The 57,671-nt window shown below is 59.4% G+C and carries 52 protein-coding genes (2 of these 52 only partly in view); 17 read left to right on the top strand and 35 right to left on the bottom strand.

What is annotated here, in order from left to right; genetic code table 11:
* Positions 1 to 1,146, top strand: the 3' portion of a protein-coding gene (locus AC2CHD_RS09560) for a tripartite tricarboxylate transporter permease (protein WP_370633419.1). The gene continues 369 nt to the left of window position 1, outside the view; only the last 1,146 of its 1,515 coding nucleotides appear in the window; its start codon lies beyond the left edge, outside the window; the stop codon is at positions 1,144 to 1,146.
* Positions 1,147 to 1,357: 211 nt separating this feature from the next.
* A complete protein-coding gene (locus AC2CHD_RS09555) occupies positions 1,358 to 1,495 on the top strand; it encodes a hypothetical protein (RefSeq protein ID WP_484553490.1) in 138 nt (45 codons plus the stop codon).
* A gap of 36 nt (positions 1,496 to 1,531) precedes the next feature.
* Here the strand turns inward: AC2CHD_RS09555 and AC2CHD_RS09550 are convergent, their stop codons facing one another.
* Positions 1,532 to 2,206, bottom strand: coding sequence for a FadR/GntR family transcriptional regulator (locus AC2CHD_RS09550; RefSeq protein WP_484553489.1), 675 nt, complete (start codon positions 2,204 to 2,206; stop codon positions 1,532 to 1,534).
* Positions 2,207 to 2,335: 129 nt separating this feature from the next.
* Between AC2CHD_RS09550 and AC2CHD_RS09545 the strand changes: the two genes are divergently transcribed.
* The 3 genes from AC2CHD_RS09545 to AC2CHD_RS09535 all read left to right on the top strand — a co-directional run bounded on the left by AC2CHD_RS09545 (position 2,336) and on the right by AC2CHD_RS09535 (position 6,213).
* Positions 2,336 to 3,208 (top strand): fumarylacetoacetate hydrolase family protein, encoded by an 873-nt coding sequence (locus tag AC2CHD_RS09545; protein ID WP_229450494.1) that lies wholly within the window; start codon positions 2,336 to 2,338, stop codon positions 3,206 to 3,208.
* 61 nt (positions 3,209 to 3,269) lie between these two features.
* The gene (locus AC2CHD_RS09540; protein WP_484553488.1) at positions 3,270 to 4,220 is read left to right on the top strand and encodes a TAXI family TRAP transporter solute-binding subunit; all 951 of its coding nucleotides are present in this window, start codon (positions 3,270 to 3,272) and stop codon (positions 4,218 to 4,220) included.
* 67 nt (positions 4,221 to 4,287) lie between these two features.
* Positions 4,288 to 6,213 carry a TRAP transporter permease gene (locus AC2CHD_RS09535; protein ID WP_484553487.1) on the top strand — a complete coding sequence of 642 codons (1,926 nt, stop codon included), beginning with the start codon at positions 4,288 to 4,290 and terminating at the stop codon, positions 6,211 to 6,213.
* 69 nt (positions 6,214 to 6,282) lie between these two features.
* Here AC2CHD_RS09535 and AC2CHD_RS09530 read toward each other — a convergent pair whose 3' ends face one another.
* The 11 genes from AC2CHD_RS09530 to AC2CHD_RS09480 form a co-directional block, all read right to left on the bottom strand.
* Entirely contained in the window at positions 6,283 to 7,071 is a 789-nt protein-coding gene (locus AC2CHD_RS09530; protein WP_484553486.1) for an SDR family oxidoreductase, read from the bottom strand.
* A gap of 29 nt (positions 7,072 to 7,100) precedes the next feature.
* A complete protein-coding gene (locus AC2CHD_RS09525) occupies positions 7,101 to 8,123 on the bottom strand; it encodes an ABC transporter ATP-binding protein (RefSeq protein ID WP_484553485.1) in 1,023 nt (340 codons plus the stop codon).
* Complete coding sequence (locus tag AC2CHD_RS09520) at positions 8,123 to 9,790, bottom strand: ABC transporter permease subunit (RefSeq protein ID WP_484553484.1); 1,668 nt, start codon at positions 9,788 to 9,790, stop codon at positions 8,123 to 8,125. The genes AC2CHD_RS09525 and AC2CHD_RS09520 overlap by 1 nt, the downstream gene beginning before the upstream one ends.
* 32 nt (positions 9,791 to 9,822) lie before the next feature.
* Positions 9,823 to 10,953: a M24 family metallopeptidase gene (locus AC2CHD_RS09515; protein WP_484553483.1), complete on the bottom strand. Its 1,131-nt coding sequence runs from the start codon at positions 10,951 to 10,953 to the stop codon at positions 9,823 to 9,825.
* A gap of 68 nt (positions 10,954 to 11,021) precedes the next feature.
* Positions 11,022 to 12,056, bottom strand: coding sequence for an ABC transporter substrate-binding protein (locus tag AC2CHD_RS09510; protein ID WP_229450487.1), 1,035 nt, complete (start codon positions 12,054 to 12,056; stop codon positions 11,022 to 11,024).
* A gap of 19 nt (positions 12,057 to 12,075) precedes the next feature.
* On the bottom strand, positions 12,076 to 12,819 hold the full coding sequence (locus AC2CHD_RS09505) for a type 1 glutamine amidotransferase (RefSeq protein ID WP_484553482.1): 744 nt from the start codon (positions 12,817 to 12,819) through the stop codon (positions 12,076 to 12,078).
* Between the two features lie 5 nt (positions 12,820 to 12,824).
* Positions 12,825 to 13,766 carry a dihydrodipicolinate synthase family protein gene (locus AC2CHD_RS09500; RefSeq protein ID WP_484553481.1) on the bottom strand — a complete coding sequence of 314 codons (942 nt, stop codon included), beginning with the start codon at positions 13,764 to 13,766 and terminating at the stop codon, positions 12,825 to 12,827.
* Between the two features lie 3 nt (positions 13,767 to 13,769).
* Positions 13,770 to 14,408 (bottom strand): GntR family transcriptional regulator, encoded by a 639-nt coding sequence (locus tag AC2CHD_RS09495; RefSeq protein ID WP_484553480.1) that lies wholly within the window; start codon positions 14,406 to 14,408, stop codon positions 13,770 to 13,772.
* Between the two features lie 601 nt (positions 14,409 to 15,009).
* On the bottom strand, positions 15,010 to 16,146 hold the full coding sequence (locus tag AC2CHD_RS09490) for a hypothetical protein (RefSeq protein WP_484553479.1): 1,137 nt from the start codon (positions 16,144 to 16,146) through the stop codon (positions 15,010 to 15,012).
* 280 nt (positions 16,147 to 16,426) lie between these two features.
* On the bottom strand, positions 16,427 to 16,909 hold the full coding sequence (locus tag AC2CHD_RS09485; RefSeq protein WP_484553478.1) for a DUF6636 domain-containing protein: 483 nt from the start codon (positions 16,907 to 16,909) through the stop codon (positions 16,427 to 16,429).
* A gap of 15 nt (positions 16,910 to 16,924) precedes the next feature.
* Positions 16,925 to 17,431 (bottom strand): hypothetical protein, encoded by a 507-nt coding sequence (locus AC2CHD_RS09480; protein WP_484553477.1) that lies wholly within the window; start codon positions 17,429 to 17,431, stop codon positions 16,925 to 16,927.
* Between the two features lie 319 nt (positions 17,432 to 17,750).
* Between AC2CHD_RS09480 and AC2CHD_RS09475 the strand changes: the two genes are divergently transcribed.
* Positions 17,751 to 18,338 (top strand): YARHG domain-containing protein, encoded by a 588-nt coding sequence (locus tag AC2CHD_RS09475; protein ID WP_484553476.1) that lies wholly within the window; start codon positions 17,751 to 17,753, stop codon positions 18,336 to 18,338.
* A 281-nt stretch (positions 18,339 to 18,619) separates the two neighbouring features.
* Here the strand turns inward: AC2CHD_RS09475 and AC2CHD_RS09470 are convergent, their stop codons facing one another.
* Genes AC2CHD_RS09470 through AC2CHD_RS09455 form a run of 4 tightly spaced genes read right to left on the bottom strand, consistent with a single transcriptional unit; the run spans position 18,620 to position 22,466 of the window.
* A complete protein-coding gene (locus AC2CHD_RS09470) occupies positions 18,620 to 19,636 on the bottom strand; it encodes a proline racemase family protein (RefSeq protein ID WP_484553475.1) in 1,017 nt (338 codons plus the stop codon).
* A gap of 39 nt (positions 19,637 to 19,675) precedes the next feature.
* On the bottom strand, positions 19,676 to 20,956 hold the full coding sequence (locus AC2CHD_RS09465; protein WP_229450475.1) for a TRAP transporter large permease: 1,281 nt from the start codon (positions 20,954 to 20,956) through the stop codon (positions 19,676 to 19,678).
* A gap of 8 nt (positions 20,957 to 20,964) precedes the next feature.
* Complete coding sequence (locus AC2CHD_RS09460) at positions 20,965 to 21,465, bottom strand: TRAP transporter small permease (RefSeq protein WP_484553474.1); 501 nt, start codon at positions 21,463 to 21,465, stop codon at positions 20,965 to 20,967.
* Between the two features lie 17 nt (positions 21,466 to 21,482).
* On the bottom strand, positions 21,483 to 22,466 hold the full coding sequence (locus AC2CHD_RS09455) for a TRAP transporter substrate-binding protein (protein WP_484553473.1): 984 nt from the start codon (positions 22,464 to 22,466) through the stop codon (positions 21,483 to 21,485).
* A gap of 199 nt (positions 22,467 to 22,665) precedes the next feature.
* On the opposite strand from AC2CHD_RS09455, the gene AC2CHD_RS09450 reads away from it, so the two are divergent.
* Both AC2CHD_RS09450 and AC2CHD_RS09445 read left to right on the top strand, forming a co-directional pair.
* The gene (locus AC2CHD_RS09450) at positions 22,666 to 23,685 is read left to right on the top strand and encodes a GlxA family transcriptional regulator (protein ID WP_484553472.1); all 1,020 of its coding nucleotides are present in this window, start codon (positions 22,666 to 22,668) and stop codon (positions 23,683 to 23,685) included.
* Positions 23,686 to 24,183: 498 nt separating this feature from the next.
* Positions 24,184 to 25,104 carry an MORN repeat-containing protein gene (locus AC2CHD_RS09445; RefSeq protein WP_484553471.1) on the top strand — a complete coding sequence of 307 codons (921 nt, stop codon included), beginning with the start codon at positions 24,184 to 24,186 and terminating at the stop codon, positions 25,102 to 25,104.
* 125 nt (positions 25,105 to 25,229) lie between these two features.
* Here the strand turns inward: AC2CHD_RS09445 and AC2CHD_RS09440 are convergent, their stop codons facing one another.
* From AC2CHD_RS09440 to fmdA, 9 genes are all read right to left on the bottom strand, one after another.
* Positions 25,230 to 26,420, bottom strand: coding sequence for a phosphopentomutase (locus AC2CHD_RS09440; protein ID WP_484553470.1), 1,191 nt, complete (start codon positions 26,418 to 26,420; stop codon positions 25,230 to 25,232).
* A 3-nt stretch (positions 26,421 to 26,423) separates the two neighbouring features.
* Positions 26,424 to 27,167: an ABC transporter permease gene (locus tag AC2CHD_RS09435; protein WP_229450466.1), complete on the bottom strand. Its 744-nt coding sequence runs from the start codon at positions 27,165 to 27,167 to the stop codon at positions 26,424 to 26,426.
* Between the two features lie 3 nt (positions 27,168 to 27,170).
* Positions 27,171 to 28,160 carry an ABC transporter substrate-binding protein gene (locus AC2CHD_RS09430; protein WP_484553469.1) on the bottom strand — a complete coding sequence of 330 codons (990 nt, stop codon included), beginning with the start codon at positions 28,158 to 28,160 and terminating at the stop codon, positions 27,171 to 27,173.
* Positions 28,161 to 28,169: 9 nt separating this feature from the next.
* Positions 28,170 to 28,958 (bottom strand): nucleoside phosphorylase, encoded by a 789-nt coding sequence (locus AC2CHD_RS09425; protein ID WP_484553468.1) that lies wholly within the window; start codon positions 28,956 to 28,958, stop codon positions 28,170 to 28,172.
* A complete protein-coding gene (locus AC2CHD_RS09420; protein WP_484553467.1) occupies positions 28,948 to 29,718 on the bottom strand; it encodes an ABC transporter permease in 771 nt (256 codons plus the stop codon). The genes AC2CHD_RS09425 and AC2CHD_RS09420 overlap by 11 nt, the downstream gene beginning before the upstream one ends.
* Positions 29,715 to 30,458: an ABC transporter ATP-binding protein gene (locus tag AC2CHD_RS09415; protein WP_484553466.1), complete on the bottom strand. Its 744-nt coding sequence runs from the start codon at positions 30,456 to 30,458 to the stop codon at positions 29,715 to 29,717. Before AC2CHD_RS09415 ends, AC2CHD_RS09420 begins: the two co-directional genes overlap by 4 nt.
* A gap of 804 nt (positions 30,459 to 31,262) precedes the next feature.
* Positions 31,263 to 31,568, bottom strand: a complete 306-nt coding sequence (locus AC2CHD_RS09410) for an FmdB family zinc ribbon protein (RefSeq protein ID WP_229450461.1) — start codon at positions 31,566 to 31,568, stop codon at positions 31,263 to 31,265.
* Between the two features lie 61 nt (positions 31,569 to 31,629).
* The gene (locus tag AC2CHD_RS09405; protein ID WP_484553465.1) at positions 31,630 to 32,142 is read right to left on the bottom strand and encodes an AmiS/UreI family transporter; all 513 of its coding nucleotides are present in this window, start codon (positions 32,140 to 32,142) and stop codon (positions 31,630 to 31,632) included.
* A gap of 85 nt (positions 32,143 to 32,227) precedes the next feature.
* Positions 32,228 to 33,454, bottom strand: a complete 1,227-nt coding sequence (gene fmdA / locus AC2CHD_RS09400) for a formamidase (RefSeq protein WP_229450458.1) — start codon at positions 33,452 to 33,454, stop codon at positions 32,228 to 32,230.
* Positions 33,455 to 33,833: 379 nt separating this feature from the next.
* On the opposite strand from fmdA, the gene AC2CHD_RS09395 reads away from it, so the two are divergent.
* Entirely contained in the window at positions 33,834 to 34,571 is a 738-nt protein-coding gene (locus AC2CHD_RS09395; protein WP_229450457.1) for a response regulator, read from the top strand.
* Here AC2CHD_RS09395 and AC2CHD_RS09390 read toward each other — a convergent pair.
* Both AC2CHD_RS09390 and AC2CHD_RS09385 read right to left on the bottom strand, forming a co-directional pair.
* Positions 34,556 to 35,755: a sensor histidine kinase gene (locus tag AC2CHD_RS09390; protein ID WP_484553464.1), complete on the bottom strand. Its 1,200-nt coding sequence runs from the start codon at positions 35,753 to 35,755 to the stop codon at positions 34,556 to 34,558. The genes AC2CHD_RS09395 and AC2CHD_RS09390 overlap by 16 nt on opposite strands.
* A complete protein-coding gene (locus AC2CHD_RS09385; protein WP_484553463.1) occupies positions 35,752 to 38,388 on the bottom strand; it encodes an ATP-binding protein in 2,637 nt (878 codons plus the stop codon). The genes AC2CHD_RS09390 and AC2CHD_RS09385 overlap by 4 nt, the downstream gene beginning before the upstream one ends.
* 271 nt (positions 38,389 to 38,659) lie before the next feature.
* Here AC2CHD_RS09385 and AC2CHD_RS09380 point away from each other — a divergent pair, with 271 nt between their 5' ends.
* The 6 genes from AC2CHD_RS09380 to AC2CHD_RS09355 are packed head-to-tail and all read left to right on the top strand — an operon-like array spanning position 38,660 to position 45,381.
* Entirely contained in the window at positions 38,660 to 40,147 is a 1,488-nt protein-coding gene (locus AC2CHD_RS09380; RefSeq protein ID WP_484553462.1) for a M81 family metallopeptidase, read from the top strand.
* The gene (locus tag AC2CHD_RS09375) at positions 40,144 to 41,259 is read left to right on the top strand and encodes a C4-dicarboxylate TRAP transporter substrate-binding protein (protein WP_484553461.1); all 1,116 of its coding nucleotides are present in this window, start codon (positions 40,144 to 40,146) and stop codon (positions 41,257 to 41,259) included. The genes AC2CHD_RS09380 and AC2CHD_RS09375 overlap by 4 nt, the downstream gene beginning before the upstream one ends.
* Positions 41,260 to 41,319: 60 nt before the next feature.
* Positions 41,320 to 41,835: a TRAP transporter small permease subunit gene (locus tag AC2CHD_RS09370; RefSeq protein WP_484553460.1), complete on the top strand. Its 516-nt coding sequence runs from the start codon at positions 41,320 to 41,322 to the stop codon at positions 41,833 to 41,835.
* A gap of 10 nt (positions 41,836 to 41,845) precedes the next feature.
* The gene (locus AC2CHD_RS09365; RefSeq protein WP_484553459.1) at positions 41,846 to 43,150 is read left to right on the top strand and encodes a TRAP transporter large permease; all 1,305 of its coding nucleotides are present in this window, start codon (positions 41,846 to 41,848) and stop codon (positions 43,148 to 43,150) included.
* A 13-nt stretch (positions 43,151 to 43,163) separates the two neighbouring features.
* A complete protein-coding gene (locus AC2CHD_RS09360) occupies positions 43,164 to 44,039 on the top strand; it encodes a MurR/RpiR family transcriptional regulator (protein WP_484553458.1) in 876 nt (291 codons plus the stop codon).
* A 13-nt stretch (positions 44,040 to 44,052) separates the two neighbouring features.
* Positions 44,053 to 45,381 carry an aspartate aminotransferase family protein gene (locus AC2CHD_RS09355; protein WP_484553457.1) on the top strand — a complete coding sequence of 443 codons (1,329 nt, stop codon included), beginning with the start codon at positions 44,053 to 44,055 and terminating at the stop codon, positions 45,379 to 45,381.
* Positions 45,382 to 45,412: 31 nt separating this feature from the next.
* Here AC2CHD_RS09355 and AC2CHD_RS09350 read toward each other — a convergent pair whose 3' ends face one another.
* The 7 genes from AC2CHD_RS09350 to AC2CHD_RS09320 all read right to left on the bottom strand — a co-directional run bounded on the left by AC2CHD_RS09350 (position 45,413) and on the right by AC2CHD_RS09320 (position 53,950).
* Positions 45,413 to 47,209, bottom strand: a complete 1,797-nt coding sequence (locus AC2CHD_RS09350; RefSeq protein ID WP_229450444.1) for an ABC transporter ATP-binding protein — start codon at positions 47,207 to 47,209, stop codon at positions 45,413 to 45,415.
* The gene (locus AC2CHD_RS09345) at positions 47,206 to 48,108 is read right to left on the bottom strand and encodes an ABC transporter permease (RefSeq protein ID WP_229450443.1); all 903 of its coding nucleotides are present in this window, start codon (positions 48,106 to 48,108) and stop codon (positions 47,206 to 47,208) included. Before AC2CHD_RS09345 ends, AC2CHD_RS09350 begins: the two co-directional genes overlap by 4 nt.
* Positions 48,105 to 49,046 carry an ABC transporter permease gene (locus tag AC2CHD_RS09340; protein ID WP_229450442.1) on the bottom strand — a complete coding sequence of 314 codons (942 nt, stop codon included), beginning with the start codon at positions 49,044 to 49,046 and terminating at the stop codon, positions 48,105 to 48,107. Before AC2CHD_RS09340 ends, AC2CHD_RS09345 begins: the two co-directional genes overlap by 4 nt.
* Positions 49,047 to 49,152: 106 nt before the next feature.
* Positions 49,153 to 50,694 (bottom strand): ABC transporter substrate-binding protein, encoded by a 1,542-nt coding sequence (locus tag AC2CHD_RS09335; protein ID WP_484553456.1) that lies wholly within the window; start codon positions 50,692 to 50,694, stop codon positions 49,153 to 49,155.
* 42 nt (positions 50,695 to 50,736) lie between these two features.
* Positions 50,737 to 51,450: an SDR family NAD(P)-dependent oxidoreductase gene (locus AC2CHD_RS09330; RefSeq protein ID WP_484553455.1), complete on the bottom strand. Its 714-nt coding sequence runs from the start codon at positions 51,448 to 51,450 to the stop codon at positions 50,737 to 50,739.
* A gap of 26 nt (positions 51,451 to 51,476) precedes the next feature.
* The gene (locus tag AC2CHD_RS09325) at positions 51,477 to 52,643 is read right to left on the bottom strand and encodes an NAD(P)/FAD-dependent oxidoreductase (protein WP_484553454.1); all 1,167 of its coding nucleotides are present in this window, start codon (positions 52,641 to 52,643) and stop codon (positions 51,477 to 51,479) included.
* Positions 52,640 to 53,950 (bottom strand): NAD(P)/FAD-dependent oxidoreductase, encoded by a 1,311-nt coding sequence (locus AC2CHD_RS09320; protein WP_484553453.1) that lies wholly within the window; start codon positions 53,948 to 53,950, stop codon positions 52,640 to 52,642. Before AC2CHD_RS09320 ends, AC2CHD_RS09325 begins: the two co-directional genes overlap by 4 nt.
* 110 nt (positions 53,951 to 54,060) lie before the next feature.
* On the opposite strand from AC2CHD_RS09320, the gene AC2CHD_RS09315 reads away from it, so the two are divergent.
* Entirely contained in the window at positions 54,061 to 54,963 is a 903-nt protein-coding gene (locus AC2CHD_RS09315) for a LysR family transcriptional regulator (protein ID WP_484553452.1), read from the top strand.
* Here the strand turns inward: AC2CHD_RS09315 and AC2CHD_RS09310 are convergent.
* The gene (locus AC2CHD_RS09310; protein ID WP_484554222.1) at positions 54,890 to 55,711 is read right to left on the bottom strand and encodes a helix-turn-helix transcriptional regulator; all 822 of its coding nucleotides are present in this window, start codon (positions 55,709 to 55,711) and stop codon (positions 54,890 to 54,892) included. The genes AC2CHD_RS09315 and AC2CHD_RS09310 overlap by 74 nt on opposite strands.
* Before the next feature lie 480 nt (positions 55,712 to 56,191).
* On the opposite strand from AC2CHD_RS09310, the gene AC2CHD_RS09305 reads away from it, so the two are divergent.
* Positions 56,192 to 57,671: the 5' portion of a TonB-dependent receptor domain-containing protein gene (locus AC2CHD_RS09305; protein WP_484553451.1), read on the top strand. 500 nt of this gene lie beyond the right edge of the window; the window shows 1,480 of its 1,980 coding nt (coding positions 1-1,480); its start codon is at positions 56,192 to 56,194; its stop codon lies off the right edge, out of view.

Raw genomic sequence — 57,671 nt, 5'->3', positions numbered from 1 at the left:
TTTGCGATTGTCGTGATGGCCGTGCTGTCTCCGGCACTCAGCAAGTTCGCACTGATGATGACCTCTGCCGATTACTTTGCGCTAATGCTTCTTGGCATGATCGCGGCTGTCACGCTCATTGGCGATGCGCCGCTCAAGGGGCTGGCCATGGTGGTTTTTGGCTTGCTTGTGGGGCTGATGGGAACCGACACGATTTCGGGTCAGATCCGCTTTGCATTCGACATGCCCTACCTCTACGACGGCCTTCCGCTGGTCCTCGTCGCCATGGGCATGTTCGGCGCCAGCGAGGTGATCGCCTCGATCGGTTCGGATTCGGCCGAGTGGCTGGCCAAACAGAAGATCACGCTCCGATCTCTCATGCCCACCCGGGAAGATATGCGCCGCTCGCATGCGCCGATCTGGCGTGGATCCATTCTGGGTTCCCTAGTCGGTGTCTTGCCAGGAGCCGGCTCCACCATTGCCGCCTTCATGGCCTACGCGGTGGAAAAACGGGTCGGGCCAAACCGGGACGCGCTCGGCAGCGGTATCGTCGAGGGCGTGGCTGCGCCCGAAAGCGCCAACAATGCCGCTTCACAGACTGCGCTTATCCCTGCCCTCACCCTGGGCGTTCCCGGCGACGCAACGTCAGCCTTGATGCTTGGCGCACTGCTCATTCACGGCATCGCGCCTGGACCGACACTAATCCCGCAGCACCCCGAAATTTTCTGGGGACTGCTCGCCAGCTTCTGGATCGGCAATCTCATACTGTTGATCTTGAACCTTCCGCTGGTCGGGCTGTGGGTATCGATGCTGAAGATTCCCTACCACATTCTCTATCCCGGCATTCTTGTCTTCATCGCGATTGGCATCTACTCGGTGAACTCCTCACATGTGGACGTGATCATGGTGGGTGTGCTCGGCGTGCTCGGTTATGCGCTTTCACTGCTCAAATTCCCAATCGCGCCGCTGCTCCTCGGATACATTCTGGGGCCCTTGATGGAAGCCAATCTCCGTCGCAGCCTTCTGATCTCTGGAGGCGATGTCTCGATATTCTGGGAACAGCCACTCACTCTGACGATCATGCTACTGGCTCTGATCCTTCTGCTTCTTCCCCTGGCAACAAAAGGCTGGAGAAGGCGCCTGGCGAAAGAACTTCCACAGGACTAGGGTGAGGACATCGCGGTTGGATGGGATCGGTCCGTGGCGGAAACATCATCATCCATCGCAGTGCGCCTTTCCCAGACCACTCTATGTCTGAAAGCTGCCGCGCGGGGCCTTGATTGAGGCTGGGTGACAGGTGCCGACCGGGCTGAAAGGTGCTGGTGGGCCATTCTACTCGCCGGGTCAGCTAAGCCAGGAGCTGGGACCGGATTGTGTTGTGATAGGATTCATTCTTTCCAGCAACGCAATCCACGCGCCGAACGAGCATTATGACGTGGAGCGGCCCCGTCGGGGGACACGCAGCTGGGTGCGCATCTTCGAGCAGATCGTCAACGAAAGGCGCCCGATCGGCTAAAAGCCACCCGGCCTCGCCTTGTCCAACGTTCCGGCTTTAACGGCCCAGCATGTTTTTCCGCACGGAAACGAGGTGCGCCCGCATGGCTTCTCGCGCTTCTTCACCGAGCCTCTTTTCGATGCTGACAACCAGTTCTTCGTGCTGGGCACAATAGGTCGCCTTCCGGGCTTCCGAAAATGATCTCTGCTTCATCTCGAACCATAATGGCTGCAGGCGCAGGACACCGAGAATTTCATGGACCTGGTAAAGCAGGTCATTGCGCGTGCACTCAAATATCAACCGGTGCAACTCCGCATCCCAATGCTCGAAGGAAGGCATGTCCGCCGCGGCTATCGCGAGTTCGTGCACCTTCCTGATTTTGGCAAGTTCGCCTGCACCGGCATGCATCGCCGCCAGGCTGGCTGCCTCCGGCTCGATCAGCATGCGCAGTTCCATCATGTCCGCCGGAGACGATTGCTTCATCTTCTCGACGATCCGATGAAGATCCGTCCTCGATTGATCGGTCTTGACATAGGTCCCCCGGCCCACATGCCGGACGACGACACCTGCCTCTTCAAGTTGATCCAGCGCCTTGCGGATCGTGTTGCGGGCAACGCCGAGCTCATCGGCCAGACTTCGTTCGGTGGGCATGCGCTCATCCGGCCCCCATTCTCCCTCCTTGATCCTCAAATGCAGCAGGGACGCGAGGTCGTCCGAATTTCCACGTGCCATGTTCACCTCTGGAAATGAACCAAATTATACCAATATTGATCATTTTTAGACATTTCAAGCAATGATCTTGATGATTGGCATCTTTTGGATTAAACCATATCTCCAATATAGCATCAGAAAGGAAGCGTGGTGAAGATCGGGACATTCAGAACGGGGCAAAAATGGCTGGTGGGACAGGTGGATGAGGAATCCGGCACTGTCACACCCTTTGAGCTGGATCAGGACCAGGCATCCCGCGGTGTTCTTTCATTGATCGGCCGGGACGTTCTGCCCCAGGCGGGCACACCTGTTCCCTTAAGCGAGCTTGAATTGTGCGCACCCATCCCGCGTCCGGAGCGCAACATATTCTGTGTCGGCAAGAACTACTTCGAACACGCTCATGAATTCTCCGCGAGCGGGTTCGATTCCAGCGCAGCCAAAGGGGCGGTCCCGGAGTTCCCGATCGTGTTCTCCAAGGTTCCGGAGTCTGTGATTGCCCATGGAGAACAGATCGTGCTCGACCCGAAAGTGTCGGATGCCGTGGACTATGAGGCCGAACTGGCGGTGATCATCGGCAAGGGTGGCAAGGGCATTCGCGCCGAGGACGCGCTCGATCATGTCTGGGGCTACACGATCATCAATGATGTGACCGCTCGCGACCTTCAATCCCGCTACAGCCAATGGCTGGTTGGCAAGTCTCAGGACACGTTCGGGCCCATGGGGCCCTGGGCGGTTTTAAAGCAGGACCTGGATGTCGCGAACACGAAGATCCAGTGCAGCGTCAATGGCGAGCTTCGCCAGGATTCCAACACCGGCCTTCTGATCTTCAACATCGGGACCATCATCGAGACGATTTCGGCGGGTGTGACCCTCAAGCCCGGCGACATCATCGCCACCGGCACACCAGCGGGCGTGGGTATCGGGTTCAAGCCACCCAAATACCTGCAAGCCGGCGACATTGTTGAGGTCACTGTCGAAGGGATTGGCACGTTGAAAAACGAATGCCGCCTATCCAGCACCTAGGTTCTGGGTCAACGCCCTGCGAGTTCGCAGCGGACATGCTTACAATATGGAGGAGGAAAACATGAAACGGCTTTTGACAGGCATCATCGCCGCTGGTTTCGCCAGCATCGTTGGTGCCCACGCACAGGACAAGACCGAAGTAGCATGGGGAGGATCCAACCCGGGCGGCGTGATGTATTACATGGTCGGCGTTGCGGGAACGGAGCTTGGCAAGGGATTGCCGGACATCAACATCACGCAGGTGACCACCGGCGGCTCGACCGAAAACGCTCTTCGTTTGATCAAGGGCGAACTGGACATGGGTATCGTCTATGGCAGCCATGTCTACATGGCGCAGGATCAGCAAGGGCCCTTCGCCAATGCAGCCAAGGGTGACATGCTGCGCGGTGTTGCCATGGCCTATCAGGGGCCGACCTATTTCGTGACCCTGGGAGACAGTGGCATCGAGAAACTCGAGGACCTTGCTGGCAAGACGGTGGCGCTCGGACCGCCCGGCTCCGGCACCGTCTTCAACTGCTCGAACATTCTGACAGCACTTGGCATGCTTGACAGCATCAAGCCGCAGATGATGACCTTTGCCGATGCTGGCCGCGCACTTGGAAACGGCCAGATCGACGCATTCTGCCAGTCATCCTCGCCCGCGGCAGCGGTGACCGAACTGGCCGAGACACGCGACGTGACCGTGCTCGCCTATAGCGACGAGCAACTGGCCACCATCACCGAGAAGTTTCCCTTCTACCATGGCGGCGCCATGCCGGAGGGCACCTATCGCGGTGTTCCTGAAACCGCGATGCCCTACACCACCGTCTACTGGGTCGCACACGAACGCGTACCAAGCGATGTGGTCAAGAGCCTGGTTTCTGCAGCCTATGAGAAGCAGGACGTTCTCGCGCAGGGACACAAGGCCTGGGCGCAGATGAAACCAGACGTGAAAAACTTCCAGTCGCTCGGTGCTCCCATGCACCCCGGCGCGGAGGCCTATTATCGCGAACAGGGCCAGTGGCCCGAATAAGCCTGCAGAATTCTTCCATGGGCCCCGGCACAAAGGTCGGGGCCATCTTTATTAGAGGCGGCATTCTATGTCTGGTTTCTCTTGGCTTTTCCGCGTCGAAGGTTCGAAACGAACCCTGAATGGTCCATTTGCGCTGGCATTCAATCTCATCGCCGCCGGTTTTTCGCTGTTCTATCTCTACACATCCGGCTTTGGGCTCATCTCCACCCAAAGCAATCGCGGCGTGTATCTCATGCTGACATCGGTGCTGGTGTTTCTGATCTACCCGGCCAGCAAACGCTCGCCCGCATCCCGTCCGAGCTTGCTAGACATGGTTCTGATCGGTCTTGCCGTAGTCTCGGTGGGCTACTGGATCGACCAATATGTCAGCTATGCGATGTTTCGCGTATCCAATCCCAGCCAGATGGACCTTGTAATGGGCGGCATCGCCATTGCGGTCATGCTGGAAACGAGCCGCCGCGCCCTGGGGCCGGTCATCTCGCTGATCGCCATCGCCTTTCTGTTGCAGCTTTATCTGGGTCGTTACCTCCCCGGCCAGATGGCCCACCCCGGCATGTCTGTCGAACGCATCATCGAATTCACGTTCTCCACGCAGGAAGCGCTGTTTGGCGTTGTGACCGCGACCTTCGCCACCTTTGTCTTCCCCTTCATGATTTTCGGCGCATTCCTGGAACGCTCCGGCGCGGGTGCATTCTTCATGGACCTGGGCACGGCGGTCGCAGGCCGGTGGCGCGGCGGGCCGGCGAAAGTCGCCGTCATCACATCCGCGTTCTTCGGTTCGATTTCCGGCTCCTCCGTTGCCAATGTGGTGACGACCGGCTCGTTCACGATCCCGTTGATGAAACGGACCGGCTACCGGCCGCATGATGCCGGCGCCATCGAGGCGATCGCCTCGACAGGCGGCCAGTTCATGCCGCCGGTCATGGGTGCGGGCGTCTTCATTCTGGCCACCCTGACAGAAACCAGCTATCTGACCATTGCGCTGTTGAACGTGATCCCGGCGCTCGTGTTCTTCACCTTCCTTCTGATGATGGTGGATCTGGAAGCCGTGCGACTGGGCCTCAAGGGTCTCCCGGCATCCGAGACACCGCGCGTTCGTGATGTGGTGAAGAAGGGATGGCATTTCTTCCTGCCGCTCGGCGTGGTGCTTGGCCTGTTGTTCAACGGCTATTCGCCGGAGCTCTGCGCCTTCTGGGGTACGGTCAGCGCAGCCGTGCTCTCCTGGCGGCACCGGGACACGCGCATGGGGCCCTCTGCCGTGCTGAAGGGCCTGATTGGCGGCGCACAAAGCAATGCTGCCGCCGGCGCTGCCATCGGCACGCTCGGCATCATCATTGGCGGCATCGTGCTGGCGGGCCTCGGATTGAAATTTTCCGCGGTCCTCATCGAACTGTCCGGAGGCCACCTGTTCTGGGCCCTGTGCCTGGTCACCCTCGTGTCGATCATCATCGGAATGGGCTCTTCCACCACCGGGTCCTACATCATCCTTTCCGTTGTCGCCGCACCGGCGCTGATCCAGCTGGGTGTGCCTATGATCGCCGCGCATCTGGCCGTCTTTTATGCGGCGTGCCTGTCCAACATCACACCGCCTGTCTGTGTCGCCGCCTTTGCGGGTGCCGCAATTGCCGGCGCTCCGCCCATGAAAACCGGCATGGCAGCGCTCAAATTCGGGGCAACGCTGGTGCTCATGCCCTTCAGCTTTGCCTATGTGCCCGAACTTCTGTTGCAGGGAGAATGGTACGAAATCATCTACACGGTCGGCCTCTACACGATCGGCGCCGTTCTGCTTGCAATATCGCTGCAGGGAGCGATGATCATCAGCGGACCCTTATCGGGAAACCAGCGCATTGTGTTCGCGATAGCGGGCCTGCTTCTGATGTTTCCGGCAAATCTCGCAGTCGATCTTGCTGGCGGATCACTCGCCGCACTGGCAATCGCGTGGTTCTTCGCTTCGAGGAAAAAAACGGATCTGGCTCAAGGCAAAGCGACCTGACCGCCTTACCCACCACATGCTCTTTCGGAGATCGGCTGGTCCTTCAGGCCGATCCCCGGACCCTTCCGTTCACACGCCCTTGATTGCCCCACCATCACATCTGACGATGGAGCCGGTCGTATAGCCCGCCCTGTCGCTGCAAAGGAATGTGGCCATGTCAGCAAATTCCTCGACGTGGCCATAGCGGCCAGTAGGGATCGCTGCCCTTGAGCCCGCGCGCACCTCATCCAGTGCCTTTCCGGTGCGTTTGGCGGCGGCTTCATCGAGCTGGTCGACGCGCGACGTGTGAATGCGGCCGGGCACAATCAGATTGCACGTCACGCCATCGGGCGCGATCTCGTTTGATAGGGATTTGTTCCAGCCGACGAGCGCCGAGCGAAGCGTGTTCGACATCGCGAGATTAGGAATAGGCTGCACGACGCCGGACGAAGCGACGGTGAGGATGCGTCCCCAACCATTCTCCCGCATCGAGGGAAGAAGCAGGTTAGTCAGTTCGATAATGCCGAAGATCATCATCTGCGCCTGTCGGGCAAGATCATCTACGGTCATGTCCGTCACCTTGCCCGGTGCCGGACCGCCCGTATTGTTTACCAGAATGTCGACGCGACCCATCTGCGCCCCCGCGTACTCCGCCACCCGCTTGGCAAACTGGCCATCTGCCAGATCGGCAGAAAGGTGATGCGCTGCGACGCCGTGGTTGGCTTCTATCTCGGCAGCATTGCTTTGCAGCAGGTCTTCGCTGCGCCCGCACAGCATGACTTCCACACCTTCAGCTGCCAACCCGTTGGCGATGCCGAGCCCCAGCCCGCGGGAAGCACCGAGTACCAGTGCCTTCCTGCCTTTGATCTTCAGATCCATTCTGTCAAACCCATTTCTGACGGTTGAAATTAAGTCGCGGTGCCGAAACGGAGGACGCGCTCCTCGTCGAACGCAAACTCCACCGGCGCGCCGCGCTCCAGCCCTTCGACTGCGGCTGAGTTTGCGACATTGGCGGAAATCACCGTGTCGTTGGCCCGCGCGATGATCTTGCTGGCAGCACCCGTGAAAACAACGGTCTCCACATTCGCGTTGACCAGATGCGCTGCCTTTTCGCCCGGGGCACGGAGCCGGATATCCTCAGGCCGAATGCCAAACTCTTTGCCGTTTGTGTCCTTCAGCAAATTGCACTCGCCCAGAAAGCACGCGACAAAACTGCTGTTCGGTTTGAAGTAGAGCTCACGCACCGGGCCTGATTGTTTGATCCGCCCCTCGTCCATGATGACGATCTTATCGGACAGGTGCAGTGCCTCTTCCTGATCATGAGTAACGTAGACGATCGTAACGCCGAGTTCGCGATGCAACTGCTTCAACTGCAACTGAATCGACTGCCTGAGATTTTTGTCGAGCGCGCCCAGCGGCTCATCCATGAGAAGAATGTCGGGACGAATGACCAGAGCCCGCGCCAGAGCAACACGCTGCTGTTGACCGCCTGACAGTGAACCGGGAAGCCGGTCGGCGAAATCCTGCAAACTGACGAGCTCAAGCACTTCGTCGACACGCCTGCGTCGTTCATCGCCGGGAACCTTGCGCATGTCGAGGCCGAAAGAAACGTTCTCGCGGACGCTCATATGTGGAAAGAGGGCATAGTTCTGGAACACCATGCCGATATTGCGCTTGGAAACCGGGACGTTGCTGATGTCGCGGCCACCGACCTCAATCCGCCCTTCATCGAAGGGTTCGAAGCCGGCAAGCACCTTGAGCATCGTCGTCTTGCCCGAACCCGATGCACCAAGAAGTGTGCAGAATTCGCCCGCTGCAATGTCGAGATGAATATCGTGCAGAACCCTCAAATTTCCATAGCTTTTGTTGAGGCCTGTGATTGTGACAGGTCTTCCCTGCAGGCCGTAGCGCGCCGATGACGAATTCTCCATTAGGACTGTCTCCGCGAAAGAATGAGGTTGATGGCCAGCAATGTCAGCGTGAGCATGATGATCATGGCCGAGGCAGCGATGATGGTCGGATCGATCTCATGGACCATGCCCTCAAACATCACACGCGGCAGTGTGCGAGAGCGAATGTTGGTGAGAAACAGCGCAAGAACGACATCATCGAACGACTGAATGAAAGCGAACACCGCCCCGGCTGCCACACCCGGCATGATCGCCGGGAGCATGATGCGGCGAAACATGACCGGCCAGCTTGCGCCGAGATTGAGAGCCGCAAGTTCCAGATTGCGATCGAAGCCGACAAGCGAAGCGCGGACGGTGATGAATACATAGGGCACCGCCAGAACACTGTGTGCCAACCCCAGCGTTGCCGGATTTCCGATCACACCGAGTGGCGCCAGCATGTAGAAGAGGCCGACCGACAGGATGATCACCGGAATGACCATGGGCAGGATGAAGACCGTTTCCAGCCAGGGGCGCATGCGCCTGCCCAGACGCATGGTGCCGATCGCGGCGAGCGTTCCCAGCACGACCGAGAAGCTGACGGCCACGGCGGCGGCCTGCAGTGAATTGAAGACACCCCTCATCCACTTGGCTTCTTCAAAGAGGTTGTGAAACCACCGCAAACTGTAGCTTTCTGGCGGGAAGCTTAGGAAGGGCGAGGAACCAAGGCTCATTGGAAACACGATCAGGATGGGCGCAATCAGGAAGATGAGAACGGCCACACCACACGCAAAGGTGAGCCACCCTCCGCCCGTGCGCCCATTGTTGCCAATGGAGAATTTTGCGGTCGAACCGCGAGACGCACTGCCCGTTAGCAGACGTTCCAGCCCGAACACGCGCTGGAACACAACAAAGATCGCAACGGTGCACAAGAGGAGCACTACGGAGAGCGCTGCCGCCAGACTCCAGTTGAGATCGCGGTTGATGTTGTCGGCGATGAGCATCGCGATCATGGTTTGGCCTGGCCCACCCATCAGAGCCGGGGTGATGTAGTACCCAATGGAATTCAGGAAGACGATGGTTGCGCCGGCAATGACGCCCGGTGCGGTGAGCGGCATGATCACCCGGCGCCCGATGCTGTAAGGCCCCGCACCGAGCCCCTCGGCAGCCTCGATCAGGGTGCGGTCGATGTTGATGAAGGCGGCAAAAAGCGGCAGCACAACAAAGGGCATCAACACATGTGTCATGCCGATCAGCACGCCTGAGAGGTTATAGACGAATGCGATGGGCTCATCGATCAGACCGGCACCCGTCAGGAGGTCGTTCAGAACCCCCTTGCGCTGCAAGAGGATGATCCACGCCGTCGTGCGCACCAGTGCACTCGTCCAGAACGGCAACAGCACCACGATGAACAGGATCTTGCGAACCTTCGGGCTGACCGTTGCAAGAAGGTAAGCCACAGGATAGCTCACGATCACACAAAGCAGCGTGACGAGCGCGGAGATCACGAATGTATTGAGCAGCACCCTGCGATAAACGGGCACCTCGCCGATCCGCAGATAGTGCTCAAAAGTCAGCTGGTCCTCACCAAAACTGATACCGAGCAGAGAAAGCACCGGAAAAAAGAACAGGACCCCCAGGAAGACCAACAGGGGTGCAACCGCAATCCAGGCCCAGAAGACCGGGCGCTTGTTTGACGTGATTTTCATCGGCGCTTTCTCCGACACGCTATCGCCTCCCGTCAGCTGACAAAAAGCTGACGGGGGAAGTTGGTGAGGCGCTCATATCCGTCCTCGGTGATGTGGATCGTCTCGGACATTCCGAAGCCCCTTGCCAGCACATAAGTGTGGAAGGTCATCCCCGGCTGGAAGGTCCATGTGGCCTTTGGCTCTGCCTCAAGCGGCTCGCCGCCATTGGGCTGCAAGAGAAGCCCGACCGAGTAGAAGGTCTTGTTGGTGTAGGTTTCACGCAAGCCAGCACCAAGGATCCCTTCGCGATAAATCGCATCCGGCACAGTGGCGGCCACGCCTGGACGAACTTCCGACAATGCGCGGTCCTGTATTTCGATCAGGGTTTCAACGACGCGATGATCCTCGTCGCTCGCTTCGCCGACCCGGATGGGGCGCATGAAGCGCGCGTGATAGTGATGGCTGTTGGGTGTGGTTTCGACCTGAACGATATCGCCCCGCGACAACACCCTGTCGGTGTAACCCCCATGAAGGTGGAAAGCGCGCTCGCCCGAGGACAGCACGCCCGGGCCCGGCAAATCGCTGCCGCCGCGCACCATCGCCGCACAGATAGCGGCAGCCATCTCGCGTTCGCTATTGCCTTCCTTCGCGGTTTCGATGGCGGCAGTCATGCCAGCCTCTGCCGCTTTGGCTGCCTTGCGCTGATAGGCGACTTCCGCCGGCGACTTGATCAGCCTCATCCGGCTGACGATGTCGGAGCAATCGATCCATTCTGCACCGGGAAGACCCGCCTTGATGCCCTCGAAACGCTTCACCGAAAGGGGCCAGGCAGCCATTTCGATGCCCAATCGGGGGGCTGTGCCGATACGCGATGAAACAGCTTCTACAGATAGAGCGTTCTTGTCGTCGCTATCGGTCCACATGACGCGGTCGGGAAAGATGCAGGTCGCGTCGAGATAGTATTCCTCGACGTCCCGGCAGATCAGTGTGGGATTGCCGGATGCCGGAATGATCGCGAACTGAAAGGAACCATAGCCGCGCGTGAAGAACCCGGTCAGATATGTGACGGTCTCCGGCAGGAAAGCCAGCATTCCATCGAGGCTTCTTTTTTTAAGTTCGGCCTGAACCCGTTCCAGACGCTGCGTGTATTCCTCACGTGCGAACCAATAGGAATCGATCGCCATGCGATGCCCTTCTTAGGATACGTTTAGATTGAAAAGACCGGGGGGCATAAGCCCCCCGAAGGCAGCTGCTACTTCTGCAGCATTTGCGTGTATTTTTCTGACGCCGACGTCGCATTGTCGGCCCACCACGCAATGTCCATGAAGATGGCGTTTTCCAAGCGCTCAGGCGTGGAGGGAAGACGCGCTTTGCGCTCATCATCGATGAACTCCCAGGCCTTGTCCGTCACCGGCCCGTAAGCGACATATTCGCTGAAGCGGGACTGAGCTTCGGGCTGCACCATGTAGTTGAGGAACTTGATTGCCTGCTCGCGGTTAGGCGCCCCGCGCGGGATCATGAAATATCCCACTTGCGCGATCGACTCTGCCCAGGACATCTCGATGTCGAGGCCTTCATCCATGCCGGCCTGGAACCGCCCGTTCCAGCCAAGCGCCATCACCACTTCGCCACTCCCCAGAGCCTGAACCGGCTGAGCACCACTTGACCACCAGACAGCCACGTGTTCACGCAGCGAGCTAACCTTGTCGAGCGCCCGCTGGAAGCCTTCTTCCGTGTCCAGCACCTTGTAGATGTCGGTCGGAGCCACGCCATCTGCCAGAAGCGCGGCTTCGAGAACCGTTGCAGCACGGTCAGGCAGGGCGCGTTTTCCGGGGAACTTCTCCACATCCCAGAAATCGGCGAAAGTCTGTGGCCCACCGTCCGGGAAGGCTTCTTTCGAATAGCCGATTACCGTGGAGAAGATCTCGGAGGGGACACCATATTCATTTTTTGCGCCCTCGATGACATGGCTCTGATCTACCATCTCTTCCGTGATGGGCTCGAACAGGTCATACGCCACCCCACGCATGAGCGTGGAACCGCCGCCGGTGACCACGTCCCACTCCAGTGAATTTGTTTCAACCATGGCCTTGATGCGGGCGACTTCCGGTTCCGTATCTTCAATTATGTCGATGCCGGTCTCTTCGGAGAACGGTTGTAGCCATGCCTTGGAGATGGCTTCCTGATAGCTTCCGCCCCAGCTTGCGAAAACCATTTCCTCTGCCTGCGCGGCAAGCGCTCCGGCTGCAAAGGCGCCGGCCAGCAACATTGTCTTGATCGTTTTCATGTGTTCCTCTCTTTTTGTTTTAAGCAGTTGTCAGGAGGCCACTCCCGGGTCTCTTCTGCGCGTTCGCGGCATCGAGAACGAAATCGGCGAATTTTTTCAGAGATGTTTTTGCGATTTCAGCTTCATCCGCCGTGCGGTTGAGCTCGCCGATATCGGCGCCATCCTTGATGAGGCGATCGCGATTTTCTTCAAACCAGATGCGGGATTGTTCAAGCGAGATTTCCGGATGGCCCTGGATTCCCCAGATCGCTTCGTCGCGAAAGCGCCAGACCTGATTTGGGCACAGATCCGAACTGGCAAGGATGGTCATGTCCGGATGCTCATGACGAACTTCGTCATTGTGCCAGACATACATGTAGACGCTGTCACCCCATTCATTGGTGATCGCATCCGTCTTGATGGCCTTGGAGGTCGGCAGCCATTTGTAGCCAACTTCACAGAAGGACCGACGGAACACCTGGTCCTTGCCGCACAGCGCAGAAGCCAGGATCTGGCTGCCGAAACAGATGCCCAGCATGGGGATTTTCTTTTCCGCCGCAGACCGGATCAGATCGTGTTCACGCGCGATGAACGGGATATCCTCATAAGCGCCGTGCGGGCTGCCGGACAGGAATATGCCATCGTACTCGTCGAGATTTTCGGGAAACTCGCCCTGGTAGGCCCAGAAGCGATCGACCTGCAGGCCGTATCCTTCGAAGCGTTCGTCCAGCTTGGCGACGGACTGCTGGCTGGTGCCGTTTTGCAAATAGAGAAGCCGGGCCATTCGCTTTACTTTCCTTCGGTCAGTTCGAGCATCGACAGACGCTTTGTCTGGCGCGCAATCAGCGTTTCGATTTCACTCAGATCCTGCTGCGAAAGCTTCGGTCCTGGCGGACGGAGTCGGGCGCTGCGGATTGCGCCACGCTGGCAAAGGATATGCTTGCGGATCGCCAGACCGAGACCGGGTTGCTGCTCATAGCGCGCAAGCGGCAGGTAAGCGTCGAAGAGATCGCGGGCACGCTCATGCTCGCCAGCCTTTGCCAGACGGGTGACGCCAATCATCATTTCGGGATAGGCGAAACCGGTCATGGCGCCGTCGGCGCCGCGTTCCATTTCCTCAGTCAGGAAGAGGCCGCCATTACCGGTCAGGATCGAGATGCGCTTCGCCCCGTCCGCTTCGGCAGCGCGCAGCGCTGAAATTTTCGACAGGCCCGGCCAATCCTCATGCTTGAGCATCACGGCGTTTGCGTTGTCCGCAAAAACACGCAGAAGAACCGAAGGCGAGATCACGACATTGGTGACGAGCGGGAAATCCTGAACGACAAACGGGGTCTCGGTGCCGATCACTTCCGCCGCCTGTCGGTAGTAGCTCAGGATCTGGTCATCTGTCCGAAGGCTCGATGGCGGCGCGATCATGACACCGGCAGCACCTGCATCCATGACAGTTGCACTGAGATCCCGCATTGCAGCGAAGCCAGGAGCGGAGACACCGACCACGACAGGCATATCCGGGCAGGCCTTCATGACCCGTTTGGCGAAGGCAGTGCTTTCTTCCTGAGACAGTTTGGGCGCCTCGCCCATCATGCCGAGGATGGTGAGCCCCGACGCACCGGCCGACCGATAGAAGTCCACCAGCCGCTCCACGCCGTCCAGATCCAGCGCGCCACTCTCTTGAAACGGCGTGACCGAGATGACGAAAACGCCTTCGGAGCGCCCATTAATCTTCTGCATTTCTTACCCTACAAAGCTATTGATGATGCCGTCTCTCGCGCTGGCGATGTGCTCTGCCATGAGACGACTGGCAGCGTGAGCATCACGCCGATGAAGTGCGTCGATGATCGCGAGATGCTCGCGGATCCCCGGCTCAAACCGCGAAGGGATGCGCTTCATTCCGAAAATTCTGGTCCGCTTGCGAAGATTGGCGACGATCTGGGCCAGATAAATGTTGCCCGCCGCCTCTGCGATCCCGAGATGGACAAGATCGTCCGCCCCCCAATGCTCATCCGAACTCGCATGTTCATTCGTAAGAAGTGCCTCGACCGCATCACGCATGGCCTCAAGGTGCGCTTCGTCGATTTTCTCGGCGGCAAGTCGCGCCGTTTCACCTTCGATGAGAATTCTCGCGGAGATGATCTGAAGGATATCCTGCAGGTCGATCTTGCTGACGATCGTCGTCCGCCCCGACCGCACCAGATAGCCCTCACCTTCCAGACGCCCCAGTGCCTCACGCACAGGGGTTCTTGAAATTCCAAGGGACTCCGAGAGGCGGCGGTCATTCAGGACCACTCCTCCCTTTAGCTCTCCTGAAAGGATCATCGCTGCGATTTTCTCGTAGGCTTCGTGGGAAAGCCCCTTGACTTCTGCGTCCATCATCAAAGCGACCTGTTGAGAATATATTTGATACGCCATTGGTATACCAAATGTCGTCCATGTCAATATTAAGCATGATTTAAGTGTGGGCTGGCCGATGCCCTCCGCCGTGCTGCATTGGCCCGCACGACTATCCACTGGCCGCACCCCGGCGGGACCGCAACTTTAGAAAAGCAGTGTTGGAAGGAAGATCGGGATACGCCGTTCTTGCTACGCCGCGAGGCAAACCTCGCTGACGTCCGCAAAAACGCGAAAAGCCGACAGATAGAAGGGAGCAGCGGTTCCGTGAAATGGTGAACCGCTCAAGACTCAACCCCTAGACGATAGACCGGTCGGGCGCTCCTCAGCCCAGAAGGCGATCTACCACCAGCGACGCTGACTTCTTGAACTTCAGAATTTCACCACTCCCCCGGCCAGAGCAACGCATCCCCCGTCGACAGCAGCAAGATGCGCTCGCGCGCGGCGGGTAAACGGAAGTGAGAAAATCAGCGGCGACCGGAGCACTGCGGTCTCTGGTTGCATGGATGGAACCATGCATCTTGACCCGTGTATGACAGGGCGCAGCCGTTTGGACCGAAATCAACTGCGCCCCAAATCGCTGACATCAAGAACCGTCGGACTGATATCGAAGCATGTTATCTTCGAGCGTCTGAAGGATGGGGCTACCGCAGCCACCGGCCTTTTCCATGAAATTGCGGAAGCTTCCGGTCCAGCCAGCGCGCGGATAGGCCCACTCTGCCTCACGAACGTAAGGTGCAAACCGGGCATCCACATCGATACTCGCCGCCTCTTGTGAGAGCACCTGACTCCAGTCCACGCCGAACGTGCTGGTATAGGTCCTGCTCCTCGTCACGGTGTAGTCGATGCCTGTGACCGGTGCGCCGCAGTTATCGAAATATCTTGCTTTGACAAGTGCATAGTGCGCGAGCAGGGGGGCAAAACGGCCCTCTTCCGCCTTTTTGTCCAGGGCTTCCTTTAGCTTGAAGGCGATTTCGTTTTCTCCCATGAAGGAGACGATCGAAGCGCGATAGGAAATGCGGTAGAATCTCTGTCTTTCAAAATCGGCCAGCTCGAACTTGTCCGCGTAAAGCGCTTTCAGAACCGGCTGAATGATATCCGGCAGCTCGTTGAACGCCGCCATCTCGCTTTCGGAAAGCTCGGGCGGAGCCAGGCCGGGCGAAAGCGTCTCCCCGAGTGCAAGATGAGGCATCTCCAGTTTGATGGTCTCGCCGTCGCGAAGGAAATATTGGCTGTTGCTTTTGTTGTGCAGCACGCTGTTCAGATGCTCGATCATCATCGTGCGCGCTTCTTCACGGTTTTCGACCGGCGAGGTGTCCTTGAAGATCATGTGATCGCCGACCTGTATTCCAGCGGCCGCGGCGGGTGTTCCGGGAACGACCGAGGTTACGACACCCTGATCATCCAGACTGAACCCCAAGTGCCGCTCCGCTTCGATATAGTTGAAATAGCCGATCCTGTAGTTCTCTTCCTCGTTCAGGACGCCATAATTTCCCCGCGCTTTCGCCGCCGCGTTCAATGCCTCCAGCTGATAAATCCGCGCCTTGAACACCAGGTGCCGGCGAACCTTGCGAAGAAATTCACGCTGATACTCTTCAAGGCCTACATGTTCCGGCCTCATCATATCGAATAGGGAACTGGTTATGAAAGTAAGTGCGTCGCCTGGCGTCACACCGGCAAGAGCCGCGTTGCCATCCTCCTTGACCTCCGAAATGTAAAACATCTTGCAAGGATGGGGATATCCTTCAATGCATTTCGCCTCCGAAAATCGAAATCCGAATTTATTCCATATTACTTCTTCATAAGATTCTTCAGAGAATGAGTGACCAACAACAAGAAAATTAAACAACAAAAAAGCGATTATAAATCTCAGCATGTTTTTACCCCTGATATCCGCTCATTTTTTTGACGATCTTGATATTCAAACTTGCTTCGCCGCACCGATTCTTATCCAGGCAAATCCCGTCGTTGTTCTCAAATTTGAACCGGGAACTGCCGCGTTTTCACTTGCTGGAAATTTCTGAGGAGCCGAATGAAGAAAAGATCTTCTGCGCTTTCCTCGAGAGAAAGAAACCCGCGCCATCGCGGTTTGTGCATTTGAGACCCTGCCGCGATGAATGGCAGGTGAAGCCTCCGAACTCGCCTGTTATTCCATAGTCGGCTTTGGAAAATCCGTCCTTGCTTCTGCTCGTCTCTTTGCAGATCACCTGAGCAGGGCCTGTCTCACGCATGGAGAATGTGTGCCCCCAATCAGAGGCGCAATCAGCCGGGCGGGGCTGTGCAGGCGCCCCAGATCGCTCAATGATGGTGCAGGTGATGTCGGACTGGATCCCAACTTCCTGCCCGACCGTGCACTGAATGTTTTCCGATGGGGTTTCGAACGTCCAGACATCGGCGCGGACGGGACCCGTCACCAGCCCAAGGCCGAGCACCACGCAAAGCATTCCCAAAAGCTTTTCAGGCACGAGCTTCAATTTCGATTTCATCGCCTCATCCCCTCTCTACAACCGGCAGTGCATACCGCCAGGCACTGTTATCTCCTGGCGCGGAAATTTTACCACCGCTTCCGGGAAGTCGACGATGAAGCCGCCATTCGCCCATCCCCAGCTTCCCGAGCCAAGAATCTCGGAATATGCGTCGCATGACTTTCCGAGATAGAGTTTTTCAGTGCCCGTGATGACGCGCGTACCGGCGCCCTGGCCCTTGAAACGGGATACCGGATTGATTGACTCCAGCACCGCGCCGTTGTCGTTGCTCGCATAGGTGTATTGATGGCCATTCGCAGACGTGTAGGGCGCGGGCCCCGCGAGCGCAGCCGAAGAAAGCACCGAGCAAACCAGTAGCCACAAACATTTCATATCCCGCCCCACTTTCTTGAACGAGCCAGTTCTCGTCTGCTCGCGCGGCCCCGCGGCATTCTCCACCCAGCGCTCCGTTTCCACGCTGGCCACTGCCGCACCCGCCACAATTGTTCTCAAAAGCCCCGAATTGCGGGATGAGCCAAGCATGTTTGCAGATGCGAATCCACAACCAGGCCGAACTTCCTGAGAAATTCAGGGCCATTTCTGGAAATTTCCCAGTTTTATGCTAGAAAAACAAAAGCATCTCGGATGGGGCGGGTTTCACTATTTGACCGGATTTGCGAAGCAGCTGACCGACCTGATGCAGGACAGGGGCATCAGGTCCGATGAGCAACTTGCTCGCCGCGCTATGGGTTGCCAGTCTCCCGGCGCGCGTCGCGTCAACGTCCATGCCCGAACCATCAACAACTGGCGCAATGGGCGAAGCAGGCCACGCAGTTCTGAGGACCCAAGGCTTCTGCTCGTCATGAAGGCCCTGGCACTCTCAGAAGCGGAAGCGGGCCCTCTATATGACAGCCTGTCTCATCCCAGGGCCAAGGAGAGTGCGAGCCAGCGCGGAAATTTCACACTCAATCTCAAGAATTTCAGCCTGCAGAAGAAACCGGCTGCGGCGGCCATCGTCGCTGCTCTCTTTGTAGCAGGCGTGATTTCTGTGTACGGTCTTGGCCCTCACGGACAGGAATATGTGTCGGAGATACCGCCAGATCAGCTCCGCCTTTCCAAAAGCGGCTTCGTTCTCCCTCAATCCGACAGCCAAATCATTCGCCATGCTCAACTTGACGCGTTGTCCGGATGGGAGCTCTACGTTGCAAGAAATGAGATCTTTGCACGGTACGGACGTCCATTCGTGCAGCCATCATCCGTTTGCCTGCAACGGCACTTTGATCGCTGGGCCAGATCAGAGGCGAACCAAGCGGGCTGGTATGTAAAACGGTCAGGAAGCCCTCTTGCCAACGATCTGGCGTATACCAACGCAGCGATCATTCGTGGCTACGAATGCCAGGTGAGAGGTGGACAATATACCTGCAACGGCAAGCTCAACCCATGCAGGTGAGCTGACCCAACAAACATGGAAAGCCTGAGAAGGCGATGCGGGTGTGGTTGAGAAAAGGGATCGGATCAAGGGCGATCCCGATTGCGAATGCTCCAATGCGCATTCCGAACCGGGATTGCCTGTCGATCCGATCAAAGTTTTGAGGTCGTGCTCTGGTCTTCGCGGCACTGTGAAGCAGGAATTGAAACGTTCCTGTTTTATGCCCGATGGTGAGGCCTGTGCTGAATGGCTACCGCGAAAGAAGCAGAGCAGCAAAGGACCTCCACCGGAGAGACCCGCTCTTAGCGCACCACGAAACCGAGGCCCACCGGGTCTGTCTGATCAATCAACCACTTCGCATAGCCGATCACCTTTGCGGTGCCCTTCACCGTGGGAATGACCGCACGCTGTGTGCCAAGCATCGTCTCGCCAAGGAGGCACCCTTCAAAACGACCGCAGCCCAGCAGACCCTCCGACTTGATGGTCTGGCCGATCTTGATTTTCCCGCGTGCCTCGAACACCGCCATCATCATGCTGGTACCCGTGCCGCCGGGAGAACGGTCGAGTTTGCCATCGCTGAACACGTGAACATTGCGGTAGAGGCTGCCGGCGTGATCCGGTTCCTGCCAGAACGTGGTGAAGTTCAGCCCCTGAATATGCTTCTCGGTCGGATGCCGCACATCCATCTTTGCATTGATCTGTTCTTTCACCAGAACGCCCATATCGGAGAGAAGCCGACCATTTTCAGGCCCGATCGGGCGGTCCTGATCAGGCCATTTCACCACGGCGAAGAAGTTCCCGCCAAACGCGATGTCGGCGGTCAGGGCGCCATAGCCCGGCAGCTCAATCGGCACATCCTGCTCCAGGACGAAGGCCGGAACATTTTGAAAGCGCGTCCATTGAACCTGCCCGTCTTCGGACGCGACCTCGGAAACGACCATGCCAGCCGGTGTCTCGAAACGGATCCTGGTGACAGGCTCGGCAACATTGTGGACCAAACCGTGCGAGACCATCGCCATGGAAAGCGCGATGGTTCCGTGACCGCACATCTCCATGAAATCATCGCCATCGGCCCATAGCATGCCGGCATCCGCGTCAGGGCTGGAAGGCGGCGTTACAAACACACCAACCATGTCGTTGTGACCACGAGGCTCACGCAGGAGCGCGGTGCGGATGTAATCGTAATTGTCGCGAATGAACTGGCGCTTTCCGACAATATCGAGACCGTGTGGATAGGGTATGCCACCATGGATGATGCAGGTGGGCTCACCATCGGTGTGCGTGTAGATCACATCGATGTATCTGTTCTTGTTCATCATTTCGATGAGTCCTTTTCTATGCTTAAGACTGAGAAGGGGTCAGAGACCGAGGGCGCGCGGGACCCAGAGAACGATCAGCTCGGGAAAGAGGATCACCAATCCAAGCACCACCAGCATCACGGCGACGAAGGGAAGATTGGCGAGCGTCAGGCTGAAAATGTTGACGCGGGCGATCACGCTGGTGATGAAAAGCGCCGCGCCGACAGGCGGTGTCTGCTGGCCGATGCCCCAGCACAAAACGACAACCATGCCGAAATGCACCGGGTCGATGCCAAGAAGCTGAACCGCCGGGAAGAAGAGCGGCACCACGATGAAGATCATGGCGATGCCGTCCAGGAATGTGCCGGCGATGATCAACACGACACTCAGCACGACCAGGAAGGTCACCGGGGACATGTCCATGCGTGCGATGGGACCAAGCAGGCCATCTGCGAGCTGCTCGAAGGTGAAGGCATACCCCATCACATGAGCCGTTGCAGTGACGAACATGACAGCTCCGCTGAGGACAGCAGCCTCGCAGAACGTTTCGTAGAGAACACGGATGGTGAGTGTGCGATAATAGACGACGCCGACCAGTATTCCGTAGACCACAGCCACCGCTGAGGCTTCCGTCGGGGTGAAAACACCGCCCAAAATGCCCCCCAGAATGATGACAGGCATTGTCAATGCGGGGGTCGCCCGCAGCAGCGCCTTCAGCATCACGCGGACATTGAATTTTTCTTCGACCGGATAGCCTCGATGAACCGAAATCCCCCAGGCGACGGCAATGAGCGCGAGCCCGAGCAGAAGACCTGAGACAATGCCTGCGGCAAACAATGCGCCAGTCGAAATACCCAGATACGCTCCAAGGATGACCATGGGAACGCTGGGTGGAATGATGATGCCGATGGTGGAAGAGGATGCCGTAACAGCGGCAGTGAACGCACGGCTGTAACCACGCTTGATCATGGGATCGATCAGCATGCCCCCGACGGCCGCCGTGTCCGACATGGAAGTTCCGCTCATTCCGGCGAAGAACATGCTGGTGACGATGTTCACCGCCGCGAGGCCGCCACGCATCTGGCCCACCAGCGTCTTGGCAAACTCCACCAGATGGGCAGAGATGCCACTGCGGCTCATGATCTGACCGGCCAGAATGAAGAGCGGCACCGCCAGAAGCGGGAAACTCTGGACACCCCGATAGAGGCGCTGCGCAACGATGACCAGATCAACGTCGCCAACGAACAGAACCCCTATCGCGATCGCCAGAAGCGCGAAGGCAATGGGCAGGCCGATTCCGATCAGGCCCAGCAGGATGCAAAGGACGAAGAGCAGTTCCATGGAGGGTCTCAGATTTCGCTTTTGCCGGACATCGGAGCGTCGTCAAACAGCTCCTGGCCTGTAGAAAACCGGCGTAGACCGATGAAAATGCGGGTGATGGCATCAATGCAGATCAAGAGGCCGCATACGGGGATGGCGGCATAGAGATATGCATTGGATATCTCGAGCACCTGGGTGGTCTGATCCTGGAACAGCACAGTCTGCCGCCAGCCCTGACGCAGCATCAGCAGCCCGATCAAACCTATGAGCGCCTGATTGCAAAGGAACAGGATGAGCCGTCCTGGCCGCGGAAGTGCGCTTGCGAGCAGGTCCACACGCAGATGCGCATTCTTCCGCAGCGCAAGATAGGCGCCGATGAAGGTGATGTAGGTCAGAAGGCCAAGCAGCGCCTCGAAACTCCAGGACAAGGCGTTGTCGAAGACGTAGCGGTAGATCACCGCCATAAAACCGATGACGACCGTGGCCAGGAGTAGCGCGGCGCAGATCGCTTCCAGAACTCGATTGATCACGTCCGCGCTCCTGTCTTTTACTGTGCCGAAGCGCGGATCAGGTCGACCAGTTTCTGGGCGTCGTCACCCCTTTCCGCGACCCAGTTCGACCAGATTTCCTCCGAGGCGGCTGTGAAGGCCGCGATATCGGCTGCATTCACCTCCATGCCCTTTTCCTCGAGGAAGGCGACAATATCGCGGTCGGCCTCGATGCCCAGTTCAACGGACTTTCTCACAGCCTCCTCGCCCGCTTCTGCAAAAATCGCCTGAACGTTCTCCGGCAATTTCTGGAAGGCCTTCTCACTCATCAGGAGATAGGTCACTGTGTAGAGGTGATTGGTCAGAGAGAGGTATTTCTGCACCTCATAGAACTTGGTGCTTTTGGCCCAGATGACCGGGTTCTCCTGACCATCAAACACACCGGTCTGCAAGGCAGAGTACAATTCCTGGAACGGAAGCGGAGAGGCGTTGGCACCGTAGTGGTTGAAAATGTCGATGCGCAGTTTGCTGTCTGGCGTGCGCATCTTCACACCCCTCAGGTCTGCGGGCGTGACGATCGGCCGAACATTGTTGGTGATCTGGCGGAAACCGCCTTCAAGATAACCGATGACGCGCAACCCCTTTGCCGCGAGTCGCTCGCGGATCCAGTCGCCGGCTTCGCCGCCGAGCGCACGGGCGATGTGATCCCGATCCGTGAAGATGTAAGGCAATGCTGTCGCGCCCAGCACGGGGTCAACGCCGGTGATTGGCGTTTCGATGGTCGCCATGTCGAGAATGCCAACCTGAAGCGCTTCCAGGGAGCTCGGCTGATCACCCAGCGCGCTGGAGTGAAACACCTTGACGGCCACTTCACCGCCGGTCTTTTCCTTGACCAGATCAGCGAAATGCTGGACCGAGCGGAAGGCGATGCCTTCTTCATTGCCAGGGACGTTTGCCTTCAGCTCAATCTGCTGAGCCATTGCGGAAAAACCAGACAGCGCCAGACCGGCGGCCATCGCAAGCATCGCAGCTTTTTTGAACATATCCTGTTCCCTCTTGTTGTTTCGCACTCTATCGGAGCGATCTACCTTTTCGAGATTACGGCGTAGAAGACAGCCTCGGCGAGAAGATTCTAGACGGATTATTGAATTTTTTGGTCAAAGCGATATGCTTCCCGGCATTTCACGCCGCACCGGCGAAACGCAGCGGCATACGAGGCCAAGGACGGGAATGCCTGCGGACATGGGACAGCAATTGCGTGTCGGCTTCGTGTTGCTCGAATCCTTCACGCTCAACGCATTCTCGGGCTTCATCGAAGCGATGCGTCTTTCTGCGGACAAAGGCGGGCGCAGTCGGCAAATTGCCTGCGGCTGGGAAATCATGGGTGGCAAGGACGTCACCGCAAGCTGCGGCCTGAAGATTACCCCCACCAGTGAGTTGGCCGACCCCGGACTGTTTGATTACATCGCCGTGTGCGGCGGGAATGGCTATCTGGAAAGGCAGCAGCCCCGGTGGCTCGATGACTACCTTCATCGCGCGGCAGGCGCCGGGACACCTCTCATCGGCCTTTGTACGGGCACGTTCAACATCGCGCGGGCCGGTCTCATGGAGGGCTATGTCGCGTGCGTTCACTGGAATGTATTCGAGGCATTCAAGGAGCAGTTTCCGCATATCCGCGCTGTCCCCGACCGCATTTTCGTTCATGCCGGCGACCGGATCAGCTGCGCGGGCTCGGCTGGTGCGTGCGACCTTGCATTGCATCTCATCACGCAACACTGCGGCCACGAAAAGGCACAGCAGAGCATCCGCCACATGATGCTTCAGGGCGTACGGCCATCCACGCATCCCCAGGCACATTTCTACGGAGAAATGCAGAATGTGCGAGACAGCGCGGTGCGCCGCGTGGTGCATTTGATGGAACAGTCATTGAACGAGCCACCGCAGGTTCCCGAACTCGCCAGGCAGGCCGGTATCAGTCCACGGCAACTGGATCGGCGGTTCATCGCAGAGCTCAACCAGACCCCTTCACGCTACTTCCGTGACATGCGCCTGCGCTATGGAGCCTGGCTGCTGACTCATACTACGGACAAGATTGCGCAAATAGCCGTCGACACAGGGTTTGCCGACGCGGCGCATTTCAGCCGTGCCTTTCGGGCGCTCTACAGCACAACGCCCCAGGGCTATCGAACGGCCATGCAACCCGAGAGCAGAAATCACACAGACCCATCCGCGGACATCACGAAAGCTGCGCGCGCGCACTGAAAGCCCGTATCCAAGCGGCCTCAGCGGGACACAGACGCGGTCACTGAAAGCGGAACCGCGCCGAAATTCGGGCCGGAAGACCGCTAGCGATTTCGATAACGGGGAAGGGAGAATTGAAACAGAGTTCGGTCACCACTGCCAAGAAAATCTCTTTCCCGACGACCAATTGCTTGACAGACATCAGTCATCTTGAATCTACTGAGCTGGTTAAATTTATTGGATGATATTTTGGCGTTACACCTGTCATTGTTGAGAATTTCGAAGTCTGCTGCACTCCCCTGGCTCTTTCTCGGTACTCTTCTCGTTTGCACTCAGCCGCCGGCTTTGGCCGAGAGCGCCGATGACGGCGCCAAGAAAGACTCCTTCCAGCAGATGCTGGAAATTGAGGAACGCCTCCGTCTGGCTGGTCACAAGCCAAGCTTCAGCAATGTTCAAAAGGTGTTGCGCGGGGAACTGAAGCTCCCGTCCAAGGCAGAACTGCTCTCTGGAAAGAGACCAGTGACCAAAGGCTACGCCAAGGTGAAGGACTATGCCTACAAGAATGGCGACCGCTACACCGGTGAAGTGCTGGATGGCCGCCGACACGGGCAAGGCACCTATTACTGGAAAGATGGTGGTCACTACACAGGCTCGTGGGTCCACGGCCAGCGGGAAGGCAAAGGCCGGCTGGTAACCAAATCCGGCGGGGTTTATGTCGGCGAATTCCGCGATGGCAAGATCCAGGGCGTCGGAACCTATGAGACGAAGGAGGGCGACGTCTATTCAGGGACGTTTCTTGGATCGCTTGGGGAGGGGGAAGGCACTTTCACTGCGAAAGGAGGCCGGCCCGAGAAAGCAAACTGGTCGGACGGACGTGTGGTTCTTTCCTCCAAGCAGGCTGAGGACAGAAATTTCGGTCGACTGACGCCGGAGGCGCGCGCCCGCGCTGAAGCAAAGGTCGAGGAACGGAAATACAGAACGCGCGAGAAATATGGGAAAGAGGATGGAAGCCGAAAAAGCCTCTATCTTGTCACCTGGGGGTCGGAAGACAGTATCGACCCTGGTGAACTTTATCCCGATCGCGCCCAGTCGAACGTCGCAACACGCCGCCGCGTCGACCAGTATCTGCTGTTCAGGCTGAGAGGCAAGGGCGGCCGGCGCTGCCACCTCATCGGTTCGGGCGTGACAGTGGATGAGTACAGGATCAAGACAGGATCTTTCGACCGGTTTTATGCTCGGCTGAAAAGCGTCGAGGACAGGAATTCAAGCATAGGAGGCGACACGCTCTTTCTGGGCGAGCTTGCAGCCAAGAAAAAGGCAAGGCGCGTTGCCGAAAGGCTGGTGCGCTCCGGCGACTGGAAGGGATGGTCGGTCATGAGCGTGAAAAACAAGCGGGACCTGCCCGTGAGATGCTCTTCCGGGAACATGAGGCGGCAGTAGCGCGCCATTCAAGCGGGTTTTGGCCAGCCGCTGCCTCGCTTGCGCGGCGTGACAACTGACGGCAGGCGCGCCCGCTTTTGTGAAAGATGGAGGATGAAAACCGCGTCTGGCGCCAGGCAGGTTTATCAGCCCAGCAGATGGTCTTCCACCATTGACGCCACCCTCTTGAACGGCAAGACGCCACCGCTTCCAGCCCAGGGCAACGCGTTGCCAGCAAGCAGCAAGGGAACGCGCTCGCGCGTGTGATCCGTACCAGTCCAGGTCGGATCGTTGCCGTGATCGGCCGTCAGCATCAGAAGATCGCCGGGACGCAGCTTCGGCAGAAGCTCGGCGAGGCGGCGATCAAACCACTCCAGCGCCCGTGCGTAACCGGCCACATCGCGGCGGTGGCCATAAAGACTGTCAAATTCCACGAAATTGGCAAAGACGAGATCACCGTCGGCAACAGTTTCGACAGTCTCAAGCAGACGGTCGAAAAGGGCATCGTCGTTGGGGGCTTTCAGGACACGCGAGATGCCTTTGCCGGCGAAGATGTCTCCAATCTTTCCCACGCCGTGCACGGTTCGACCAGCAGCCACAAGGCGGTCGCAGACTGTTTCTCCGGGCGGTGCGATGGCAAGATCGCGCCGGTTGGCGGTGCGGGTAAATCCGCTTTCCGCGTCCCCTACGAAAGGCCGGGCGATGATGCGCCCGACATTCATGGGATGGAAGATTTCGGCCGCTGCCTCACAGAGTTGCAGAAGCCGTTCGAGACCAAATGTCTCCTCATGCGCGGCAATCTGCACCACGCTGTCTGCCGACGTGTAGACGATCGGCGCGCCGGTCTCCATGTGCTCCGCGCCAAAACGCTCCAGCACGTCCGAACCCGAGCCGTGCGCATTGAAGAGCGTGCGCTCCAGCCCGCCCGCCTCACGCAGGCGCGCCATCGCCTCTTCCGGAAAGGCCGGAACCTCATGGGGAAAATAATGCCAGTCTTTGGAAAGCGGCAGGCCTGCCAGCTCCCAATGGCCGGTCTGGGTGTCCTTGCCGGCACTTTCTTCCTGAAGGGCCGCCCAGGATGCTCCGGTCTCAGGCTCGGTTAGCCCCGGCGCGGACTGGCCGCAGGCAAGCTCGAGTGCCGCACCAAGACCAAGGGCGGAAAGATTGGGAAGATGAAGCGGGCCGGAACGCCCCTCCTCCGCCCTGCCCGCAGCACAGGCTTCGGCGATGTGAAGAACCGTGTTGGCACCGGCATCACCGAACCGCTCGGCATCCGGTGCGCCGCCTATGCCCACCGAATCCAGAACGCACAGGAAGACACGACCGTTCACAGACATCCCTCACCCTTCCGCGAAGCGCGCCTCCATGCGACGGCGCAGCGCTTCGAACAGTTCATAAAAGCTCCAGCCCATGAGCGAGAGGAGGAGCACCATTCCGATCACTGTGGCCGTGTCGGCATTCTCCTGTCCAGAGGAAAGGAGATAGCCCACGCCCTCATTTGCGCCCATCAGCTCGCCGATCACGGCTGCCGTCATGGCAAGCGTGGTCGCCACTGTCGCGCCGGCAAAGAGGGTCGGAAGTGCGGAGGGCAGCTCGATATGCAGGAAGCGCTGCAGCGGCGACAGCTTCAGCACGCGTGCCAGATCCAGATAGGACTTATTGACGAAACGCAGGCCCGACAGCATGCCCGTCATCACCGGGAAGAAGGTAACAATGGCAACCAGCACGATTTTTGGTGCCGGCCCAAGACCGAGCCACAACAGAAGCAGTGGCGCGATGGCGATCTTGGGCGCGGTCTGAAGAAGCAGGATGAGCGGCGTGGACATCCGCTCGGAAACGGGAAAGCGGGCAAACAGCAATGCGGCCAGAATGCCTGCAAGGAAACCAAGCAGAAAGCCCCAGAAAATCTCCATCACCGTCACATAGACATGGCCCAGAAGATTGGCGTTTTCATAGAGAAACGCCATCCGCGCCATGACGGCGGCCGGGCTAGGCAACAGATAATCCGGCACATTGAACAGGAACACACCGCCGCCCCAAAGGGCGACGATGAGAACCAGACCCGCGATCCCGCGCTTCAGCATGGCTTATTCGCCGATCGAGGACGGGTCGACCACAAAGTCGGCAGCCTTGGGCGCTTCCTCGATGACCTCGTATTTCGCCAGAATGTCGGCATTGGCCTGCCAGGCGTCGAGATCGGCAGCACCGAGACCCTTTTCCTTGGTCAGTTCGCTCTGCCAGACGGAGGCGACGAAGCTGTTCTTGAACGCCGTCGAAAGAAGCTCCTTCTGATCGGCCCAGGTCGGTGTGTACTTCTCGAAGGAGATTTCGAGAGCATCGTCGACATGACCGTCGATCACCCATTCATAGGAGGCGGTGACTGCATTGGTGAAGCGCTTCACGAGATCCGGGTTTTCCTCAAGCAGGCGGCTGGAGGTGACAACGACATTGCCGAAGGAGGGCAGGAAGTCGTTGGACAGGATCATCGTGACATCGACGCCCGCGCCTTCCAGATTGTATTTGCGCAGCTCGGAGAACACGATGGCATCGACCTGGTCGCTCTGCAGCGCCTGAACGATTGCACCGGTGGAGACCACTTCAAGCTTGATGTCGTCGAGCGTGAGGCCGGCATTCTGCAAACCCACCTGAAGCTGGAGATAATTGGGCGAACCAAGCGAGGTGACGGCAACCGTCTTGCCTTTCAGGTCCGCATAGGTCTCGATGCCGGTCTCTTTCTTGGCCAGCAACGCGCCAATGCCGCGCTGATAGGTGGTGTGGACCACCTTCACCGGCAGGCCATTGGCGGCTGCCGCCACGACGGCATCACCATTCGGGAAGCCGAAATCCACATTGCCGGCGGCAATGTTGGTCAAGATGTCGGACGCGCCGGCATAGATGAACTCGACCTCAATGTCCTGATCAGCGAAGAAGCCGTTTTCAACACCAGCATAAAGCGGCGAGTAGAATGGAACGGCGGCGCCGTCGATCTGCATGACGACCTTATCGGCAGCAAGTGCCGCGACGCCCGAAGCGATGAGCGCGAGCGCGGCAACGCCGGTTTTCAGCATGAATTTCATTTTTATCTCCTATTGGGACGCATCAAGTGCCAGAGCCCGGCCCGCAATGCGGAGCAGGTTTCGCTGCGTGTTTTCATAATCGACGAGCCAATTGTCGGTGGCGCGATTGCCGTGCACACCCAAGAGGCAGGCCGCCCTGAGGCCAAGAGCCCGGCCAACGGCCAGGATCACCTGCGATTCCATTTCCACCCCGATGGCCCCCTCGGCAAGGAAACGGTCCAGATATCCAGCGTCCGGGCTTTCGACCGCATCCAGCGTGAGCGGTCGGTCCTGCCCGAGATAGTAACTGTCTGTCGAGGCGATCATGCCCCGGTGTGCACCAAGCCCCAGCGCTGCTGCGCTTGCTTCGAGCGCAGATGCGAGTGCGGGATCGGCCACAGGCCTGTGACCATGCTCGGCATAAAGGGCTGCAACGCCGGTCATGCCGGTCGCCATGTGCGGCACGATGTAGTCGCCGGTGGGGATTTCCGGCACCAGTGCGGAGCACCCGCCGATGCGGATCACACGCTTTGCGCCCAGCATGGCCAGCTCGACCAGGGCGATCTCGGTCGACGGACCGCCAATGCCACTGGAACAGATGGTGAGCCGCCGGCCTTCAAATATGCCTGTCACGAGCGCAAACTCGCGCTTGCGGCCGAAATCCTGCACATCGGTGAGCATGTCGCGCAGCAGCGCAACACGGTCGGGATCGCCCGGCACCAGAACATCCTCGGCCACATCGCCCGGCCCGCAAGGGAGATGGGGTGGACGTCCGCCGGAAAACGGCAGGCGCGCGGTGGGTCTTGCGCTATCGGCCATCCTGCACCTTCCATGAAAGGAGACGGCTTTCGATCGCGCCGAGAAGCCCATGCAGGGCGATGCCCAGAAGCGAGGTCAGAAGCACGGCGCCGAAAAGCAGCGAGGTCTTGTAGGTGGCGGAGGCGAAGGTCATCAGATAGCCGAGCCCGTCACTGCCGGAGATCCACTCGGCAAGGATCGCGCCGACAAGCGCCTGCACCGCGCCGATCTTGAGACCGACGAAAATCCCCGGAAGCGCTGCCATCAGATCGATACGCCAGAACAGCGAGAACGGGTTCAGCTTCAGAAGCTTCGCGAGGTCGTGCATGCGGCTGTCGATGCTGCGAAAGCCCGCAAGCGCGCCCATCAAGACCGGGAAAAAGACGAGCGAGACGATGAGCACGATCTTTGCCGTGAGGCCAAGGCCGAACCAGACGACGAAGAGAGGCGCGAGGGCGATCTTCGGCGCGGTCTGGAAGACAACCAGCGGGCCATCCAGATAGGTGGAAAGCCGGGGCATTTTGTAGAGCAGATAGGCGCCGGCAATGCCGGCCACGCCACCGATAGCCAAACCCAGGAAAATGTTGCGGACGGTGAACCAGAGGTGGGGCCACAACTGGCCGCTCACCAGCGAATCCCACAGGGTGGAGACTGTGCTTTGCGGCGACGGAAGAAGATATTTGGGGATGCCCATCGGCCCGCTGGCATACCACCAGGCGATGGTCAGCAACAACAGCGCCAAACCATATTCGAAAACGGGTCGAAAGCGGGCGAGCATCATTCCGTTTCCCGCATGTCCTGGCGCAGTTCGGCAACCAGTTGGTGATAAGCGGGATCAAGCTTGGTGGCCTCGCCGCGCGGATGCGGCAGGTCCACCGTATAGGTTTTCTTCAAGCGGCCCGGACGTGGCGACATGACCATGACCTCGCTGCCGAGATAGGCTGCCTCTTCCACACTGTGGGTGACCAGAAGGATGGTTTTGCCCGTGCGCTGCCAGATTCGCAGCAATTCATCGTTCAGCGTTTCACGGGTGAGAAGGTCCACCGCCGAGAACGGCTCATCCATCAGAAGGATGGGCGGATCGTCGGACAGCGCCCGAGCAATGGCAGCACGCTGGCGCATGCCGCCGGAAAGCTGCTTGGGCAACGCATCTTCGAAACCCGTGAGCCCAACGAGATCAATCAGCTCACCAACGATCCGGTTGCCCTCGTCGCGGCGCACACCGGCGGTGTCGAGCGGAAAGCGGATATTGTCGCGGACGGTCTTCCAGGGAAGGAGCACCGCATCCTGAAACACGAACCCAACGGGGCGCTTTGCAGAGCCGGTGTCGAGCTTGATCGTGCCGCCGGAAGCGTCTTCGAGGCCCGCGATCAATCGAAGAAACGTCGACTTGCCACAGCCAGAGGGCCCGACAATCGAAACGAACGAACCCTTTTCAATCCGATGATCAAGCGGGGCCAGGGCGAGGATGCTTCCACCTTCAAGATCGAAGCTCTTCGTCAGACCAGAAGTGGTTATCAATCTGAGACCTTCCAAAGGCGATTTAATCGATTAAGGCGTCTGAAAAATGCGCCCTTGCGGGACAAGTTCTCAAAATTTAGACGACATGTCCAGCGCCATTAATGAGTCAGCGAACTTTTCTCAGAACGCGCTGCTGCGTCTTTGTCGAGAGTTCACTGTCGTAATTCCGAATCTCCTCACGAGATAATTCCATAATTACTTCATATACTTATTTACCATCAATCTTGCTGAGAAATTCCCCTGGGAAGCGTTGGTTTTCTGCCTTCCAGCTATCGAGCGCCACAAGAGCTTATAAGAAGAAGAAGCCCCTGAAAGACAGCATCCGAAAATTCTAATTATTGATACACCCGGTTGCATAGTATCCATGCAAGGAACCAGCACAGGCGAGCGGCCAGACGTCTTTGCAAAGTTCGCGAATGTCCGAAAGGGTGAAGCTGCAGCGCTTCACAGACAGCGCGGCACTATGGCCTTTTTGTATAGGGGAGGACCGGGGTGGCGAAGGCGTCTTCGGGAGACTCTCGCCGGAAAGACAGGTCAAATCAAACCTTTTGTGTGCCTCTCGGGGGGATACCCAGATTTCTTCAACGAGGCGCGATGGAGGGGATGCGGTCCGGTTGCCCGAACAAGACCGAGCGCAGCGGGTGCTGCACGACAATAGCCGGTCGTTGGCAAAACTGATGTTCTCGAAGCCACTGGAGAGTGGCTGCATAAATCGCTTAGCCCCAACCGCTCTCATCACGGCAGTTTTGGCCTTTTGAGAACAATTGGGGCTGGTTGTGGCAGGTCTTCAGACCGATCCCGGCCTCAGCAATGGCCGATCATCCATTTCTTGCGTGGCGAGGGTGGGCCTTTCTTGCCGACCTTGCAGAGCGCGCAGCCGCACCCGGCCAGATGCTCCTTCTTGACCACTCGCGGCTCGCTACCGCTTTTTTCCGAGCGGGCAAGCGCGCGCCGGAGTGTGCCGTTCATGAGGCTGAGGCTCGGCGCGGCCACATCGCGGTTGCTCGGTGTCTGGCAGCTTGGGCAGGCGCATGCATTGCCCGCCTCCGCCATGGAGGTCCACTCGTCGAAAGGTCCGCAATCTTCGCAAACGTAATTGTAAAGCGGCATGTTGGTCTCCGAAAATTCTGTCTCGCATGGTGCGGCGACCAGACGCCGCCGCACGAAAAATTCAGAGCATTCCCTGAAGCAGCAGGAAGCCCGGCAGCCAGCCGGTGACTATGCCGGTGAGGAGCGTGACGACCGCGGTGGCCTGCAGGATCGGACGCTTCAAGGCAAGCAGCAGGAAATACATGAACCAGAGCACCGCCCAGATGGCCCAGTTGAGCCCGAGCCAGGTGTCGGTGAAGCTCTGCGCGCCGGCCAATCCTTCAATCGCGATGGGCACGACGGTGATTGCCACGAACAGGCTGAACCAGCCGAGCCCGCGGCCATCCACCGCGACCACACGGTTGTAGGCGACCCAGAGATAGGTGGTGGTGAACAGCAGTGTCAGCGCCGCCGACTTGACCGACGCAGCATCCGCCGCAGTCCCGAACGCCGACGCCAGTGCAACACAAAGCGTGACGAAGCCGGACACGACATTGATGACGACAACCTCCTTGTCGTCGATCTTTCCCATCAGCCACAGCCCGTTGAGAAACAGGACGGCGCCGACGTATAGCAAGGCAAAACCGAGCAGCATGGCAGCTCTTCCTCCCGAAAGGCGGGTTCAGCCGGGTCCCACCCCGGCTGTCCCGTTCGTTTCATTGAATATCCTGTGGCAAGCCTCAGGTGGTTCGCGCGACGTCCACGCCGGAGACCTGTTTGGTCGGCCCGGTCGAGTTCGGATTGATATCGAAATCGAAAATCGCTGTCGGAATGGCCAGCGTTGCGCACACGTTCGGTATGTCCACGATGCCGGCTATTCGCCCCTCCACCGGCGCGGTGCCGAGGATGCTGTAGGCCTGCTCGCCCGTGTAACCGAACTTCTTCAGATACTCGATCGCGTTGAGGCAGGCCCGGCGATAGGCCACATGCGCGTCCAGATAATACTGTTCGCCCGTGTGCTCATCGACCGAGATGCCCTCGAAGATCAGGTAATCGTCGAAATGCGGATCGATCGGGCTCGGCTTGAAGATCGGGTTGGTGACGCCGTATTTGGCCATGCCGCCCTTGATGACATCGACGCTCAGATCGATCCAGCCGGCCATTTCGATGGCGCCGCAGAAGGTGATTTCGCCATCGCCCTGCGAGAAGTGGATGTCGCCCATGGAGAGACCGCCACCCTTCACGTAGACAGGGAAATAAACCTTGGAGCCACGCGACAGGTTCTTGATGTCGCAGTTGCCGCCATGTTCGCGCGGCGGCACGGTGCGCCACGCTTCGGCAGCCGCCTTGCGCGCTGCATCACCCGACATCTGGCCCATGAGCGCCGTGTCGGAATAAGGCAGTGCGGCCAGCGGCGGGACGCGGTTCGGATCGGTAGAAACGAGCTCCTCCTCACGGCGGTTCGCTTCGGCAAGAAGCGCATGATCGGGCAGACAGCCGATCAGCCCCGGGTGAATGATGCCCGGATACCGCACGCCCGGAATGTGGCGCGAGGTCGTGTAGATCCCCTGGAAATCCCAGCATGACTTGGTTGCGTTCGGATAATGCTCCGTCAGGAAGCCGCCGCCATTCTCCTTGGCGAACAGGCCGTTGAAGCCCCATTCGGAGTTTGGCAAAGCGCCGATATCGAGAATGTCGACAACAAGCAGATCTCCTGGCTCTGCTCCCTCGAAACCGAACGGACCGCTCAGATAGTGAACGCGGGTCAAATCAACATCACGCACGTCGTTGGCGCTGTCATTGTTGCCGATCTGACCACCGGTCCAGTCATAGCACTCGACACGGAACACTTCACCGCGCTTGAAAGTCTCAACCATCGGAATGTCGGGATGCCAGCGATTGTGCGTCTTGATCGCCTGATCCTCTGGTGCCTTGTTGAGATCGACAGAAAACACTGTTTTAGGCATTGGGTCTCCTCCTCTTGAACGGCCAGTCGGAGGTTTCCATTTTGAGCCCCCCGTCATTTTTGCGCCCGGCAACAAGATGCAGCCGGACGAAACCGTGCCGGAGAAGATTAGGTTCGGACTGTAACCCGATTGGCTCTGGAGGACGCCCGATTTGTAATTTTTTGTAACCGTTCCCGAAGGCCGTGCAGAAGCTTCCTGACGCTCTACAGTTCGAAATAAGGAATTATTTTCAGCAGGTTGCTTGAAGCTTCAGCCTGGATGACCCTCACGGCGGATGAGGGCTTTTCGCGAGCAGGAAGACCATGGCTCAATTTTTATGACCGATCGGCGTTCGTTCCCATCTCGACCTGCGCAACCGTTTGCGACTATCGTATAAGCCATGGGGATCTCGGACGAAAAGCATCGCGTTCTTGTGGTCGATGATGATCAGCGTCTTCGTCGCTTTCTTCAGCGCTTCCTCGCTAGCGAAGGCTATGCCGTCACAAGCGCCGAGGATGGCCGCGCCATGCGGCGGGCCATGGCGGACGAGGATTTCGATCTGGTTATTCTCGATCTTACCTTTCCTGCAGGCGAAGACGGTGTTTCGCTGGCGCGCTCACTGCGCGCCCAGCACGACCTGCCGCTGATCATGCTTTCCGGCAAAAACAGCACGATCGACAAGGTGGTCTGCCTTGAACTGGGCGCGGACGACTACGTGACCAAACCGTTTGAGCCACGTGAACTTCTGGCCCGCATCCGCACTGTCATGCGCCGATTTGCGAGACGCATCAGCGTGCCGGAACCCCAGGAGAAAAGCCGTTCTCCAATCATGTGCTTTGCCGGCTGGCAACTTGACCCCTCGCGCCATCATCTCGCCTCTCCGAGAGGTGACACGGTGCGGCTGACGAGCCAGGAATTCCAGCTTCTGGCCGCACTTGTAGAGCGGCGAGGACGTGTGCTTTCCCGCGAGCAGATCCTCGATATCGTCGCCAATCGCAACTGGAACCCTTACGATCGCAGCATCGATGTGATGATTGGCAAGATCCGGCGGAAATTGCGCGACAATGCCCGTGACACGCAATTCATCAAGACCATTCGCGGGGTCGGCTACATGTTTGCGCCTCAGTCTGAGGAATAGTGCGCCGGCAAATAGAGATTAACGCTGGTACCCTTGCCCGGCGTGCTGAGAATGCCGAGGCGGCCACCGGCCTGGCGCACGAAACCATCCACCATCGACAAGCCGAGACCACTGCCCTGCCCTGGCGGCTTGGTGGTGAACATGGGCTGGAGCGCGCGGCGGCGCACCGCCACCGGCATGCCATGGCCTGTGTCGCGCACCGACAGCAGCACATAGCGGCCCGGCAAAAGCCCAGAAGCAACCCGCGCGTCCTCCGGACGGACGATTACGTTCGACGCTTCAAAATACAGGCTTCCGCCGCCCGGCATCGCATCGCGCGCATTCAGCGCGAGGTTGAGCAGGCTGGGCTCCAGCTGACCGGCGGGAATGAGCACGCTGTTCAATCCATCGGCTACCTCAAGCGAGATCGTGATCGTCTCTCCAAGCGTGCGCGCAAGCATACGCATCAACGGGGGCAAGGCCTCGCCAAGCTGCACCACTGCAACATCCTTCGCGTTCTGACGCCCGAACTGGAGAAGCCGATCGGTCAGCTCTGAACCCGATTGCGTGGCGTCCAGCGCATCCGCCACGATCTCCGCCAGTTCCGGCTGATCGCCCAGCCGCTCCTCCAGCCAGCGCAGATTGCTCAGAAGCACGGCGAGAATGTTGTTGAAGTCGTGCGCTATGCCGCTGGTGAGCTGACCCATGGCCTCCATGCGCTGTTTTTGCCCCAGCCGCTCGGCAGCGAGCCGCTTTTCTTCCAGAAGTCGGATGCGTTCAAAGCAGCGGGCGAGCGTTGCCAGCAGGTCTTCGCTGTGAAACGGCTTGCAAAGGTAATCATATGCTCCGGCCTGCAATGCCTCCACGGCCGTATCGATGGACGCATAGGCGGTGACCATTACGCAAACAAGGTCAGGATCACGTTGACGAATCTGGCGCACGAGATCGACACCATTGCCCGTGCCCAGCCGCACATCGACCAGGGCCACCGCGATCCGCGCCTCCTCAAGAACGGCAAGCGCGCCCTCAGGGTCGTGCGCGACTGCGACCCTGAACCCCTCGATCTTCAAAAGGCCGGAAAGGCTTGCGGCAAAATCCTCGTCATCGTCGACGATGAGAACACCGTGTTCTTCCGCCGGCGTGGTCTCACGCAGCGGGTGTTCTCCAATGACCTCTGCGGGAAGGTCGATCTCGCGATCGCTCATGGCGCATGCTCTCCCGCGCATGGCAGAACGAGCGACACGGTGGTGCCGACACCCTTCTGACTCTCAATGAGCACGTCGCCGCCATGCTGCTCCACGATACGCTTGACGAGTGGCATGCCGAGCCCAACGCCAAACGCCTTGGTGCTGAAGAGTGGCTCGAACACGCGCTCTGCCACATCCTGAGACATGCCGCCGCCATTGTCGGAGACCGACAGGTAGATCCGGTCATGCAGGCGTTGTGTGGAAATGATGATCTGACCGCTCTGCTTCCCGCGCTCCTCGCAGGCCTGCGCTGCATTCTGCAGAACATTGGAGAAGGCCTGACGCAGGCGCTCGGCATCGGCAAGCACATCGCAACCGGCATCGAGCTTGAGCGTAATGAGATGCGCGATCTCGTGATCCTCTTCGTTTAACTGCTGCTTGACCCAACGGTCGATGGCCACGGGCGACATGACGGGCGCGTGCTTGCGCGAGAAATCCAGAAGATCCTCGATGATGCGCACGCAGCGCCAGGCATTGCGCTGCAAGCGCTGCAATTCGCCGGTGACGGGTTCATCCGCGTTCTTGAGTGAGCGCCGCAGAATGTCGGTGGAGGTGACCATTGTGCCCAGCGGATTGCGCAGCTCATGGCTGACCGTGGCGGTGATCTGACCGATTGCCGCCAGACGCTCGTTTGAGGCGAGTTCCTGCTGCGCCTGGCGAAGCTTTTCAAGCGAGGTGACCAGATCGCGCTCGGCCAGTTCCCGGCTTTCATGCGAAAGAACGATCCACCATGCGCCAATGGCAAGCAGCGGAAGAAGCGCCAGGAACACCCGCAGCAAAAGCGCACCGCTTTCCACATGGGGCTGAAGCGCGGTGGGCTCTATCAGCCGGTAGGTGAGAAGGAATACCGCGGCTGTCATCACGGCGAGCGAGAAAAGGACGCCGCTCACCTTGAGCAGCCGCTGCGTCATGCGTGGCGCGATCTTGCTGCGAAGGGCGCGTCCGAAATACCGTGAACGCGAGGTCTCCAGAACCGTGCCCGACGATTTACAGACATCGTGGCAATGGGAATCCAGACTGCAGCAAAGCGAGCAGATCGGGCGCTGATAAAAGGTGCAATGCACCATGTCCGGTCGCTCGTACTCCAGCTCGCAGATTTCGCACCGCACCACCGGTTTTTCGGGCTCGGCGAGCGGAGCACGCGGGCGGGCGAGATAATAGCGGCCGCGTGTGACCACGCCTATCAGAACGGCGCCTGAAAGCGCGGTGAAGAAGGCGATGGGAGCGGCATAGGCTTCGGCCAGATCGCCAAATCCACCCATGAAACAGATGAGCGCGAAGAGGGAAGCAAACGCCATCGACCCGCAACCCACCGGATTGAAATCGTAGAGATAGGCGCGCTTGAACTCGGTGAAAGGCGGGCTGATGCCCATCGGCTTCAAGATGGCGAGATCGGCAAAGATGGAGCCGATCCACGCGGCGGCGATGACCGAATAGACCGCCAGCACCAGCTCCAGTGTCTGAAAGATGCCGAGCAGCATCAAAAGCAGAGAGATCAGGATGTTGAAGATCAGCCAGACCACGCGGCCAGGGTGATAATGTGTGACGCGCGAGAAGAAATTGGACCAGGCGAGCGAGCCGGCATAAGCGTTCGTCACGTTGATCTTGACCTGAGAGATGAGGACGAAGATCGCCGCCAGCGCCAGCACGGTGCGGGGGTCGTCACTCACATATTCATAGGCCTTGATATACATGTGGATCGGCTCGAGCGCCGTCGATGGCGACAGGCCGGCAGACACCGCGAGCACGGCCAGAAGGCTGCCGCAGAGAATCTTGAAACCGCCGACCACGATCCAGCCGGGACCGGCGGAGATGACCGCCGCCCACCAGCGCCAACGGTTTTCGCGCGTCTTGTCGGGCAGGAAGCGCAGATAATCCACCTGCTCGCCGATCTGTATCGAAAGCGCGCACAGGACACCGATGGCCGAGCCGAAGGCGAGCACATCGAAGCCGCCATCCGGCGTTTCGCTGCCGGCAAACGCCATCCACTGATCGAGCGTTTCGGGATGGCCGACCGCGATGTAGATGAAGGGCGCAAGCAGCATGGCGATCCAGATGGGCTGGGTGACCATCTGCAACTTGCTGATCATCGTCACGCCCATGAAGGTGATGGGAATGATGACGAGCGACGAGATGATGTAGCCCAGCACCAGCGGCACATCCGCAAAGAGCTTCAGCGCCTGCGCCATGATCGCGCCCTCGAGCGCGAAAAAGATGAAGGTGAAGGTCGCATAGATCAGCGACGTGATGGTGGAGCCGATATAGCCGAATCCCGCCCCGCGGGTGAGCAGATCCATATCGATGTTGTAACGGCTCGAATAATAGGCGATGGGCAGGTTCGTGACGAAGACAAACAGGCAGGTGATGAGCACGGCGGGAAACGCATTGGCGAAGCCGTAGCTCAGTGTGATCGCTCCGCCGATGGCCTCCAGCGCCAGAAACGAGATGCCGCCCAGCGCAGTGTTGGCGATGACGAATGGAGACCAGCGCCGGAAGGACCGCGCGGCGTAGCGCAGCGAATAATCCTCCAGCGTCTCATTGGCGATCCATGAATGATAGGACCGTAAGGCAGGCGATTGCGGTGTCTCCACTAATCCGCACTCCGCCCCGAACACTGCCCTCCAGGCAGGGTTTGTGCTTTTCGCATCTTGTTTTTGCTCTCCCATTCTCCCCTTCAGTGATGATCACACAAAGCCGGCGTCGAAACCAGTGCGCGTTCTTTTCATGCCCCCCTGCCGCTCGACCAGGACCGACGACCGCACAGCTTCTACGGGTCGGCCAAGTGTGTGAGCGCTGTTGACAAAACAAAACAATTATTTTTTAAGATGCGGAACATTTGTTTTATATTTCGTCGGATAATGTATGCGTATCGGCATCGCCCGCCTTTGGCACGAAGCAAACTCCTTTTCGGTCTGCCAGACACGACTGGAGCATTTTGAGGCACGGGAATGGTTCCGCGGAGAGAGCTGCATCGCGCATTATCGCGGCACGGCAACGGAACCTGGCGGAGCAATTGCCTGGGCGGAGCTGCGCGACGATGTGGAGCTGGTTTTCTCGCGCTGTGCTTCGGCCGCTCCGGCAGGCCCCGTGGAACAGGAACTTCTCGACCAGCTGACGGCCGAGATCGCCGAAGACCCGGCACTGGAAGGCATCGACGGTCTGTACCTGTCGCTTCACGGCGCCTGTATCGGCACGGTTGATCCGGATCCCGAAACGACGCTTGTTGGGGCCCTTCGCCGCCGCTTCCCGGATTTGCCGATTGCCGCCTCCTTCGACATGCATGCCTGCATCGCGCCGGAGCTTGCCGGCATGCTCAATGCCGCTACCGTTTACCGGACCTATCCTCACATTGACATGGCTGAGGCCGCGCGCGACGCGCTGGACGTGCTTGCGCATATCATCAGGGACGGGGTGAAGAGCCATGTGCTCTTGAAGACGATCGACAGGATCCTGCCGAGCTTCAACATGCGCACCGATGGTCCCGGCCCCATGCTCGATATCGAAAACGAAGCGCGGGCGGCGGGCATCAAGATCGGCGGCAAGTCTCTCTTTCCAGTCGCCTACCCCTTTGCCAGTTTCGCATACGCTGACGTTCCGCAGGCCAATGCCGGCGTTCTGGTGACCTGCGAGGACAAATATCAGGGACAGGCTCTGGCGGATCATGTTGCCGGCTATATGCGAGGCACGCAGGCTCGCTTTCAGCCTGACCTTCCCTCGGCTGAAGCGGTGCTGTCAGGCCGTCCGTGGGCCGATGGGAATCGCGTCGCGATCCTGGAACCTGCCGACAATCCCCTTTCCGGAGGCATTGGCGACACGCCGGGTCTCTTCCGCGCCGCGATGAATACGGAATTGCCGGATGGCAGCGTGTTTGCCTTTTTCGCCGCACCGGAGATCGTGGCGGAAGCCCATCGTGCGGGCATTGGTGCAGAGCTCGACATCAGCCTCGGCGCAAGGCTCGACGTCCGTTTCGGAGAGCCGGTCGCCTGCCGGGCTGAAGTCCTGCGCATCACCGATGGCCGTTTCCAGAACGAGGACGCGATGGAGCGGGGCATGAAGGTCGACCTCGGTCCGACAGCTCTGCTGCGCATCGGAAACCTTCGGGTCATCGTGACCACGGGCTGCCAGTCTCCCAATGACAGTGCCTATTTCCGCCTGCACGGCATTGAGATCGACCAGGTGCCCGTGCTGCTCGCCAAGGCGAAAAACCATTTCCGGGCTGCATTCGGCAACCGGTTCGACGTCATCCAGTCCTGCGACACGCTGGGGCCAGCCATGGCTGACGTTTCAAAACTGCCCTTCCGAAATGTGCCTCGGGAGCGCTTCAACCTGAAAGAACAGAGGGTAACATGAAGAAAACCATCACCGCCGCCATTCTCGCTCTGGCCGCCAGCACGGCCAGCGCCGCTGCGATCGAACTCACCGTCAGCTCCTGGGTCGCTCCTTCGCACCCGACGATTTTCGCTGGCTATGAAACATATTTCCCGGCGGTGGCCGAAGCATCCAATGGCGAAGTGACCTTCAACCTCGTCTCAGGCGGCGCACTTCTGGGCGGCAAGGAGACCCTGACCGGTCTGGGCGATGGGGTGGCCGACGCCTCCGTTCTCGCGCTCACCTACAACCCGGCACAGCTGCCCACCAGCCAGCTTGTGGCAGAGCTTGCCATGTTGAGCGGCAACTCCCTTGCCGTCGCGGCCGCCGTTACCGAATTCACTCTGTTGAACTGCACGCCCTGCATCGCAGAATTTTCAAAGCAGAACGTGGTCTATACCGGCAGCTATGCCACCGCACCCTATGCGCTGATCAGCAAGAGCGAGATCGGCAAGACGGCGGACATCGCCGGCAAGCGTGTTCGTTCGCCCGGTGGCGCGTGGGATCGCTGGATCGGTGAGGCCGGCGCGACGGTCGTCCACACCTCCAGCTCGGAAATGTATGAAGCGCTCGACAAGGGTGTCATCGATGTTGCCATGCAGCCCGCCGCTTCGCTGAAAACACACTCGCTCTGGGATGTTGCCGACACGATCACGCTCGGCAGCTTCGGCGTCTACAATTCCGGACCGCTGCTCGCCTTCAACAAGGACAGCTGGGCGGAGCTCACCCCCGAGAACCGTCGCGTCATGCTCGACAAGATGGCAGAGGCCATCGTTGCGACGACCAATGCCTATGTCGCGCAGAACGAGGAGGCGAAAGCCGAAGCGGCCGATCACGGCATGAAGGTTCTGGACAAGCCGGAAGCGCTTGAAGCCGAAATCGCCAGCTTCAACAGCCAGGACGTTTCCGCGATTGTGGCGAAGGCGAAGGACGTCTATGGCGTCGACGACGCGCAATCGCTGATCGAGAGCTATCAGGCGGCTTTGGCCAAGTGGGAAGAGATCACCGCATCCGGCCTTTCCGACGAGGCCCTCGCAGAGCGCATGAAGACAGAGATCTTCGACAAGCTTTCTGAAACCGAATATGGCCTTTGAGCCTGTCACGGCGGCGCCCTTGGGGGTGCCGCCCACGCTTTTGATCAGCCGGGATCCACCATGCAAACCATCGATGTCTTTCTGGGCCGGATTGGCCGCCTGCTGGCGTTTCTGGCCAGCCTGTGTCTCGTCGTCATGATGTTCCAGATCTGTCTGGATGTCGGCGGCCGCTACCTCTTTGGCAAGCCGATGCCCTCCACACTGGAGATCGTGTCGGACTGGTGGATGCCGGCTCTCATCTTTCTTCCGTTGCTCAATGTCGAATGGCGCAACGAGAACATTGCCGTCGATCTGTTCTATCAGGGGCTGGGACCAAGGGCGCAGGCGGTGCTCGATGCGTTTGCGCTGATCTGCTTCGGCGCATTTCTGGCACTGATCGCCTATGCGGGGTTTGAACAGGCCCTGCGCGCCTATCGTCAGGGCGAGTTCATTGTCGGCATGATCCCCGTCATCACATGGCCGCCGCGCTTTTTCCTGCCGGTGGCGGGTTTCCTGACGGCACTTCTCTGCCTTGTCCGAGCTGCTGGCGCGATTTCGCGCGCCGCTTCATCCCAGACACAAAACAGCGACCAGTAAGGGCCTTACCGTGGATAGCATCACCCTTGTCTACTGGGCGCTTGGTGCGCTCATGATCCTCCTTGCGCTGCGCGTTCCCGTTGCAGCGGCGCTCGGCCTCGTCGCAATCGCCGGCATGTATCTCCTTGTGGGAGAACGGGCGACATGGGGCGTCATGCGCTCGGTTCCCCATGCCTTCGCCGCCCATTGGAGCCTGAGCGCCATCCCCATGTTCCTGTTCATGGGCTATGTGTGTTTTTCGGCCGGTCTGACAGACGGGCTTTTCCGTGTCGCCCGCGCCTGGCTGAATTTTCTGCCCGGCGGGCTCGCCATCTCCTCGGTGGGTGGGGCCGCGCTCTTTTCCTCCGTCACCGGCTCGTCCGTCGCCTGTGCAGCCGCGATGGGCAAGATTGCCGTGCCGGCCATGCTTGACCGTGGCTACGACGCCAAGCTTGCCGTTGGCACGATTGCCGCCGCCGGCACGATGGGCTCACTCATCCCGCCGAGCACCATTCTGCTTCTCTATGCCGTTTTTGCCGAGGTTCCCGTCAGCGAGCTTTTCATCGGGGCCGTTATTCCGGGCCTTCTGACCGCGCTCATGTATGGCCTGATGATCCTGCTTCGCGTCAAGCACAACCCGGCGCTTGCGCCGCGTGAGACGAGCGTCGACTGGCGCGAGCGGTTTCTTGCTCTGGGCGAGACATGGCCGCTCTTCCTGCTCGTCATCACCGTGTTCGGCGGCATCTTTGCCGGGCTTTTCTCCGCAACCGAAGCCGGCGCCATCGGTGCCCTTGCCTCCATCGCCATCGGCTTTGCCAAGCGCACACTGAGTTGGGAAGCGCTGAAGGCGGCTGCGTTCGAGACCATCCGCTCCACCTCCGCAATCTTCCTCATCGCTGTGGCCGCAGCGCTTCTGACCCGGCTTTTCGCCTTTGCGGGCTTCCCTGACTACGTGCAGGGGCTTATCGGAGAGGACATGTCGCCGCTTCTGATCATCATCGCGGTGTCGCTGATCTATCTGGTGCTCGGCATGTTCCTCGATCCCATCGGGGTGATGCTGCTCACCCTTCCGGTTCTCCTGCCGATCTTCGAGACCGCGGATATCAGCCTGATCTATGCCGGTGTCATGATCACCAAATATCTGGAAATCGGGCTCATCACACCGCCAGTGGGTCTCAATGTCTTCGTCATCAAGAATGTCGTCGCCGATAAAGTGTCCATCAGCGATGTCTTCCGCGGCGTGGGATGGTTCCTGCTTGCCGATGTGGTGACCGTCGCCATACTCATCGCATTTCCGGCAACCGTCCTGTGGTTGCCCAGCCTGATAAGCGGGTAAAAGGATGGCAGAGATGACAGACCTTGAAGCGCTGACACAGCGCATGATCTCGCAGATTGAAACGCTGCCCCGCCGGCTTGCCGATGGAGCCCGCTACCTGATCGATCACCCGGACGATGTCGTGCTCCTCTCCATGCGCGAGATCGCCAACCGTGCCGGCGTTGCACCGGCCACCCTCGTGCGCCTGGCGCGCACGCTGGATTTCGCCGACTGGTCGCAATTGCGTGCCGTTTATGCCGAAAGTTTCAGGACCGGGCCCGCGCGCTATGCCGACAAGGCCGTGGAAGCGGTGAAGCAGGACAAGGGCAGCGGCCTTCTGGCCGAGACCTTCAAGGCGCAGGAGGCAAGCCTTGCCTACGCGCTGGAGAGCAATTCGATTGCAGATATCGCTTCTGCCGCCAAAACGCTTGCCCATGCCGAGCGGCTATACGTCGCCGCCTTCATGAGTTGCCGGGGGCCGGGGCTTACCTTCACCTATCTGTGCAAGATGCTGCGCCCCAATGTGGAGCTTCTCGGCAGCGAGGGTTCTTCGCTGGTGGCCGACCTTGCCATGCTGACGGAGCGCGATGCGGTTCTGTCCATCAATTTCCAGCCCTATGCGCGCGAGATCGACATGGTGGCTGAAGGCATTCGTTCTTCCGGCGCGAAACTGGTTTCACTGAGCGATAGCCGCGCCACACCATTGCAACCCCATGCATCGACCAGCCTGCTCTTCTCAGCCGAAAGCCCGTCCTTTTTTCCCTCCGTGATTTCGGCTGTCGGCGTTGTCGAAGGGCTTGCCGCTGCCATGCTGACAGAGCTTCAGGACACGGCGATGGAACGCATCGGCACCATCGAAGAACAGCTTTATGCCTCCGGCTCCTACCACGCGCATCGGCGCGCACGATAACAGAGACCTCCGAATGACCCATGTTTTTCACCGCTCCCCTGGCAACCCGCTTCCGGTCGCTATCGGGGGGAGCGGCGCCTACATCACCGACGAAACCGGCAAGCGCTATATCGATGCCTGCGGTGGCGCTGCCGTGTCCTGTATCGGGCATGGCGATGTGCGTGTTCTTGAAGCCATTCAGCAGCAGATGGCGCAGATCAGCTATGCGCATACCAGCTTCTTCACCTCCAGTGCGGCCGAGGCACTCGCCGACCATCTGTGCGCCGCGACGCCGCTTCCCCTCGACAAGGTCTATCTCGTCGGCAGCGGCTCCGAAGCGATCGAAGCGGCGATCAAGATGGCGCGGCAGTATCATGTCGAGCGCGGCGAGCCCTCGCGCAGGCTGGTGATCTCCAGGCACCAGAGCTACCACGGCAACACGCTGGGCGCGCTCTCGGTCGGGGGCAATCCGCCACGGCGAAAACCCTATGCCCCGTTCCTGCTCGAAGAACCCAAGATCGAGCCCTGCTTCGCCTACCGATATGCCCATGCCGGTGAAAGCGCGGATGACTATGCAAACCGTGCCGCCAACCTCCTTGAAGACAAGATAAGGGAACTCGGCCCTGAAAATGTCATCGCCTTTCTGGCGGAAACAGTGGTGGGAGCGACCGCGGGCGCGGTTGCCGCCGAAAAGGGCTACTTTCAGAAAATCCGGGAAATCTGTGATCGCTACGGGGTGCTTCTCATTCTGGATGAGGTGATGTGCGGATCCGGCAGAACCGGCAGCTTTCTCGCCTGCGAGCAGGAAAATGTGGCGCCCGACATCCTGACGCTGGCCAAGGGCCTTGGCGGCGGATACCAGCCCATTGCTGCCGTCATGTGCTCGGGCAACGTCTACGAGACCATTACCAAAGGCAGCGGCAGTTTCGTGCATGGGCACACCTATTCAGCCCATCCGCTGGCCTGTGCTGCCGCGCTTGCCGTTCAGCAGATCATTCGTGATGATGCTATGCTCGACAATGTGACTGTACGCGGCGCTCAGTTGCGCGACCGACTGCTCGCCCGGTTCGGCAATCACCCGCATGTCGGGGATGTTCGGGGGCGCGGCCTGCTTCAGGCCATCGAACTGGTCGAGCATCGCGATATCAAGGTGCCTTTCTCGCCCGGCCGGAAAATCGGCGCTGCGATCAAGAAAAGCGCCCTGGAGACGGGGCTCCTGATCTACCCGGGAAGCGGCACGATCGACGGTATCTCCGGCGATCACATTCTCCTGGCACCACCTTACAATGTCGACGGGGAAACCATTGATCTGATCGTCGAGAAACTGGGCCACGCCGTCGACGCCGCGCTCGGAGGACAGTAGATTCCGAATGATCCGGTAGGGTGATGGCGGACTAATGCTCCATGACAAAGTGATCCGGTCCTACCTCCAGCATTCGGCGCGCGGGCCTCTCCCAGCCAAGCGGACGCACCGGGCTCTTCAACTCCTCGGCGATAAGACCGCGCCGGCGACCGCGCGTCGCCGGATCGGGGACCGGCACCGCATCGATGAGTTTGCGGGTGTAGGGGTGACGTGGATTGGACAGGACCGCGTCGCGTGGCCCGATCTCGACGATCTCTCCGAGGAGCATCACGGCAATGCGATGGCTGACCCTTTCGACGACCGCGATATCATGGCTGATGAACAGATAGGCCAAGCCTAGCTCGCGCTGCAGATCAAGCATGAGATTGACCACCTGCGCCTTGATCGAAGCATCGAGCGCCGAAACCGATTCATCGGCAACGATGAGACTGGGCTCAAGGGCGAGACCTCGGGCAATGCAGACACGCTGGCGTTGACCACCTGAGAACTCGTGCGGGAAACGCAGCGCATGTTCCGGGGTGAGCCCAACCAATTCGAGGAGGCGGGCGACCTTGTCCTGCGCCTCCATGGGATTGCCGAGACCGTGCACCCGGATCGGCTCGGCGATAGCGGATCCCACCGTCTGACGGGGATTGAGCGAACCATAGGGGTCCTGAAAGATCATCTGCATGCGTCGGCGCGCTGCACGCAGGCTCGCCGGGTCGGCATCCATCAGGTTTTCGCCTTCAAACGAAACGCTGCCGGCGACCGGCTCGACCAGCCGCAGGATGGATCGGCCGGTTGTGGATTTTCCGCAGCCGGATTCCCCGACCAGCGCGAGCGTCTCGCCAGCGCGGACCGAGAACGACACATCCTCCACCGCATGGACCTGGCCCTTCACTCCACCAAACAGGCCTCCCCGTACCGCGAAACGTGTCGTCAGCCCCTCGACTTGCAGAATAGGCTTGCCGCGATTGTCCGGTTCACCTTTCGGCTCGGGACCTGGGCCGGAAAGATCCATTGCCGGGAAACGGCGCGGTGTCTGCGTGTTGGCCAGTGTGCCAAGTTTGGGCACTGCGCCCAAAAGCATTCTGGTGTAGCCCTCTTTCGGGGCGTTGAAGAGCTCTGCTGCCGGCGCCTCCTCAACCTTGTCGCCTTTCAACATCACCACGACGCGATCGGCAATTTCGGCAACCACGCCCATATCGTGGGTGATGAACATCACCGACATGCCGATGTCTTTTTGAAGCTCGCGGATGAGCTCGAGAATTTGGGCCTGAATGGTCACGTCGAGCGCCGTTGTCGGCTCGTCGGCAATCAGAAGCTTGGGCTGGCAGGCAAGCGCCATGGCGATCATCACACGCTGGCGCATACCGCCGGAAAAACTGTGCGGGTGTTCGCTCGCGCGGCGCTTGCCATCCGGTATGCGCACAAGCTCGAAGAGGCGTTGGACCTCGGCTTCGGCCGCGGCTGCATCCATGCCGCGGTGGCGGCGCAGTGCTTCCGCCACCTGGAAGCCGACGGTGAGAACCGGGTTCAGGCTCGTCATGGGCTCCTGGAAGATCATGCCGATCTCGCCACCGCGCACATCGCGCATGGCTTCCTCGTCAAGGGTCAAAAGCTCACGGCCATCAAGCTTGATCGAACCCTCTATGCGCCCCATGCCCTGCTGGATGAGCCGCATGATGGAGAGTGCGGTAACCGACTTTCCGGACCCGGATTCGCCGACCACGGCGACCGTCTCGCCGCGACCGATATCGAAGCTGACATTGCGCACCACCGGCAGCCATTTTCCCTCCACGCGAAAGGAAGTGGTGAGCCCGTTGATGGATAGGATGGGCGTGCTCATTCTTCACCCCGCAGTCTTGGATCAATGGCGTCGCGCAATCCATCACCGAGCAGATTGAGTGCGAAAACGACGATGAGGATGGCGATCGATGGAAAGAGGGCCAGCCAGAAACTATCGAGAATGTTCTCGAAGCCCTCCCGGATCATGCCGCCCCAGGTGGCGGTCGGCGGGGCGACACCAAGGCCGATGAAGGCAAGCGAAGCCTCCACGCGAATGGCCGTGGCGAGCCAGAGCGAACCCATGACGAGGATCTCCGGCGCGATGTTGGGCAGGATATGGCCGAACATCAGGCGTGTGTCGGAGTAACCCAGCGCACGTCCGGCTTCTATGAACTCGCGGTTCTTTACGGCGATGGTGGGAGCACGTGCGATGCGGGCAAAGGGCGGGATGGCCGTCAGCGCGATCGCGATCACCAGATTGGCGATGGAAGGCCCAAGCATGGCAACGACAATGAGGCCGAGGATCAACGAGGGGAAGGCCAGCAGCACATCCATGATCTGCATGATGATGATATCGGTGCGCCCGCCATAATAGCCTGCGATCATGCCGATCAATGTTCCAAGAAGCATGGCCGACCCGATGGCAAGCAGACCGATGGCAAGCGAAATGCGCGCGCCCCACAGAATGCGGGAGAGCGTATCGCGGCCATAATAATCCGTGCCGAACCAGTGCTCGGCCGATGGCGGCTTGAGCCGAAACAGGATGTTCTGATCAAGCGGATCATAGGGCGCAATCCAGGGCGCCAGAATGGCCAAGGCGGCGACGATCAGGAAAACACCGAGGCCGACCCAGGACGTCTTGTTGGCATTGAAAGCCTTCAGGAGGCCACTGCCGGTGGCGGCGAGCGCGCTGCGCAGATAGGCAACGCGCGAAAGAGAGGTTGTTGTAGCCTGTGTCATGAGTACTTGATCCTCGGGTCGATCAGACCATAGGTCAGGTCGGTCAACAGGTTCACGAGAACGACGATGAGCGTGTAGATCACCATCATGCCCTGCAGCATGGTGTAGTCACGCTGGTTGAGTGCACCGATGATGAGCTTTCCGAGACCCGGGCGATTGAAGACGATTTCTGTCAGAACCGAATTGCCAATCAAAATCCCGAGATAAAGACCGACCACCGTGACAACCGGGATCATCGCGTTGCGCAGGCAGTGGCGCCAGATGATGGTGGCAAAGGCCAGCCCCTTGGCATAGGCCGTTCGCACATAGTCCTGATTGAGCACCTCCAGCATGGCTGAGCGCGCCACACGGGTGATGTAGGCGGCCATGATGAGGCCGAGATTGATGGCTGGAAGCGCGAGATCGCGCAGGCGCTCGCCCAATGTCGTGCCCTGCCCCGAACTGATCACCGGGAACCACCGGAGCTGGATGGCGAAAACCAGTAGCAGAAGAACCGCCGAAACGAAGGCTGGGAAGGAAAGCCCGAGCAGCGATGCCATACGGGTGATGTAATCCGGAAGCTTGTTGCGCCGGACCGCGGACCAGACACCGAGCGGAACACCGACCACGGCGCCCAGGATGAGCGACACGATCGTCAGCTCAAGGGTCGCAGGGAGGACCTTCAGAATTTCTTGAATGACCGGGCGACCCGAGACCATGGAGACGCCCCAGTCTCCGACGATCACGCCTCCCAGAAACTGGACATATTGCACATAGAGCGGCTGATCGAGGCCGAGCCGGGCACGCAGAGCAACCAGCGCTTCCTGGCTGGCCTGGTCACCAAGGATCGCCATCGCCGGATCGCCCGGAAGAATGCGGACGATGAAAAACACGATGGTCAGAACGGCAAAGAGCGTGATGACCGCGAAGCCAAGCCGTTTGAGGACGAATGCTGTCATGGCACCTTTCGGTGCGCCGAAGCCAAACCGGCGATGCTCCGCCCCCTGCCATGTGGAAACAGGCAAGGGGCGGGCCGGATCATCGGGATCGGCGCGATACCGTTCCCTATTCGGTGAAGTGGGCTGCTTCGGTCACCGGCGGGCTCAGATTGAGCGAGCCGTTGACTTCCACGCCGAGATCAAGCGTGTCTTTCCACGCCCAGAGCTGGAGGCTCTGCACGATCGGAATGGCGCAGACCTCATCCATGATCTTGCGCTGTGCTTCCGCCCACAGTTCAAGCTGCTTCTCCGGATCCGTCGCCACACGGGCACCGGTGATCTCCTCATCCGCCACCGCGCAATGGGAGAAATTGGTCACCGCCGTCGGTGTGCCGACGATGGAATCGGAGTGGAAGAACTGAGTCAGATAGGTGTCAGCAACAGGGAAGCGCGCTGCCGAATAGTGGGTCACCTGGCTCAAATCCTTACGGATCTGCTCGTGGAAGGTCGCGTGCTCGACGGTCTCGATCTCAAGATTGATGTCCGCCTCACGCAGAAGAGCCTGAATGGCTTCCATCGTGGTGATCATCCCTGGAAGCGTTGTGTGGATCGCCTTGATCGTCACGCCATCGGGGTGGCCCGCTTCAGCAAGAAGCGCCTTGGCCTTCTCGATGGAATATTCGTAAGTCGGCACATCATCGGTGAAGCCGAGATAGCCTTCCGGAACAGGCGATACTGCCGCGAGCGTCACGTCCGGTCCCTTGAACTGAACCATCGCATCACGGTTGACCGCATGGGCCACGGCGCGGCGGACACGAACATCGTCAAGCGGCGGCATCGTCATGTTGAGATGGATGACGGACATTTCGCCAGGCTTCATCACCGCCACTTTCGTGCCGGGAATCTTCGAAATGCGCTCGACCCAGGTCTGATCCTGCTTGCCATAGATCATATCGATCTCACCCGACTGGAACGCCAGGTCACGCGAAGCATCCGAGGGGATGTAGCGGTAGTAGATTTCCTTGATCTTGGGTTCGCCGCGGAAATATTCGGGATTGGCCACAAGCTTCACATATTGCTGCGGCTGATATTCATCGAACATGAAGGGCCCGGTGCCGATGGGCGTGCGTTCGAAATCCGCACCCAGTGCCTCCACCGCGTCCTTGCAGACGATGTTGCCACCATGATAGGGCACGAGCATGCCAAGGAGGCTTGGAACCGGGTTCTTGAGTTTGATCGTGACTTCGTAGTCACCCGTTGCCTCGACACTGTCGAACGCCGTGTAGTCCTTGGCGAAGGCCGAGACATCCGCATTTGCCGAGCGATTGAGCGAATAGACCACATCTTCAGCGTCAAGCGCGCCGTAATCTCCGTGGCACTCCACATCCTCGCGCAGCTTGAAGGTCCAGGTCAGTCCGTCCTCCGACGCCGTCCAGCTTTCCGCGATGTCGGGTTCAATATTGGCAGGGCTTGCCTCACCAGGCTTGATCCGCACAAGGCCGTTGAACATCCAGTGCAAAAGGCCCTTGTCGGGTGTGGATGTTGCCACATGCGGGTCGAGCTTGCCCGCATCGGCGCTTCCCATGCCGATGTTCAAGGTCTCGCCTGCGGCAAGCGCGCTGCCTGCCATCAGCAGGCTTATCAATGTCGTTCCGATTGTTCTTTTCATTGGTTCCACCTCTTCGAGTTTCGATCTGTCGTGACGTGCTCCCTAAAGCGTGTCTTCGAGCCGGCAATTCACCAGCATTTCAGCCATCGCCGCCGTGTTCGGCAGGGCGATCGCAGTCGCAGCAAGCTCGGCAAGGTCGCCGGGCTCTATCATCTCCTCGCGCGCCACCTTCGTGACGCCCGCGGTGAGATCGGTTGCAACGAAGCTCGGGCAAAGCGCGGTTGCGCGCACGCCATGCTCCCAGCCGATGCGGCGCGTGCCGTGTGTCAGCGCCATCATGGCATGCTTCGTCATATTGTAGGCGATGTTTTCGTTGCGGACCCGCTTTCCCGAAAGCGAGACCACATTGACGATGCGTCCGTTTCCAGACGCCTTGAGATGCGGAAGGCAGGCACGGGTAAGGAAAAGAGGGCCCTTCACATTGATTGTCCAGAGCGCATCAAGGTCCGCTTCCTCGCCGCTTTCGATGGAAAATGTGTTGGAGGTGCCTGCGTTGTTGACCAGAGCATCGAGGCGACCGAATTTTCCCAGTGTCGCCGCCAGCCAGTCCGCATGTGTCTGCCTGTCGCCGGCTTCATACCGGGCGCAGAGCAGCCGGTCTCCGGCAAGGTGGGTGAAAGCGGCCTCCAGCGACGCCGCATCCCGCGCGCCGGCACTCACTGCGTATCCCTTTGCGTGCAGTGTTTCCACCAGCGCCCTGCCAATCCCCCTGCTGGTACCGGAAACCATCACCACACGGCCTGCTGGATCAAGCACTTCTGTCTCCCCTCATCATTTCCCTCTCAACCATGCAATGTCAGTGCAGCGTGATCCTTTGGGGAAAGGTTCGAAAAACGGCCAAATCCAAAGGCACTGATATCCAACTCCGGCGGCCGGTTCAGGAGAAGCTGGGCTGCGAGCAGGCCGCTTATCGGCCCGATACCGAAACCATGACCGGAAAACCCTGCCGCCACCACCAGATTGTCGACGCCAGGCACGGCATCGATGACCGGCAGAGCGTCCGGAGTGAGATCAAGCACCCCACCCCAAACGCTTTCGATCTCGGCATCGGCAAAGACCGGCAACACGTGGGAAACGCGGGAGATCGTCTCCTGGATCTTTCCCATGGAGGTTCGCGCCACAGGCTTGCCATCCTTCTCATCAAGTTTGCCCGTCCAGATTTCCGCGCCGCTCGTCACCCTTAGATGGCCCCCGGCTTCCTGTCGCACCGCCATATTTGCGTTGGCGACACCAAGCACGGGCGCAACCACCGGTGGGCAGGGCGCGCTGCGCAGGACCGTGACAAGCGGATGCTGCAACGGGATGGCGTGGCCAAGCGGTTCCAGAAGCCTATTGACCAGGATGCCTGGAGCCGCAAGAACCGCCCCAGCCGATATCTCCCTGTTCCGGGTAACGGCACCGCTGACTTTCGCTCCGTTCACCACCAGACGCTGGACAACCTCCCCCGTCGAAATTCTCACGCCTTTTCGCTCCGCCAGCCGCAGATAGGCGTTCACCGTGGCAACCGGATCTGCGTGGCCATCCGTCGGACACCAGGAAGCAGCCCGCACAGACGCCGAAAGGGCCGGCACCATGGCGCGGACCGCGCTGTTGTCGGCCAGAAAACTTATGTCGAGCCCGGCCGCCTTCTGATCGGCAACCAGCGCTTTTATTGTCTCCACTTCGGCGTCGCTGCGCGCCAGGCGCAGATTTCCCTCCTGGCGGTAATGCGTCTCGGCTTCCAGCCTGTGATCCAGTTCCTGCCAACGCGCCACGGCAGCCCGTGCCAGCGGGAGCTCGGCTGGATGCCGGCCCGACTGCCGCACACCGGCCAGCGTCCAGCCCGATGCCATGGCCGCAGGGCCGTAACGGTCGACCACTTCCACCCGCGCGCCCATCTCCGCAAGCTCAAGGGCCGCGACCGCGCCCGTTATACCTGCCCCGATGACGAGGACATCGGCTGCGCTCATGCCACCGCTCTCCTCGAGAACCTGGAAAGGCTGAACGGTTTCGGGTCCACCACCGGCGTTTCGCCGGTCGTCATCTGCGCGGCAAGCAGGCCCGCGCCCGGGCCGATGCCGAAACCGTGGCCGGATAATCCTGTTGCGATCAGGAGCCCCTGCCATCCCGGCGGTGAATCCAGAACAGGAATTTCGTCTGGCATAACGTCGATCATCCCGCCCCAAGTCTCGACCGGGTGGGCATCAGCCAATTGCGGATGCAACTCTCTCGCCGCATTCATCACGCTGTTGATGAGCCGTGGGTCCGGCTTCGGATCGAAGACCCGGACGCGCTCGAAAGGGGTTTCCTCATCGGCCCGCCAACGGGCCGTTCCGAGCGGGCCAAAGAAATCCCGCCCCGCCTTGATTGTCATGATGCGCCAGCGATCCCGCAACACGGGCAGAAATGCGCCAAAATGACGGAACGCTGCCGGAATGAGCTGAAACTCGGCGGCACCGCTGCGCGCAATCGTGTAACCGCCATCCAGCCGCCTCCGCACGGAAGCACGCGCAGCACCCAGACCGCCGGACACGATCTCCGGCGCGGGGCCTGTTCGCAATACAGATGACTTGACGGCAAGCTGCGGCAGATTCAGCCCGAGATTTTCAAGGAATGTGCGCGACCACACGCCGCCGGCCAGGATGACCGACTTACACGCTATTTCACCATGTTCGGTGACAACACCGACAACCGCGCCATTGGCTCTTTCCACCATCCGAACCGCGCAGTTTTCAAGGACGGTAACACCGCATTTCTTTGCATATCGAGCCATTGCCGGCACAGCAAGCGCAGGCTCTGCTGTTGCATCCGAGGGCGTGTGGATGGCACCCCGGAAGCGGCGGTCACCACGGCCGAGAAACCGATCAGTCTCGGCTGAAGACAAAAGAACCGTGTCGAGCTGAAAGGGCTTTGCTGCCTCGTACCACGCCTCATGGGGGTCGAACTCGGCGTCATTTTCCGCGAGATAGGTGGTGCCGCGCACACCATAGCCGATGTCCGTGTCGAGCTGCGGGACGATCCGCGCCCAAAGACGCGCGCTCTCGATCATCAACGGCAGTTCACGTAGATCGCGTCCCGTCTTGCGGATCCAGCCCCAGTTTCGCGAGGACTGCTCGCCGGCTATGCGCCCCTTCTCGCACAGGACGACCGGAATGCCCCGCTCGGCCAGATGAATGGCCGCCGTGACACCAACAATACCGCCACCGATAACCACAATCTCGGTTTGGTTTGGAACGGAGGACGGATCAATCCTCCCCTGGGAGCTGGTACCGTTCACCTTCATGCCCCTCACATGGCCGGATGGAATTATCCTGTCAGTGAACGGCTGAAGCGGCTATAAGGCAAATAAGGATTTATTCCATCTCTATCAGAAAAACTTATAGCCAAATGCTCAGCCCACGATCTCTGGAAGCCTTTCGCGAAGTGATGCGCACCGGTAGTGTTTCCGGGGCTGCAGAAGAACTTCTGATCTCACAACCAGCCGTCAGCCGCCTGATAAGGGAACTGGAGGAACGGCTCGATCTGCGGCTCTTTACCCGCCACGGCGGTCGGATTGTTGCGACACCGGCCGCGCATGAATTCTGGATGGAGGTTGAGCGCAGCTTCACCGGATTGAAGCATATCGAGCGGGCGGCCCAACAGATCAAGCGCGGGCAACGTGCCACGCTGAGCATCGCTGCAGCACCGGCGTTTGCCCAGGCAGCGTTGCCACAGGCCGTTGCTGAACTCCACCAGTTACGGCCCGAGTTCCGAGCGGAGTTTTTCTCGATGACCACGCTGCCTGTGGTGCGGCAGGTCGCGCTGCGGCAATGCCAGATCGGCTTCGGTATCCCCACCCAGCACAAGTCGGAGATCGATGTGGTGCGAACCGGCGCATTGCCCTACCGCTTCATCGCTCCAGCCGGACATTTCCTGGGCGAGAAGGCGGAGGTGGAAATAGAGGATTTGTCGGGACTGGATTTCGTGGGCTTTGTCGATTCCACCATGACCGGCCGCAGTTTCGACCGACGCTTTGCAAGAATGCGCAAGCCGCCGGTGATGAAGATGCGCAGCTATCTTTCCATCGTCATTGCCGCTCTGGTGCGGCGCGGCCTGGGCGTGGGGATCGTCGATCCATTCACGGCCGAGGAACATGAGCGCGCCGGGGGTATCGTCCGTCCTCTCAACACTGAAGAGCGCTTTGAATACTCGGTTATCAAGCCGATCGGAGAAAAGCTCAGCCCGGAGTGTGAAGCGCTGGTGGAGATCTTCGAGCGCCTGGCCGAGGCACACCGGCACGAACCTGGCTAGGGGTCATGCCAAATGCCTTGCGAAAAGCCGTCGTGAAACTCGAAATGTTGTTGTAACCGGCCAAATACGCTGCATGCGCGATCGGGATTCCATCCTGCGCAAGGGCCGCGCGAGCAGCTTCCAGGCGTTTCTGCCGAATGAAGTCGAAGACTGTCATGCCGAAGTGCATCTTGAAATGCCGTTGCAGCGTGGAGGTGCTGCAGCCGACCTCAAGCGCGATGCGGCCTATGGTGAGTTCCCGATCCAGATTGCCGGCTATGAAATCGCGGGCACGCTCACAATACCGCAGGCTGATGAGCGTCGGCGCAGGAAGAAGCTCATGCTTTTCCGCGAGCATCGTCAACAGGGACTGCCACATCAGATCAAGCCCCTGAGCTCTCAGATAGAGGGAGCACAACTCGCCCTGCAGGGCTGGCGGCGGCTGCATGATCTTCTGGGCTGACTGGACGATGTGTTGCCCCGGCTCAAAGGCAAAATGGGCAAGATGCTGAGAAAAGAAGGTCCGAAGGACCGATTGTTGCGCTTCATCCTGCACCTCAAACAGACGCTGAAGCCAGGGCAGCGGTGCAGAAATCATCACCTTGCGCAGCGGTGTCTCGCTGTCATTGAAGAAGCGTAACCGGCTGTCCTTTGCGATATTGAGCATGAACACTGTCGGCGAGCGCTCCGCCTCCGTGCCCGCGTCGATCTCAAAATGTCGGCCATCGATCACGAAGTGCTGGGCGCCCTGCAACAGCACCATCAACATGAATTTCGGCCAGATGTTCAGCTCACGCGTATCGGAGGTGCAGTTGGGCACCCCCTCTAGGGCACCAACAAAAAGTTCCTGTGATGTGTACTGCATTCAAAGACCCTGACACCGTCACGGCGCGACCGACATCGCGACCGGCACAATGCCGTTTGAGCCTAAGAGATTGCAGTTCCTGACAAACTCTTTCGGCTCGACACGTTTTTGAGGTCAGACATATATATGACCAATCTTCTCAAGATTAAGCTGTACGGGTGCGAGAAGCAAGGCTGAGGCCTGAAGCAAGCGACCGGCACCAGCACGATGCTTGAGAAGTTCGCGAGCAAGGGGCTCATTCCGGTGGGATCGCGAAACGGTGTGTCTGCTTGCGCAGGCACGATACCGACGCTTTGTCTCTTATTGACCCTTTGCTGCATCAGACCATTGGCTGCCAGGCCGGAGCCCAGCGCTTTCCGGCCGGGGATCAACAGGGAAACAAAAATGACGTTTACGCGGATACTGCCGCTTACCGGTGTCTCGCTGCTTGCGATGGCTTCCGCATTGCAGGCACAGGACGGCAACCAGACAACCACTGTCCTCGACACGATCACCGTCATCAGTGACGGCAAGGAAAACATCGAAGCGACGGGCGGCACGGTTGTAACGAGGGAAGACCTGGAGACCCTCCAACCCAGCAATACCTCGGAGCTTTTTTCGCGTGAATCCTCGATCAGCGTCTCGGGCGGCGGCGGCCCTTCCAAGCGTATCCACGTTCTGGGCATGGAACAGTCGCACCTTGCCGTCAGCGTGGATGGCGTGCCGCAGACCGCAACAAGCTGGCACCATACCGGTTCAAACGTCATCGACCCCGTATTCCTGAAGCAGGTGGAGGTGGAAGCAGGTGCGGCCGCCGCCGATGCCGGCTTTGGCGCGGCAGCCGGTGCGATCCGCTACGAGACCGTCGGAGCTCTCGATCTCCTTGAAGAGGGAAAGAACCTCGGCGCAAGGCTCGGACTTTCCTATGGCACGAACGGCCGTGGCTTCTCGGGCAGTGCCGCCGGTTATGGCCGACACGAAGGGTTCGACTGGTTCGTGATGACGCACGGCGCAACGGGCAAGAACTACGAGAACGGCGACGGGCTGGAAATCCTCGGCACCGAGCCCGCGGCCCGCAAAATTCTCACCAAACTCGGCTACGAAGCAGAAGGTCATCGCCTCGAGCTGGGCTATGAGCGCAGCCGCGACAAGGCTGATCGCCTGATCAAGATGAACATGGGGCTGGCCGGCGACACGGTGCATCCGCTCGAAGTGGCGCGGGATGCCGTGAACCTGAAATACACCACAACGGCACCCACCGACATGTGGGATCCGGAGGTGATGGTCTATTACAGCGAGAACAACTATTGGCGGCCGAACTATCAGGACCGCACCAATGGCAATATGGCGCTGGATGAAGACCTGTTCGGCGGCAAGGTCCAGAACCGTTTCACTTTCGACAGCGGCAACATCACGGCGGGTGTCGATTTCGGCCGGCATGGCTATTTCACCGACAATTACGGCAACAATGACCGCCGATACCGCGACTTCTCGACCTTTCAGCTCGGCGCCTTCGCGCAGGGCCGCTTCGAATTCGACAACGGCTTCAACCTGTCGACCGGCGTGCGCTATGACGGCCATCGCTTCACCGACTGGAACGACACAAAGTTCTCCGACAGCGGTGCCAGCGTGAACGCGACGGTCTCCTATAAATTCAACGACCATTTCGAGGTGTTTGCCGGTGCCTCGCGCACCTGGCTGGGCTATGTGATCGGCGATTATGGCTATGTGCACGCCCGCGACGACAGTTTCACCACAGCCCCCGGCTTCAGCGCCGGCACGGCGCAGAACCTTAAAGCGGGGGCGAATTTCGGAGGCGAGAACTGGAACGCCGGCGTGACCTTCTTCGACACACGCATTGACGGCCTGCCCGTCTATGAGTGGG

It is taken from the genome of Nitratireductor sp. ATLC21 (assembly GCF_057196525.1).
The sequence above is the reverse complement of the archived record's forward strand: the minus strand, read 5'-3'. Positions and strand labels throughout refer to the sequence as shown.

Coding starts and splice junctions, on each gene's coding strand:
- AC2CHD_RS09475 (WP_484553476.1), top strand. CDS start 17,751: ATGAAGGCCCTGGCACTCTCAGAAGCGGAAGCGGGCCCTCTATATGAC.
- AC2CHD_RS09525 (WP_484553485.1), bottom strand. CDS start 8,123: ATGGAGAATTCGTCATCGGCGCGCTACGGCCTGCAGGGAAGACCTGTC.
- AC2CHD_RS09405 (WP_484553465.1), bottom strand. CDS start 32,142: ATGCTGCTCGGTTTTGCCTTGCTATACGTCGGCGCCGTCCTGTTTCTC.
- AC2CHD_RS09550 (WP_484553489.1), bottom strand. CDS start 2,206: ATGGCACGTGGAAATTCGGACGACCTCGCGTCCCTGCTGCATTTGAGG.
- AC2CHD_RS09495 (WP_484553480.1), bottom strand. CDS start 14,408: ATGATGGACGCAGAAGTCAAGGGGCTTTCCCACGAAGCCTACGAGAAA.
- AC2CHD_RS09310 (WP_484554222.1), bottom strand. CDS start 55,711: ATGTTGATGGTGCTGTTGCAGGGCGCCCAGCACTTCGTGATCGATGGC.
- AC2CHD_RS09380 (WP_484553462.1), top strand. CDS start 38,660: ATGCGTATCGGCATCGCCCGCCTTTGGCACGAAGCAAACTCCTTTTCG.
- AC2CHD_RS09315 (WP_484553452.1), top strand. CDS start 54,061: ATGCTCAGCCCACGATCTCTGGAAGCCTTTCGCGAAGTGATGCGCACC.
- AC2CHD_RS09340 (WP_229450442.1), bottom strand. CDS start 49,046: ATGACAGCATTCGTCCTCAAACGGCTTGGCTTCGCGGTCATCACGCTC.
- AC2CHD_RS09430 (WP_484553469.1), bottom strand. CDS start 28,160: ATGAAATTCATGCTGAAAACCGGCGTTGCCGCGCTCGCGCTCATCGCT.
- AC2CHD_RS09370 (WP_484553460.1), top strand. CDS start 41,320: ATGCAAACCATCGATGTCTTTCTGGGCCGGATTGGCCGCCTGCTGGCG.
- AC2CHD_RS09390 (WP_484553464.1), bottom strand. CDS start 35,755: ATGAGCGATCGCGAGATCGACCTTCCCGCAGAGGTCATTGGAGAACAC.
- AC2CHD_RS09455 (WP_484553473.1), bottom strand. CDS start 22,466: ATGTTCAAAAAAGCTGCGATGCTTGCGATGGCCGCCGGTCTGGCGCTG.
- AC2CHD_RS09355 (WP_484553457.1), top strand. CDS start 44,053: ATGACCCATGTTTTTCACCGCTCCCCTGGCAACCCGCTTCCGGTCGCT.
- AC2CHD_RS09450 (WP_484553472.1), top strand. CDS start 22,666: ATGGGACAGCAATTGCGTGTCGGCTTCGTGTTGCTCGAATCCTTCACG.
- AC2CHD_RS09465 (WP_229450475.1), bottom strand. CDS start 20,956: ATGGAACTGCTCTTCGTCCTTTGCATCCTGCTGGGCCTGATCGGAATC.
- AC2CHD_RS09435 (WP_229450466.1), bottom strand. CDS start 27,167: ATGCTGAAGCGCGGGATCGCGGGTCTGGTTCTCATCGTCGCCCTTTGG.
- AC2CHD_RS09395 (WP_229450457.1), top strand. CDS start 33,834: ATGGGGATCTCGGACGAAAAGCATCGCGTTCTTGTGGTCGATGATGAT.
- AC2CHD_RS09520 (WP_484553484.1), bottom strand. CDS start 9,790: ATGAAAATCACGTCAAACAAGCGCCCGGTCTTCTGGGCCTGGATTGCG.
- AC2CHD_RS09325 (WP_484553454.1), bottom strand. CDS start 52,643: ATGAGCGCAGCCGATGTCCTCGTCATCGGGGCAGGTATAACGGGCGCG.
- AC2CHD_RS09440 (WP_484553470.1), bottom strand. CDS start 26,420: ATGTCTGTGAACGGTCGTGTCTTCCTGTGCGTTCTGGATTCGGTGGGC.
- AC2CHD_RS09530 (WP_484553486.1), bottom strand. CDS start 7,071: ATGGATCTGAAGATCAAAGGCAGGAAGGCACTGGTACTCGGTGCTTCC.
- AC2CHD_RS09505 (WP_484553482.1), bottom strand. CDS start 12,819: ATGGCCCGGCTTCTCTATTTGCAAAACGGCACCAGCCAGCAGTCCGTC.
- AC2CHD_RS09345 (WP_229450443.1), bottom strand. CDS start 48,108: ATGACACAGGCTACAACAACCTCTCTTTCGCGCGTTGCCTATCTGCGC.
- AC2CHD_RS09480 (WP_484553477.1), bottom strand. CDS start 17,431: ATGCTTGGCTCATCCCGCAATTCGGGGCTTTTGAGAACAATTGTGGCG.
- AC2CHD_RS09410 (WP_229450461.1), bottom strand. CDS start 31,568: ATGCCGCTTTACAATTACGTTTGCGAAGATTGCGGACCTTTCGACGAG.
- AC2CHD_RS09540 (WP_484553488.1), top strand. CDS start 3,270: ATGAAACGGCTTTTGACAGGCATCATCGCCGCTGGTTTCGCCAGCATC.
- AC2CHD_RS09335 (WP_484553456.1), bottom strand. CDS start 50,694: ATGAAAAGAACAATCGGAACGACATTGATAAGCCTGCTGATGGCAGGC.
- AC2CHD_RS09485 (WP_484553478.1), bottom strand. CDS start 16,909: ATGAAATCGAAATTGAAGCTCGTGCCTGAAAAGCTTTTGGGAATGCTT.
- AC2CHD_RS09425 (WP_484553468.1), bottom strand. CDS start 28,958: ATGGCCGATAGCGCAAGACCCACCGCGCGCCTGCCGTTTTCCGGCGGA.
- AC2CHD_RS09420 (WP_484553467.1), bottom strand. CDS start 29,718: ATGATGCTCGCCCGCTTTCGACCCGTTTTCGAATATGGTTTGGCGCTG.
- fmdA (WP_229450458.1), bottom strand. CDS start 33,454: ATGCCTAAAACAGTGTTTTCTGTCGATCTCAACAAGGCACCAGAGGAT.
- AC2CHD_RS09510 (WP_229450487.1), bottom strand. CDS start 12,056: ATGAAAACGATCAAGACAATGTTGCTGGCCGGCGCCTTTGCAGCCGGA.
- AC2CHD_RS09490 (WP_484553479.1), bottom strand. CDS start 16,146: ATGTTTTACATTTCGGAGGTCAAGGAGGATGGCAACGCGGCTCTTGCC.
- AC2CHD_RS09350 (WP_229450444.1), bottom strand. CDS start 47,209: ATGAGCACGCCCATCCTATCCATCAACGGGCTCACCACTTCCTTTCGC.
- AC2CHD_RS09535 (WP_484553487.1), top strand. CDS start 4,288: ATGTCTGGTTTCTCTTGGCTTTTCCGCGTCGAAGGTTCGAAACGAACC.
- AC2CHD_RS09500 (WP_484553481.1), bottom strand. CDS start 13,766: ATGCAGAAGATTAATGGGCGCTCCGAAGGCGTTTTCGTCATCTCGGTC.
- AC2CHD_RS09470 (WP_484553475.1), bottom strand. CDS start 19,636: ATGATGAACAAGAACAGATACATCGATGTGATCTACACGCACACCGAT.
- AC2CHD_RS09515 (WP_484553483.1), bottom strand. CDS start 10,953: ATGGCGATCGATTCCTATTGGTTCGCACGTGAGGAATACACGCAGCGT.
- AC2CHD_RS09375 (WP_484553461.1), top strand. CDS start 40,144: ATGAAGAAAACCATCACCGCCGCCATTCTCGCTCTGGCCGCCAGCACG.
- AC2CHD_RS09360 (WP_484553458.1), top strand. CDS start 43,164: ATGACAGACCTTGAAGCGCTGACACAGCGCATGATCTCGCAGATTGAA.